Raw genomic sequence first — 54,726 nt, forward strand, 5'->3', positions numbered from 1 at the left:
TTGTCGTTCGAGCAGGTGGAGGCGGCGGTGCTCAACGTGGCGCGCTACGACGCCTTCAAGCTGGCCGAGGCGGTGCTGGGCGGGCAATTGCCGCGCGTGCAGCGCATGCTCGATGGCCTGCAGGCCGAGGGCGAAGCGCCGGTGCTGGTGCACTGGGCCTTGGCCGATGACGTGCGCACGCTCTACCGCGTGCGCGCCGCGCTCGACACGGGCAAGCCCTTGCCGGTGGCGCTGCGCGAAAGCCGCGTGTGGGGCGCGAAAGAAAAGCTCATGGAGCGCGTGCTGCCCAACCTGGGCGCGGGCACCTTGTCGCGCTGGCTGCAAGACGCCCACACGGTGGACGGCATCGTCAAGGGCCTGAAGGCCGAGGGCTGGCCCACCGACCCGTGGCAGGCGCTGCAGCAATTCGCCATGCGCGTGGCGCAGGGCTGCGCGGCGCGCTGATTCCCTCGCGTTCCCTCAGCCCTGCGGCCCGTGCCGCAGCGCGGCCTCGCGGTAGTCGCTGGGCGAGCGGCCGGTGTGCTCGCGGAACACGCGGCTGAAGTGCGCCGCGTTGTTGAAGCCCCATGACAGCGCAATCTCGGTGATGGTGCGCTGCGCGCGCAGCGGGTCGGCCAGCTCGCGCATGCAGGCCTGGATGCGCTGGCGCTGGATGTACTGCGCGGGCGTGTCTTCCTCGGCCTGGAAGGCGTTGTGCAGGTGGCGCTTGCTGCAGTTCAGGGCGCTGGCGATCTGGTCCAGGCTCAGGCCCGGGTCGCGCAGGTGCTGGCCGATGTGCAGGCGGATGCGGTCGCGAAAGGCCTCGAGTTGCGTGGCGCCGTTTTCGCGGCCCGAGAGTTCCTGCAGCGACAGCCGCACGAGTTCCAGGATGAGTTCGCCCGCGCCGCGTGCGGCGGCTTCGCTCATGCCGGGCAGTTCCTGGTAGGTGGTGCGCATGGTCTCCAGCGCCACGCGGGCGATGCCGCTCACGCCGCCCACGTGCCGGGCCATCAGCGGCTCCAGCCGCAAGCCGCGCTCGGTGAGGGCGTCTTTGGGCAGCATCACGATCAGGTGCTCCACCCGCTCGGGGTTGGCCACTTCGTAGTCGCTGGTGGTGTCGTAAATGGCCCAGCCGCCCGGGCGCACCCAGGCCTGGCGGCCGAGCTGTTGCACGCCCGCGCTGCCGCGCCAGGGCGCCACCACCTTCAGGTAGGGCCGCTCGGCGGCCTGCGCCATGCGCGGGCTTTTGATGACGCGGTGGCGGTTGGCCTCAAGCTTGGTCAGCACCACGTCGCCCGCGCGCGAGGCGGCCATGTGGCCGTCGAAGTCGGTGTCGCCGTAGAGGTCGGATTCGAGGCCGCCGAAGTGGGTCCAGATCCAGTCGCGCCAGATCGCCGCGCGCTCGCGCGGCGACACGACGTCGGTGCTCATTTCGGTGGGGCTGGACATGGCGGACGATTATGGGCCGCCAGCCGCCAAGCCGCAGCCCCGTTGGCCCGCCGCCCGGCCTATTGCCCCGATAGCCCCGGGAAAACCCTGTGCCCGATGCGCGTTTGTGCAATCGAATCGTGCGCATTCAGTCAAGCACGAACGGCCCATGCGCCCTAGCATGAGATGGCTAGATTTTTCCACCCAGAAGGAGACAAACCATGGTGAACGTCAACCGCCGCGTGGCCATTCAGAAGACCGCCGCCACCATTGGCGCCCTGTCGGTGGCGCCCCAGCTCATGGCCCAGTCGGCCCCGGTGCGCATCGGCTATGCCATTTCCCGCACCGGTCCCTGGACCGGTGGTGCGCAGGTGAGCCAGGAGCCCAACTACCTGCTGTGGGCCGAGCAGCAGAACGCCGCGGGCGGTCTGGACGTGAAGGGCGCCAAGCGCCGCATCGAACTGATCAGCAGCGACGACCGCAGCGACACCGAGACCGTGGTGCGCACCTACGAAAAGCTCATGGGCAGCGACAAGGTGGACCTGGTGCTGCCGCCCTGGGGCAGCAACGCCAACTTCGCCGTCGCCCCGCTGGCCAACCGCTTCCAGTACCCCTTCCTGGCGCCCACCGCGCTGTCGCGCCGCCTGATCGAGATGAAGCTGCCCTACTTCTTCTCGCTGCTGCAGCAGCCCGCGCCCATGACCAATGCGGTGGTGGAGATGCTCAAGGCCAACGGCGCCAAGACCGTGGCCTGCATCTACGTGGACGACCTCTTCGGCCTGGAGAACTACGCCGCGCTCAAAGTGGCGCTGCAGGGCACGGGCATTCAGTTGGTTGAGGACAAGAGCTACCCCGGTGGCGTGAAAGACCTCTCGCCGGTGCTGCGCTCCATCAAGGACAAGAACCCCGACGCCTTCATCGGCTTCACTTACCCGCCCGACACCATCCTGGCCAGCCGCCAGGCCAAGGAAATCGGCTTCAACCCCAAGTTCTTCTACGCCTCGGTGGGCACCGCCTTCCAGCTTTACAAGAACGTGATGACGCCCGCTGGTGCCGAGGGTGTGCTGGGCATGGGCTCGTGGAACAGCAAGACCAGCCCGGGCGCCAAGGCCTACTTCGACGCGCACACCCAGAAGTTCGGCAAAGAGCCCGACCGCTGGGCCAGCGGTGCCTGCTGGGCCGGGCTGGAGATCCTGACCAACGCGGTGAAGACCCATGGCCTGGACCGCAAGGCCATTCGCGACTACGTGGCCAACACCACGCACAAAACCATCCTGGGCGACATCAAGTTCCAGGGCAGCGAGAACGTGGGCACGCCCGGCTCGGTGGGCCAATGGCAGAACGGTGAGTTCGAGGTGGTGTGGCCACAGAAGATCGCCACGGCCAAGCTCAACCCGGTGAAACCCGCCTGGAAGTAAAGCCCACCCCCGCGCCGCGCCTGCGGCGCGTCTCCCCCTCAAGGGGGCAACGCCAGCGGTCCGGCAGAGCCGGTGCCGCGGCGTTCTGGACCACAGCCCTTCACTCCTATGTCTTTTTCCGCCTGGCTTGAATTGCTCGCCTCCGGTCTCATCACCGGGGGCATCTACGCGCTCGTCGCGCTCGGGCTGAACCTGCAGTACGGGCTGATGCGCATCCTGAACATCGCGCACGGCGAGTTCCTGATGGTGGGGGCTTACCTCACCTGGATGGCGCAGACCTCGCTGGGCCTGAGCCCGCTGCTGATGATCCCGGTGTCGTTTGCCATGCTCATGGCCCTGGGCCTGGTGGTGCACCGCCTGTGTTTCCGCCGCCTCACCGAGACCTCGCCCAACCTCGATGTGTTCGAGGCGCGCGGCCTGATGGTGGCCTTTGGCCTGATGTTCCTGGTGCAGAACTTTGCCTCGTGGATGTGGGGCGGCGAGCTGCGCGGCTATGACTTCCTCACCGACCCGGTGAAGCTGGGCGGCGCGCAGTTCGCGGCCAACAAGCTGCTGGTGTTCGCGCTGGCCCTGGTGTTCGCGGGCGCGCTCATCGTGCTGCTGCGCACCACCTTGCTGGGCAAGGGCGTGCGCGCGCTGATGCAGTCGCCCGTGGGCGCGCAGCTCGTGGGCATCAACACCCGGCGCCTGCACCCGCTGATGTTCGGCATCGGCCTGGGCCTCTCGGGCGTGGCGGGTTGCCTGCTGTCCATGGCCTACACCATCGCGCCCTCGATGGGCGAGCCCTACACCGTCACGGCCCTGATCGTCATCACCCTGGGTGGCTTCGGCAGCATGGGCGGCGCCCTGGCCGGTGGCCTGCTGCTGGGCGTGATCGAGGCCGTGGGCATGCACTTCACCAACCCTTCCCTCAAGGCCCTGCTGTCCTACGCCGTGTTCATCGCGGTGCTGCTGCTGCGCCCCGAGGGCCTGTTCGCCCGCAAGACCCGCAAAGCCTGAGCATGAGCGATTCCCGACAACTTCTCATCCGCGACAGCCTGGTGCTGCTGGCCTTCACGGGCTGGGCGCTGGCGCTGCCGGCCTATGGCAGCGAGTTCGTGGTCTCCATGGCCCTGACCTGCCTGATGTACGTGGCCCTCTCGTCGAGCTGGAGCCTGTTCTGCGGCACCACGCGCTACCTGTCGCTGGCCACCTCGGCCTTCTTCGGCATCGGCGCTTACACCACGGCGCTCTTCATTGAGCCGCTGGGCTGGTGGTCGGTGATCGCGCTGGGCGCGCTCATCGCCGCCACCGTGGCGGTGCTCATGGGCGCGGCGGTGCTGCACCTGCGCGGCACCTACTTTGCGGTGCTCACCTTCGGCATGACCGAGCTGATTCGCCACGCCATCAGCTACTTCGAAAAGCAGGTGACCGGCACCGTGGGCCGCGTGCTGATGGTGGTGCCCGAGCGCGACACCATCTACCTCACGGTGCTGGGCCTGGCGGTGCTGGCGGTGGCGGTGTCCATCGCGGTGCGCCGCCACCGCTTTGGCCTGGCGCTGCGCGGCATTGGCGCCGACGAGCAGCGCGCCCAGACCCTGGGCGTGAACACCAAGCTGGTCAAGCTGGCGGGCTTCGCCATCACCGCGGCCTTTGCCGGCGCGGTGGGCGCGGCCATGAGCGTGCGCTGGACCTACATCGACCCGCACACCGTGTTCAACCCCTTCATTGGTTTCCAGACGGTGCTGATCGCCTTGATCGGTGGCGCCGCCACGCTGTGGGGCCCGCTGATCGCGGCCATCGTCTTCAGCGTGCTGGCCGAGGCCCTGCGCCTGCAGGTGCCGCAGATTTACATGATGGCCCTGGGCCTGCTGCTCATCCTGTCGGTGCTGTACCTGCCGGGTGGCCTGGCCTCGTTGCGCGGCTCCACCTTCGTGGGCTGGCGCGACGGGCTGCTGGCCTGGGCCCGTGGCCTGGGCGGGGAGAAGCGCCATGGCTGAGGCACTGCTGCTCGATGCTCGCGACATCACGGTGCGCTTCGGCGGCCTGGTGGCGGTGGACACGGTGAGCGCAAGCTTTCGCGCCGGTGAGCTGGTGGGCATCATCGGCCCCAACGGCGCCGGCAAAACCACCTTCTTCAACGCCATCTCGGGCGTGCAGGCGCCCACCTCGGGCCTGCTGGTGGCCGAGGGCCGCGACCTCAGCGGCCAGGGGCCGCACCGCTTCGCCGCGCACGGCGTGGCGCGCACCTTCCAGACGCCGCGCGTGTTCGGCGAGATGAGCGTGCAAGACAACATCGGCTTCGGCCTGAGCTTTGCCGGTCGGCGGCGCGAGGCGCCCTGGCTGCTGCGCGACGAGGCCAGCATCCTGGCGCTGATTGGGCTGGACCACCTGGGCCACCTGCCGGCGGCGGCCATCACGCCTTCGCAGCAACGCCTGCTGGAAATCGGCATGGCCCTGGCCACGCGCCCACGCCTGCTGCTGCTGGACGAGGTGGCCGCGGGCCTGACCGAATCGGAGGTGGAGGCGATGGCCCGACTCATTCGCCGCCTGCGCGACGAGCTGGGCCTCACGGTGGTGTGGATCGAGCATGCCGTGACCACGCTGCTGCGCCACGTGGAGCGCGTGATCGTGCTGCACCAGGGCCGCAAGATCGCCGACGGCACGCCCGCCGAGGTGGTGCGCAACGCCGAGGTGATCGAGGCCTACCTGGGCGATGAAATGGCGGAGACCAGCGCATGATGTTCTACAACCCCGAAGGCTTCACCCTGGGCGGCTCGCCGCGCGCCCACCTGCAGGTGCAGGGCCTGAGCGCGGGCTATGGCCCCTTCCTCGTGCTGCGCGACCTGTCGCTGGAGGTGCGCCCCGGCCTCACTGTGATCCTGGGCCCCAACGGCGCGGGCAAGACCACCTTGCTCAAGGCGCTGTCGGGCCTGATCGCGCGCCGTGGCGTGGTGCGCCTCAATGGCGAAGACCTGCCCACCCGCACCGACGACATCGTCAAGCGTGGCGTGGCCCTGGTGGCCGAAGGCCGCCAGCTCTTCCCGCAGATGACGGTGGCCGAGAACCTGGAGCTTGGCGGCTGGCTGGTGCCCAAGGCCGAGCGCGCGCAGCGCCTGGCCCAGGCCTTTGACGACTTCCCCAAGCTCAAGGAGCGCGCCCACCAGATGGCCGGCACCATGAGCGGCGGCGAGCAACAGATGGTGGCCGTGGCCCGCGCCATGATGAGTGCGCCGCGCCTGCTCATGCTGGACGAGCCCTCGCTGGGCCTGGCGCCCAAGATGGTGGACGAGCTGCTGGCCATCGCCCGGCGCATTGCCGATGCTGGCACTACCGTGCTCATGGTCGAGCAGAACGTGAAGAAGGCCCTGGCCGTGGCCGACCGCGGCTACGTGCTGGAGCGCGGCGCCCTGGTGGCCAGCGGCGCGGCCGCGCTGCTGGCGCGCTCCAGCGTCGTCCGTGAGGCCTACCTCGGCGCCAAGGCCGAGCCCGCCGCAGCGCCCAAGCCCTAGTCGCCCGACGTCCCTTTTCTGTCTGTTGTTCGGAGCCTGCCGAAAGGCTCATCCACCCTCAAGGAGATCGCCATGTCCGATATGTCCATGCTCATCAACGGCCTGAAGGTCAGCGCCGAGAAGGGCGCCACCTTCGAGCGCCGCAACCCCCTGGACGGCAGCGTGGCCACGCGCGCGCCCGCCGCCTCGCCGGCCGATGCCGTGCTGGCCGTGGAGGCCGCCGCCGAGGCCTTCAAGACCTGGGGCGAGAGCGGCCCCACCGAGCGCCGCAACCTGTTGCTCAAGGCCGCCGACGCGCTGGAGGCCAAGATGGGCGACTTCGTGCAGGCCATCGCCGCCGAGACCGGCGCCAGCGGCCTGTGGGCCGGCTTCAACGTGCACCTGGCCGCCGGCATGTTCCGCGAGGCCGCCGCGCTGACCACCCAGGTGGGCGGCGAGGTGATCCCGTCCGACGTGCCCGGCTCGCTGGCCATGGGCCTGCGCCAGCCCGCGGGCGTGGTGCTGGGCATCGCGCCCTGGAACGCGCCGGTGATTTTGGCGGTGCGCGCCATCGCCACGCCGCTGGCCTGCGGCAACACCGTCATCCTCAAGGGCAGCGAGAACAGCCCGCGCACCCACGGCCTGATCATCGAGGCCCTGCAAGAGGCCGGCTTCCCCGCCGGGGTGGTGAACTACGTGACCAACGCGCCCGCCGACGCCGGTGCCGTGGTGGAGGCCATGGTGGCCCACCCGGCCGTGCGCCGCGTGAACTTCACCGGCTCCACCAAGGTGGGCAAGATCATTGCGCAGACCTGCGCCAAGTACCTCAAGCCGGTGGTGCTGGAGCTGGGCGGCAAGGCGCCTTTCGTGGTGCTGGACGACGCCAACCTGGACGACGCGGTGAACGCCGCGGCCTTCGGCAGCTTCGCCAACAGCGGCCAGATCTGCATGAGCACCGAGCGCCTCATCGTGGACAGCAAGGTGGCCGACGAATTCGTCAAGCGCTTCGCCGCCAAGGCCAGCCAGCTCCCCCTGGGCGACCCGCGCAAGCCCGACCCGGTGGTGCTGGGCTCGGTCATCGGCATGGGCACGGTGCACCACTGCAACGAGCTCATCGACGACGCGCTGGCCAAGGGCGCCAAGCTGGTGTGTGGCGGCAAGGCCGAGAACACCCTGATGCCCGCCACCGTGCTTGACCACGTGACCCCGGCCATGCGCATCTACAGCGAAGAAACCTTCGGCCCGGTGAAGTGCGTGGTGCGCGTCAGCGGCGTGGACGAGGCGGTGGCCTGTGCCAACGACAACGAGTACGGCCTGTCGGCCGCGGTGTTCGGTGGCGACATCGCGCGCGCCTTCAACGTGGCGCGCAAGATCGACTCGGGCATCTGTCACGTCAACGGCCCCACCGTGCACGACGAGGCCCAGATGCCCTTTGGCGGCGTGAAGGGCAGCGGCCTGGGCCGCTTCGGTGGCAAGGCCGGCGTGGCCGAGTTCACCGAGCTGCGCTGGATCACGCTGCAGACCACCCCGCGCCACTACCCGTTCTGATGAACGGCCGCCAGGGCCTCAAGCCTCGAGGTCCTGGCGTTTTTGCAGGTACTCGTCGCGCCCGATCTCGCCGCGTGCGTAGCGCTCGTTGAGCAGCGCGAGCGCACGGTCGTCGGGCGAGGCGCTGTCGCGCCGCAAGAGCCAGCGCGCCAACACCACCGCCCCGGCCACGGCGGCCAGCCAGATCAGCAGCATCACCAGACCGCCCCAGCCCGGCCCCATGCCAGGCCAGTGGTCCCAGTTCCATCCGTACATCATGTGCGCCTCCACTCGCTGCCGCGGGGGGCAGCGCGGCACTCAGGGTATGCCTCCGCTCGTGCTGGGGCAAGTGACCCGGTGTCAGCCGAATGAGGGCAGTTCCGGCTTGGCCACCGGCTTGCCCGCGGCCACCCAGGCGTCAAAACCGCCCGCGATGGACTTCACGTTGAGGTAGCCCATCTCGCGCATCGAGGCGGCGGCCAGCGCGGCGCGCCCACTGGTCTTGCAGTACAGCACCACCTTCACGTCGCGCGCCTGCAGCGCCGGGTTGCCTGCCAGCTTGAACTCCAGCATGCCGCGCGAGGCGTGGATGGCGCCCGGAATGTGGCCGGCGGCGAACTCGCTTTCCTCGCGCACGTCGATCAGCGCGTCCGCCTCGCGAATGGCCGCCTCGGCCTCGGCCAGCGGCACTTCCTGAACGTGGGCCTTGGCGGCGGCGACGAGGTCTTGCGGCGTTTTCATCGGGCAACTCCTGCGAAAAGGGGGGCAAACCTGGGGGGTGTATTGGGGTCGCATGGTAATGCCCTGCCCCCTTGGGTGGTCAAGGTGCGCCGCGCATGGCTCAATCGACTGCGGCCTGGCATGGCGTGCCTGGCGCGGGGATGACTTGCCCGTCCGTTGCGATGCGCCAGCGTTGCGGCGCCGTTGTGGCCTGCATTTGCTCGCACAGACAAGCGGCCAGGGCCGCTGCCGTTGCCGGGTGCTGGCGCAGGTGATCGAACAACTTGTGGTCACACTCCTCGAGCGTGATGACGTTCAGGCGCCCTGCTGCTGCCTGGGCGATGGCGTCGAACACCTCGGCGGGAATCGGGCTGTAGACATCTAGTCCCATGCCATCGGGCCTGCTCACCCGAACCTGGCCCGCAGAACGCCCCGCGATGCCGCCATGCTGGTGCGCGGGGAGCCCGTCGTATTCGCCGCGCACGAGGACGACGCGCCCATCAAATCGGGACAGGAATCGCAGCGATGCCGAATCCAGAAACCCAAACGGGTGGGAGATGGCGTTGGTGAACGCAGGGCCATAGGCATCGACGGCAAACGCTGCCTCGGGGTAGAGCGCCGGCCCGCTCAGAATGAGGGTACGCACCCGCGACTGATGCCGCTCGGCCACTTTCATAGCCAGGGCGCCACCCAGGCTGTGGCCAAACACCGCCTTGAGGTCAGGCCCCAGCCTGTCGGCAAACCGCAGCGCCTCGTGCAGGTTCCTGGCCAGGGAGGTCTGGTCGAGGGGCAGTGGCGATCGTACGGTGTGGCCAGACAGGCTGCCGGCCAGGCAGCCCGTGCCCAGGGACTGAAGTGCCGCCAAGAGCGGGTCAAGTCGGTGATGGTCTGACCTGGCGCCATGGATGGCCAGGAGGGATGAAGCGCTCGCGGTCGGCCAATGGGTGGCGGGCAACCGATACCCATTGAACCCTATGTATATAGGCTGCGAATCGGTCACGACGGTATCGGATGTTAGGTTTCAACAGTTCAAAATTTCAGCACGATCGACAAGATACGGTGCCACGGATTGCTGGCATCCGACAGTAATTTGGCGGCTAAGGCTATGCACACAAGAACGATCATTGGCTTGATTAGGGTCGGTCCGACTCGCACAGCGATGCGCGCGCCACCCTGAGCGCCCGCGAACGCAGCCAACGCCATCATTAATGCGAGGGGCCAAATTACAGCCCCACTTACGACAAAAACGCAGACCGCACCAATGTTGGAGGACGCATTTGAAAGTTTGGTGAATCCCATAGCCTCTACGAAACCGAGACCACAAATTGCAATAAATCCCATCATGAAGAAGGATCCTACGCCAGGCCCAAAGAAGCCATCATAGGCACCGAGCAAAGGCGCAATAGTGAACGCGAATTTTTCTACAGTAAGCCGCTGGTTGTGGTTATCGGGGAGTGGCTTTGGCGCTAGCGCGAAGTACATGCCAACAAAAACTAGTGCTATCGGCACGCCACCCTGAAGCCAAGTTTGATCAAGTTGGTGAACTAATAGCGCTCCCACGGCGCCTCCAGTCACGGATGTCGCCGCCAGCCAGCGCCCCGTCTGCCACTTAATTAAACCTTTCCTAGAAAAGGTGACTGCAGCTGAGATGGTGGCCGCAGCAGCTTGAACTTTATTGGTGGCGATGGCGCTAACGGGGGGTATGCCAGCAAGAAGTAGGGCTGGCAGCGTGATAAGGCCGCCGCCACCAGCGATTGCGTCGACGAAGCCGGCGGCAAATGCTATGGCTGTGAGTAGAAGAATTTGATCAACATCCATGCTTTTTGTATCAACCTCTCACAAGGAGTGGATCATGCGAACAGATGATCGGTTTGACGTGTTTGGCATAGCCAAATACGCGAATTAGTGTGCGCATATTGTCGCGAACTACGTCTCGGCAGTGCAGCGCACGAGTGTTGTTTATAATTAGCGCCGTGCTTTGCGAAAGTGTGTACCGAAACGGTTGGGTTCTATCGATGGCGGCCCGGAAAGCGTCATATGCTTCCTTGACAGACTGCGGCGCCTCCTTCATCACCGAAAAACGGTACACGTTGAAGCGCACGGCGAAACCACCATGCTCATCGAATGACAGGATTGACACGTTCTTCCCATCCTCGCCCATCCCCTTGACAAAGGAGTCGCTACGAGTGAATTGGAACCAGGGAGTCGTTAGTGCCAGACAGTGATCAATGCCCAGTTCTTTAATGATTGGTGCCAAGGGGATAAGGGCGGTTGGTTCTTGCTGGGGGTTCCAAAGGGCCGTTAATATCAGCGCCGAAGGCGAGGGTGAATGGCCGTTCTGAGCTTCTACAGCACACCAATACGGTGCTTCTGTGTGAGGGCCGAGAGCCAGACCGGAATGTGAGCTTTGTTCTACATCTGAGGGTTCCCAGGGTAGAGAGACTGATCCACCGCCCTTTAGGTTGGCCACGATGCGAACGATCTTGCCTTCGTTGTCTAAGTCATACGCGAAAGCATCATGAGCGACCAGTTCGAGGAGTATCTGATGACGAAGACCCAGCCTCCTAACGTCCTGACGGATCTCAAAGTCGGGGAGAGCCGGGAGCGAAGACGGGATGGGGTCTGCCGACACATTACTTAGTCCCTCGACGACAAGGGCGGATAGGCTACCGCGCGCGTAAGCGTACATGAGCGCGTCCTGCTCTCTAGTCATTCGCAATTTGAGCTGGGTGGCGGCCGTTGCCGCTCGTGCTCTGATACCTGGGGTTTGCGAGTCACCGCTATGTGCCAGATCTTGTGTTAACAGATCGAGATAACTGGCCTGTTGTGGGTCCAAAACTAAATGACCGATCTCTTCTCGAGGATTGATGGCATTCGGTGGGACGTTGCGTTGGTGAATGGGGTTCAAAATTCAAGCTCTGTTGAAAGTGTCGCGCGATGCGAGCGCATGACACATGTCGGTTGACCAAAATTGTAATACAAAAGATGTATTTGCGGCACTGTATCACAAAAATAAATAAAAAGCATTCATGAGTATTTTGTGAGTTGGTCGGCGCGGTCGATGGGGTGGAGGGTTTGTGGTGGTCATGCCTCGCCTAGGGATAGCTCATCACATTTGGGCCCGATTCGATGGGCGTGACGGCTGGCGAGTTTGAATAGAGCCCCCTTGCTTGGAGCGTCCTTTTTGCGCTTTCCCTGCGCCCATGGATTGGCAGCAGCCTGGTCAGAGTTGCCATAAGGCTTTCACTAGGAGCGTCGTCAGGCATCCAAGCGCGCGATAGAGGGGGGGCTGCTCGCTCGGAGCGCGTCCTACTGACGGGCGCCCGAGGCCCGACCAGGTTTGGTGCTCCCTAGCCGCGTGGTCAAGGTGCGAAAATCCCGGGCATGAACGCGAGCAACACCACCGAACTCATGAACACCCTGGGCCAGCAGGCCCTGGCGGCCTCGCGCCTGATGGCCAAGGCCAACGCCGCCACCAAGGTGGCCGCCCTCAAGGGCCTGGCCGCCCTGCTGCGCGCCAACGTGGACAGCCTGCAGGCAGAGAACGCCAAAGACCTGGAGCGCGCCCGCGCCGCCGGCCTGGCCGAGCCCATGGTGGACCGCCTCAAGCTCACGCCCAAGGTCATTGAGACCTGCGCGCAGGGCTGCGAGCAGCTCGCGGCCATGGCCGACATCATTGGCGAGATCGTGGGCATGAAGCAGCAGCCCAGCGGCATCCGCGTGGGCCAGATGCGGGTGCCCATCGGGGTGTTCGGCATGATTTACGAGAGCCGCCCCAACGTGACCATCGAGGCGGCCAGCCTGTCCATCAAGAGCGGCAACGCCTGCATCTTGCGCGGCGGCTCCGAGGCCATTGACTCCAACCGCGCCCTGGCCGCCCTGGTGCAGCGCGCCCTGGTGGACGCCGGCCTGCCGGCCGACGCGGTGCAGCTCGTGCCCACCACCGACCGCGCCGCCGTGGGCCAGCTCATCGCCATGCCGCAGTACGTGGACGTGATCATCCCGCGCGGCGGCAAGGGCCTGATCGAGCGCATCAGCGCCGAGGCCAAGGTGCCGGTCATCAAGCACCTGGACGGCAACTGCCACACCTATGTGGACGACCCCTGCGACATCGCCATGGCGGTGAAGGTCACCGAAAACGCCAAGACCCAGAAGTACAGCCCCTGCAACGCCACCGAGAGCCTGCTGGTGGCCCGTGGCGTGGCGGCCGAGTTTTTGCCCAAGATCGGCGCCGTGTTCGCGGCCAAGGGCGTGGAGATGCGCGGCTGCCCCGAGGCCCAGGCCCTGCTGGCCGGCGTGGCCGGTGCCCAGGTGGTGCCCGCCAGCGAACAGGACTGGAGCGAGGAATACCTGGCGCCCATCGTGAGCGTGAAGGTGGTCAGCGGCGTGGACGAGGCCATCGCCCACATCAACCGCTACTCCTCGCACCACACCGACGCCATCCTCACCACCAACCACGTGCACGCCCAGCGCTTCCTGCGCGAGGTCGATTCGGCCAGCGTCATGGTGAATGCGAGCACCCGCTTCGCTGACGGTTTCGAGTACGGCCTGGGCGCCGAAATCGGCATTTCCACCGACAAGTTCCACGCCCGCGGCCCGGTGGGGGTGGAGGGGCTGACCTCGCTGAAGTACGTGGTGCTGGGCGAGGGCGAGGTGCGCGGCTGATCGGGCCTTGCAAGCTCGGCTTTCGCCCCCATACTCCCATGCCAGCGGCTTTCCCAGTAACCCCAACTCCCGCCACAACCCAACGACCGTGCGCCGAGGTCAGCGTGGAACCGGCTTCGCCGGGCCACTGCTGACGCCCCCCAGTGGGGGGTGACGCCGCAGGCGGCTCGGGGGGCGTTCAAACAATATGGTTCCCCACCTCGTCACCGCCCTGAAGGGCCCCATCAACGAGCTTGAGCAGCGCATCCTCGAATCCACCCCGGTGATCGAGCGCTGGTTCCGCCTGGAGTGGATGGAGCACACCCCGCCGTTCTACAGCTCGGTGGACGTTCGCAATGCGGGCTTCAAGCTCGCGCCGGTGGACACCAACCTGTTCCCCGGCGGCTGGAGCCACCTCACGCCCGAGATGCTGCCGCTGGCGGTGCAGGCGGCCATGGCGGCCATCGAGAAGATCTGCCCCGAGGCCAAGAACCTGCTGCTGGTGCCCGAGAACAGCACCGATCCGTTCTACCTGAGCAACCTGGCGCAGTTGCAGCGCATCTTCTACATGGCCGGGCTCAACGTGCGCCTGGGCTCGCTGTCCAACGAGATCACCGCGCCCACCGCCTTTGACCTGCCCAATGGCGAGAAGCTCACGCTGGAGCCGCTGATTCGCGGCAAGCGCCGCCTGGGGCTGAAGAACTTCGACCCCTGCACCATCCTGCTCAACAACGACCTGAGCGCCGGGGTGCCGGGCATTCTGGAAGACCTGCACGAGCAGTACCTGCTGCCGCCGCTGCACGCCGGCTGGCCCACCCGCCGCAAGAGCACGCACTTCAAGGCCTACGAAGAGGTGGCCAAGCGATTCGGCAAGCTGCTGGGCATGGACCACTGGCTCATCAACCCGCTGTTCAGCCAGTGCGGCGAGGTCGATTTCAACGCCGACCATGGCCTGGAGTGCCTGCGCAGCAACACCGACGCCCTGCTCACCAAGATTCGCCGCAAGTACAAGGAATACGGCATCAACGAGAAGCCCTTTGTGGTGATCAAGGCCGACCGGGGCACCGGCGGGCGCGGCATCATGACCGTGCGCGACGCCAAGGACATCGACGCCCTCTCGCCCCAGGTGAAGGCGCGCATGGCCACGGTGCAGGGCGGGCAGGCGGTGAACGAGGTGATCATTCAGGAAGGTGTGCTCACCCACGAGCGCATCAACAGCGCCGTGGCCGAGCCGGTGGTCTACATGATGGACCGCTACGTGGTGGGCGGCTTCTACCGCATCCACGCCGACCGGGGCGTGGACGAAAACCTCAATGCTCCCGGCTCCAGCTTCGTGCCGCTGGCCTTCGAGCAGGCCGCGCAACTGCCGCAGCCGGGCGCCAAGCCCGGGGCCAGCGTGCCCAACCGCTTCTACATGTACGGCGTGATCGGCCGCCTGGCCATGCTGGCGGCCAGTTACGAGCTGGAAGCCACCGATCCCGAGGCCGAGACTTACGAGTGACCCGACGCCAGTTGTTGCGCCGCAACATTTCGTAACCTCCCATCCCGGCCCCCCGGGTGTGCCATTGGCGGCCAAGGCCGCCCGGCGCAGAATGGCGATCCCTCGACAACGGAACCCCGCGCCAGGCGCGGGGTTGTCTTGTGAATCGCTCTCAATCGTCCCTGGCCGCGCTCACCCTGGGCGCCATCGGCGTGGTGTATGGCGACATCGGCACCAGCGTGCTGTACGCCGTCAAAGAGGTGTTTGGCTCTGGCCACGTGCCCTTCACCCACGCCAACGTGTACGGCGTGCTGTCCATCCTGTTCTGGACGCTCACCGTCATCGTTTCCCTCAAGTACGTGACCCTGGTGCTGCGGGCCGACAACGGCGGCGAGGGTGGCCTCATCGCGATGTTGGCCCTCGCTTCGCAGGCCGTGAAAGACAAGCCGCGCCTGCGCGGGGCCTTGCTCGCGGTGGGCATCTTCGGCACCTCGCTGTTTTATGGCGACGGCGTCATCACCCCGGCCATCTCGGTGCTCTCGGCGGTGGAAGGCCTGGAGGTGGTGTCGCCCGCTTTCAAGGGCTACGTGGTGCCGCTGACGCTGGTGGTGCTGTTTGCCTTGTTTGCGGTGCAAAAGCGCGGCACGGGCGGCATTGGAAAGTTCTTCGGGCCGATCACCCTGGTGTGGTTCATCAGCATCGCGGCGCTGGGCGTGTCGCACATCGTGGGGCACCCCGAGATCCTGGGCGCGCTCAGCCCGCACCACGCGCTGCGCTTCATGCTGGCGCAGCCGGGCACCACCTTCATCATTCTGGGCGCGGTGGTGCTGTGCGTCACCGGTGGTGAGGCGCTGTACGCGGACATGGGGCATTTCGGCAAGAAGCCGATTCGCCTGGCCTGGTTCAGCGTGGTCATGCCCTCGCTCACGCTCAACTACTTCGGCCAGGGTGCGCTGCTGCTGGAAGACCCCGAGGCGGTGAAGAACCCCTTCTTCAACATGGCGCCCGAGTGGGCCCTGCTGCCCCTGGTGGGCCTGGCCACCATGGCCACGGTGATCGCCTCGCAGGCCCTGATCTCTGGCGCCTTCAGCGTGACCAAGCAGGCCATTCAGCTGGGTTACCTGCCGCGCCTGGGCCTGCGCCACACCAGCGTGCGCGACACGGGCCAAATCTACATTCCCTTCGTGAACTGGGCCTTGTTCGTGGCCATCGTGCTGGCGGTGGGCATGTTCAAGTCGTCGTCGAACCTGGCGGCGGCCTACGGCATTGCCGTCACGCTGGACATGCTCATCACCACGGTGCTCACTTTCTTTGTCATTCGCTATGGCTGGCGCTACCCGCTGTGGCTGTGCGTGGCGGCCACCGGGGCCTTCTTCGTGGTGGACCTGGCCTTCTTCACCTCCAACCTGCTCAAGCTGTTCGCCGGGGGGTGGTTCCCCTTGGCCATCGGTGGGGTGGTGTTCACTTTGATGATGACCTGGAAGGCCGGGCGCAACCTGATGCGCCAGGCCCATGAGGCCGAGGCACTGGACCTGAAATCTTTCCTCGACGCGGTGTTCGTGAGCCCGCCCCAGCGCGTGGCCGGCACGGCGGTGTTCCTTACGGCCGAGACCGGCATCGTGCCCAATGCCCTGCTGCACAACCTCAAGCACAACAAGGTGTTGCACGAGCAAAACCTGTTCGTCACCGTGCAAAGCCACGAGGTGCCCTGGATTGGTCTGGACGAACGGGTGGAGATTCACCCGCTGGGGCGCGACTGCTGGGCGGTGACGCTGCACTACGGCTTCAAGAACGACCAGGACGTGCCCAAGGCCCTGGCGCTCTTGCGCGGCCATGGCTGCGACCTGGAGCCCATGACCACCAGCTACTTCCTGTCGCGCGATGTGGTCACGCCCACGCTGGGCAGCGGCATGTCGCCCTGGCGCGAGAAGCTGTTCGCGCAAATGCACCACAACGCCGGCGCGGCCGCGGCCTTCCTGAACCTGCCGGCCAACGCGGTGATCGAGCTGGGCTCGAAGGTCGAGATCTAGCACGCCCCCTGCGCCGTGCGCTGGACGCGCAGAGGGGACGGGGCGAGTGCCGCTGGCTCGGCACAATCGCCGCATGTTTTTCTTTCGTGACCTGAACCTCTCGGCGGCCACCGCCGGTTTCGTGGCGGTGCTGGTGGGCTTCACCAGCTCGGTGGCGCTGGTGTTCCAGGCCGCGCTGGCCTTCGGTGCCACGCCCGAGATCATTGCCTCGTGGATGTGGGCGCTGGGCCTGGGCATGGGCCTGTGCTCGGCCATTCCCTCGCTGGTGCTGCGCCAGCCTGTCATGGTGGCCTGGAGCACGCCCGGCGCGGCGGTGCTGGCCTCGGCGGGCCTGGCCGGGGGCTTCAGCCTGCCGCAGGCGGTGGGGGCGTTCATCGCCAGCGCCGGGCTGATCGTGCTGGTGGGCGCCACCGGCTGGTTCGAGCGGGTGATGAACCGCATCCCCATGGCCATTGCCTCGGCGCTGCTGGCCGGGGTGCTGGCGCGCTTCGGGCTACAGGCCTTCGCCGCGGCGCAGACGGCGCTGCCCCTGGTGCTGTGCATGCTGCTGGCCTACCTGCTGGGCCGGCGCTGGGTGCCGCGTTACGCGGTGCCCTTGACGCTGCTGGTGGCCGTGGCCTATGTGGTGGCGCGCGGGCAGTTCAATGCGGCGGCGGTGTCGCTGAACTGGGCGCGCCCCGTGTTCACCATGCCCGAGTTCTCTTGGGCGGCCTTCGTGAGCCTGGCCCTGCCACTGTTCGTGGTGACCATGGCCTCGCAGAACCTGCCGGGCGTGGCGGCCATTCGCGCAGCGGGTTACGACATGCCGGTGTCGCGGCTCATCACCCTGACCGGCGTGGCCACGTTGTTGCTGGCGCCCTTCGGCGCTTATGCGCTGAACCTGAGCGCCATCACCGCGGCCATCTGCATGGGCGAAGAGGCCCACCTCGATCGCCGCAAGCGCTACACCGCGGCGGTGGTGTGCGGGGCCATTTACGTGGCCATTGGCCTGGTGGGCGCGGCGGTCACGGGTGTGCTGCTGGCCTTCCCGAAAGAGCTGGTGCTGGCCATCGCGGGCCTGGCGCTGCTGGGCAGCATCGGCGGCGGCCTGCACGCCGCGCTGAAGGACGACGCGCACCGCGAGGCGGCACTCATCACCTTCCTGGTCACGCTCAGCGGGGTGGTGATCGCCGGCATCGGCTCGGCCTTTTGGGGCGTGGTCGCCGGCGCGCTGGCGCTGTTTGTGCAACAGTACGGACTCTCCAAGAAAGCCTGATGCGCATGAAACAGATCCTTGTCGTCGCCGACCCGCTGTCGTCTTTCAAGACCTACAAAGACACCACCTTTTCCATGATGCGCGAGCTGCAGCGTCGCGGCCACGCGCTGGCGGCCTGCGAGCCGCAGCACCTGCAGTGGCGCACCGGCCAGGTGGTGACGGCCCAGGTGCAGCGCGTGCGCCTGACCGGCGCGCTGGACGACTGGTACACCGTCGAGCATGAGGACGAGGTGGCGCTGAAAGACTTCGACGCCATCCTCATGCGCAAAGACCCGCCGTTCGACAGCGAGTTCTTCTATGCCACCCACCTGCTGGAGCAGGCCGAGCGCGAGGGCGCGCGCGTGTTCAACCGCCCGCGCGCGCTGCGCGACCACCCCGAGAAGCTGGCCCTCATGGAGTTCGGCCAGTACGCACCGCCCACGCTGGTGACGCGCTCGGCCAAGGCCATTCGGGCCTTCCACGCCGAGCACCGCGACATCATCCTCAAGCCGCTGGACGGCATGGGCGGCATGGGCATCTTCCGCGTCACCGACAACGGCATGAACCTGGGCTCGATCATCGAGACGCTCAACCGCGGCGGTACCACCAGCGTGATGGTGCAGGGCTACCTGCCCGAGATCGCGGCGGGCGACAAGCGCCTGCTGCTCATCGGCGGGAAGGTGGCGCCCTATGTGCTGGCGCGCATCCCGCAAGGCAACGAGGTGCGTGGCAACCTGGCCGCCGGTGGCAAGGGCGTGGCCCAGCCGCTGAGCGACGAAAACCGAGCGGTGGCCGAGGCGCTGGCCCCGGTGCTGGCCGCGCGTGGCCTGCTGCTGGTGGGCCTGGACATGATCGGCAACAAGGTGACCGAGATCAACGTGACCAGCCCCACCTGCTTCCAGGAGATTCAGCAGCAGACCGGCTTTGACGTGCCGGCCATGTTTGTCGATGCGCTGGAGGCGGCGCTGAAAGTGCCCGCGTGAGCGACGAGCAGAAACCGACCCAAGCGAACAACCCGCTGCACGGCGTCACGCTGGAGGCCATGGTCACCGCGCTGGTGGACTTCTACGGCTGGGGTGGTCTGGGCGAGCGCATCCCGGTGCGCTGCTTCAATGTGGACCCCAGCGTCACGTCCAGCCTGCGCTTTCTGCGCAAGACGCCCTGGGCGCGCGAGAAGGTGGAGGGGCTTTACCTCTTCATGCTGCGCGAGCAGCGCCGCGCGGGCCAGCGCCCGGTGCGCTGACGCGGCGATCCACCAGGCGCTCAGGCGCCGAAGGTCTGCGGCAGGCCGTCCACGAACACCTTGAGCTCGCCGGGCTGGAAGGCGGTCCAGGTTTCGTTGGTGGTCAGCGGCGTGGTCACGATCACGGCGGCGCGGTCACCCGGCTGGTTCACCTGGGCGAAGTCCACCGTCCAGTCGCAGTCTTTCAGCGTGGCGGGCGCAAAGGGATGCTGGCGCACCAGGTAGTGCAGGTTCGTGCTGCAGTGCGCCCACAGCGCCTCGCCGTTGGAGAGCAGGAAGTTGAAGGTGCCAAAGGCGCGAACCTGTGGCACCAGCTCGGCCAGGGTGCGGGTGAGCTCTTGCACCGTGGGCAGGGCGGCGTGCGACTTGGCCAGCTCTTGCATCAGCCAGCAAAAGGCGCGTTCGCTGTCGGTGCTGCCCACGGGCTGAAAGTGGCTGTGCAGCTTGGGGTGGTAGTCCTTGAGGTCGCCGTTGTGGGCGAACACCCAGTGCCGGCCCCACAGCTCGCGCACGAAGGGGTGGGCGTTTTCCAGCGCCACCTCGCCCACGGTGGCCTTGCGCACGTGGGCAATGATGTGGCGGCTCTTGAGCGGGTAGCTCTGCAGAAACGCCGCCATGGGCGACTGGGCGGCGCTTTCGTGGTCAATGAACAGGCGCAGGCCCTTGCCCTCGAAGAAGGCGATGCCCCAGCCATCGGCGTGGTGGTCGGTGTTGCCACCGCGCTCACGAAAGCCGGTGAAGCTGAAGTTGGCGTCGGTGGGGGTGGCGCAGTTCAGGCCGAGCAGTTGGCACATGGCGGCGATTGTGCCTTGCGCTCAGTGGCTGGTGGAGCGTTCGTGGTGCGCGGGCTTCAGGCGCAGGGCCGCCAGCATGGCCAGGGCGCACACGGCGGCCAGCATCAGGAAGGTCTCGTCGAAGGCCGCCATGCGTCCGGCGCTGCTGGGACCGACGAGGCTGGTGCCATGGGCGGCGATGCGCCACTCCAGCACGATGCCGCACAGGCTCACGCCGGTGGCGCCGCCCAGCATGCGCACGAAGTTGATGACGCTGGCCCCTTGCGGAATGTGCGCGCGGTCCAGCCCCCGCATGGCCCCAATGTTGAGAGAGGGCAGGATGAAGCCCAGCCCGATGCGGCCCAAAATGGCCCAGGTCACCAGCAGCGGAATCACGCGTGCCGGCTGGTCCACTTTGATGGTCACCATCAACGCGAACGAGGCGGCCAGCAGCGCCAGCCCGAAGCTCACCAGCCGGTGCGTGGGCTGCTTGTCGGCCAGCAGCCGGCCCACCAGGGCAATGCACACCGCCAGCACCAGCCCGGCAGGCAGCAGGATGGTGCCCACGTAAGAGGCCGACAGCCCCAGGCCCAGCAGCATGTACACCGGCAGCAGGTAGGTGGAGCCGAACAGCGCCACGCCATAGATGAACGACACCACACTGCCCATGGCGAAGCGCTGGTCGCGGAACAGGCTCAGGTTCATCAGCGGGTCAATGCCCTGGTGCGGGTGGCGCTGGCGCGCCAGCAGGGTGCGCCGCTGCACCACCACGAAAGCCAATACCAGGCCAGTGGCCGCGCCCAGCAGCAGCGTGGCGCCCCAGGCGGTGCCGCCGTGCAGCTCGACCAGGCCATTAAGCAGGCACAGCGTGCCGGCCGTGGCCAGGGCCAAGCCGGTCCAGTCCAGGCGCGCGCCTTCGGGGTTGGGCTCCACGCCGCCCGGTGCCGAGGCCGGGATCAGGCGGCGCGCCAGCCACATTGACAGCAGGCACAGCGGCACCACCATGAAGAAGATCGAGCGCCAGCCGAAGGCATCCACCAGCAGGCCGCCCACGCTGGGGCCCACGGCGGGGGCCAGCACCACGCCCATGCCAAACACGCCGCTGGCGCGGCCTTGTTCGCTGGGGTCGAAGGCGCGCAGGATGATGATGGCCGGAATGGGCTGCACCACGCCCGCGGCCAGGCCCTCGGCCACGCGGGCGGCCAGCACCAGTGGGTAGTGGTTGGCAAAGCCGCCCACCAGGCCGCCGGCCATGAGCAGCAACATGCAGGCGGTGTAGGTGGCGCGGTAGCCGTAACGCGTCAGCAGCCAGGGCGTGGTGAGCATGGACACCGTCATGGCCGCCATGAAGCCCGAACTCACCCACTGCGCGCGTTCCTGGCCGAGCTGGAAGTGGTGGCTCAGGTCGGGGATGGCCACGTTGATGATGGTGGACGACATCACCGAGGCAATCGTGCCCACCATCACCGCCAGCAGCAGCTTCCAGCGGTAGTTCTTGCCGTGCCGCACGTGCATGGCGGCCAGGGTGTCGGGGTGGCGGGTCATGCGCGCGGCGCCTCCGCCAGCGCGGCCTGCACGCAGGCCGGGCAGATGCAGGCCTGGCCCCGTGCCGACTGGGGCAGGCGCTGCAGCAGGTCGGGCGGGAAGGTGGTCGTGGTGCACCAGCAAGGGGGCTGGGCCTGGCCGGTGGCGCGTTCGATTTCCATGGCGCAGCGGTTGTCGCCTCCGCAAAGCGGGCAGCGCGTGGGGTCAACGGGGGTGGGGGCGTTCATGGGGAATCCTGACTGGGCGGGTGCGCTGTGCTGGGTATGGTAATTTCAAACCCCCTGTCTCAACGTCGCCGCCGCGATGCCGGCCCGCGACCTTTGCCATGTTCCCCCTGCGATACCTCCTGGGCCTGTTGGCCTGGGCCTTGTCACTGGCCCATGCGGCCAGCCCCGCCGCCACTGGCGCGGCGCACACCGTGCCCGACACCATGGGCCAGCGCATGATGGTCTGCACCGCCTGCCATGGCGAGCAGGGCCGCGCCACCAACGCCGGCTACTTCCCGCGCATCGCCGGCAAGCCGGCGGCCTACCTCTACAACCAGCTGCAACACTTTCGCGCTGGCCGCCGCCAGGCCGTGGGCATGACCGCCCTGCTGGACCCGCTCACCGACGAGTACCTACACGAGATCGCCGCGCACTTCGCCAGCCTCGACCTGCCCTACCCGCCGCCCGCGCCCGTGACGGCCGACGCCGCCACCCTGCGCCGGGGCGAGCAGTTGGTGAAAGTGGGCGACCCCACCCGCCAGCTCCCTTCGTGCAACAGCTGCCACGGCGAGCGCATGACCGGTGTGCAGCCCGCCATCCCCGGCCTGCTGGGCCAGCCGCGCGACTACCTGGTGGGCCAGCTGGGCGGTTGGCAGACCGGCCTGCGCCGCGCCACCGCGCCCGACTGCATGGGCGAGGTGGCCAAGCGCCTGAGCGGGCCTGACATCGCCGCCGTGGCGAGCTGGCTGGCCGCCCAGCCCTTGCCCGCCGACACCAAGCCCGCCGCGGCGCTGCCCGCGCGCCTGCCGCTCACCTGCGGCAGCGACCTGGGAGGTGTGCGATGAGCGCCCGCCGTTCCCCTCTGCCCCTGGTGCTGGGCGCCTTTCTGCTGGGCCTGCTGGTGTTGGCGGCGGTGGTCTGGTGGCAACTGCGCGGCGTGCCCGCGCCCACGCGTGAGGTCACCGCCACCCCGGCCCTGATCGCGCGCGGCGAGCAGCTCGCCCGCGCCGGCAACTGCATGGCCTGCCACACCGCGCGCGGGGGCGAGCCCTGGTCGGGCGGCCACGTGGTGAAGACGCCGTTTGGTGACCTGGTCTCCAGCAACCTCACGCCCGACCCTGACACCGGCCTGGGCGGCTGGAGCGCGGGCGAGTTCTGGCGTGCCCTGCACCACGGCCAGTCGCGCGACGGCCGCCTGCTCTACCCCGCCTTCCCCTACACCCACACCACCTTGCTCCAGCGCGACGACGTGGACGCGCTCTACGCCTACCTGCGCACCCTGGCGCCGGTGCGCCGCGAGCACGAGCCGCACCGCCTGCGCTTCCCCTACAACACGCAGGCCGCGCTGGCGCTGTGGCGGGCCATGTACTTCGAGCCCGGCGAGTACCAGCCCGACACCAGCCGCAGCGCCGAATGGAACCAGGGCGCCTACCTGGTGCGCGGCGTGGCCCACTGCGCGGCCTGCCACGCCGAGCGCAGCACCCTGGGCGGCAGTGGCGACAGCGCGGCCTTTGGCGGCTCGCTCATGCCTTCGGGCGATTGGTGGGCGCCTTCGCTGCGCGACCCGGCCGAGGCCGGCGTGCAAGACTGGTCGCTGGACGACGTGGTGGCCCTGTTGCGCACTGGGCGCGGCGGCGGCGCGTCCACCCTGGGCCCCATGGCCGAGGTGGTGCTGCACGGCACCCAGCACCTGCCCGAGGCCGACCTGCGCGCCATGGCGGTGTTCCTGAAAGACCTGCCGGTGCAGCCGGTGAAGCGCCCCGCCTTCGAGGGCGCCGAGCCGGCGGTGCTGGCCCGTGGCGGCCGCCTCTACGACAACCATTGCGCGCAATGCCATGGCGAACAAGGCCAGGGCGCGCAAGGCATCTACCCGCCGCTGGCGGGCCACCGTGCGGTGACCCAGGTGTCGCCGGTGAACACGGTGCAGGCCATCTTGAGTGGCGGCTTCGGCCCGGCCACCGCCGGCCACCCGCGCCCCTTTGGCATGCCGCCTTACCGCAGCCTGCTCAACGACGAAGAGATTGCCGCCGTGGCCAGCTACGTGCGCCAGTCGTGGGGCAACAAGGCGGGCGCGGTGAGCGCGCTGGACGTGGCCCGCGTGCGCTGAGCGGGCCTGGGCGCGCGCCTCACAGCGCGGCCACCGCGCCGTCGCTGCGCGGGTCGGCCGCGCCCTCGATCAGGCCGTTGGGGTGGCGCACCAGCGCCCCGGCGTGGCCCATGGTGTCGCTGTAGGCCTCGGGCAGCGGCTCCACCACGTGGCCGGCCTCGCGCAGGGCCTGCACCAGGGCCGGGTCAAAGCGGCTTTCCAGCTTGAGCGTGGTGCTCTGGTCGCCCCAGGTGCGGCCCAGCAGCCAGCGCGGCGCGCTCACCGCCTGCTGCAGCGGTTGGCCAAAGCGCGCGTAGCGCGTGAACACGGCGGCCTGGGTTTGGGGCTGGCCTTCGCCGCCCATGGTGCCGAAGGGCATGACACGGCCGTCGTCAAACAGCGCCAGCGAGGGGTTGAGCGTGTGAAAGGGCTTGAAGCCCGGGCGCAGGTGGTTGAGCGCCTTCGGGTCCAGCGAGAAGCTGGTGCCCCGGTTTTGCCAGCAGATGCCGGTGTCGCGCAGCACCACGCCGGCGCCGAACTCCCAGTACACGCTCTGAATGAAGCTCACCGCGCGGCCTTCGGCGTCGATACAGCCCATCCAGATGGTGTCGCCCGGGCGCGCCGGGTCGGGCCAGGGCAAGGCGCGGGCGGGGTCGATCTCGGCGGCCAGGGCGTCCAGCGCCTCGGGCGCCAGAAAGCCCTGCGGGTCGGCCGGCAGGCGGCGCGGGTCGGTGACCACGCGGTCGCGCACCCGAAAGGCGCGCTTGGTCGATTCCACCAGGCCGTGCACATGGGCAAAGCCCTCGCCTTCGCGCACGCCCAGGCGCTCGAACAGGCCCATGATCATCAGCGCCGAGAGGCCCTGCGTGGGCGGCGGCAGGTTGTACACGCTGCTGTCGCCCAGGCGCACGCGCAGCGGCGTGACGAACTGGGCGCGGTAGGCCGCCAGGTCAGTGGCGCGCACCGGGCTGCCGATGCGCTGCAGCTCGGCGGCGATGCGCGCGGCCGTCTCGCCCCGGTAAAAATCGTCCAGGCCGCGCTGGCCCAGGGTGTGCAGCGTGTCGCCCAGGGCGGGCTGGCGCAGCACGTGGCCGGGCGCGGGCGGCTCGCCGTTCACAAGGTATGCCTCGGCAAAGCCGGGGACGTCTTTCAGGCCGTCGAGCTTCTGGCGCGTGAGCTCGTGCTGGCTGGTGCTCACCGCCACGCCCTCGTGCGCGTGGCGCACCGCGTCTTGCAGCAGGCGCGGCAGCGGCAGGGCGGGGCCCCAGGCCTGTGCCACCTCCAGCGCGCGGGCCCAGCCGCCCACGGTGCCGGCCACGGTGAGGGCGGCCTGCGGGCCGCGGGGCGGAATGGCGCTGTGCCCGGCGTAGAACTCGGGCGTGGCCAGGGCGGCGGCGGGGCCGCAGGCGTCAATGGCCACCGGCTCGCGGCCGGGCTCGTGGATGAGCCAGAAGCCGTCGCCGCCAATGGCGTTCATGTGCGGGTAGACCACGGCAATGGCCGCGGCGGCGGCCACCATGGCCTCCACGGCGTTGCCGCCGTCGCGCAGCACGTCGCGCCCGGCTTGCGCGGCCAGGTGGTGCGGCGCCACGAACATGCCGCCCAGGGATTTGAGGGTGTGGATCATGGAAGGGGGTCTCCGTTCAGGACAGCAGGCCGGCCAACATGCGGGCCGAGGTGAGGGCGAGGAACAGCGCGAACACCTGGCGCAGGCGGCGCGCGTCGATGCGGTGGGCCAGGCGGGCGCCCCAGCCGGTGGTGGCCATGGTGGCCGGCACGATGAGCGCCATGCCCAGCAGGTTCACGTAGCCCAGGCTCAGGGGCGGGCGCAGTGGCACGCCCAGGCCATTGACGACGAAGGCCAGCGCGCCGGGCAGGCTGATCACCATGCCCAGCATGGCGCCGGTGCCCACGGCGGTGTGCATGGGCACGCGCAGCGCGTTGAGGATGGGCACCGACAGCGTGCCGCCGCCAATGCCCATGAGGGTGGACACGCCGCCAATGCCGCCGCCAATCAGCGCGGTGCCGGCCGGGCCGGGCAGGCCATCGGCCAGGGCGAAGCCGTCGCGCTTGCAGGCCATGTTCAGCGCCACGGCCAGGGCCACCACGGCGAACACGGCGGTGAGCACGCCGCCGCCCAGGTAGCGGCTGGCGATGGCGCCCAGCACCACGCCCACGACCACGCCGGGCATGAGGCGGCGAATGAGCGACACGTCCAGGCTGCCCCGGCGCCGGTGGGCGCGGCTGGACATGATGGAGGTGGGGATGATGGTGGCCAGCGAGGTGCCCACCGTCACGTGCATGCGCACCGACTCGTCGATGCCCAGCAGCGTGAACAGGTGGTAGAGCACCGGCACGATGACGATGCCCCCGCCCACGCCCAGTAGGCCGGCGAGCACGCCCGCGATGGCGCCGGTGACGACGAGCGCCAGCACCAGGCCGGCGAGCCAGGCGGGGGAGTGGCTGGTGAGAATGTCCATGGGGCCTCAGGCGGTGGTGAGCGGGTGCAGGCAGGCCACCAGGCGGCCTTCGTCGTGCAGGGTTTGCGCCGGGTCGATGCGGGCGCAGTCGTCGCTGGCGCGGGTGCAGCGCGAGCGGAAGCGGCAGCCCGCCGGCAACTGCGCCGGGCTGGGAATCTCGCCCTGCAGGCTCACCGACAGCGGCGCGTCAAAGCGCGGGAAGGCGCGCATCAGCGCCTGGGTGTAGGGGTGCAGGGGCTGGCGCAGCACGGCGCGCGTGGGGCCGGTTTCCACCAGGCGGCCCAGGTACATCACGGCCACGCGCTCGCACAGGTAGGCGGCCACGCCCAGGTCGTGCGTGACGAACACCATGGCCAGGCCTTGCTCGCGCTGCAGGTCGCGCAAGAGGTTGAGCAACTGCGCCTGCACCGACACGTCCAGCCCGGCCACCGATTCGTCGGCCACGATCACGCGCGGTTCGCAGGCCAGGGCGCGCGCCACGGCCACGCGCCGCACCTGCCCGCCTGAGAGCTCGCTGGGGAACTTGTGGCGGGTGTCGGGCGGCAGGCCCACCTGGCGCAGCAGCTCGTCCACGCGGCCCGCCACTTCGCTGCTCTCGCGCAACTGGTGCAGGCGGATGGGCTCGGCCAGCACCTCGCCCACGGTCAGGCGCGGGTTGAGCGAGCCGCGCGCGTCCTGGTAGATGTAGGCCACCTCGCGGGCGAAGCGGCGACGCTGCGCGGCGTCGAACTGGCCCACGTCTTGCGCGCCATAGAGCACGCGGCCGTTGCTGGCGGCTTCCAGGCCCAGCATCACCCGCACCAGGGTGGACTTGCCCGAGCCGCTTTCGCCCACCAGGGCCAGCGATTCGCCGGGGCGCAGGGTCAGGCGCACGCCGTCCAGGGCGCGCAGTTCGCGGCGGCCACCGTCGATGGCAAAGCGCTTCTCCACGTCGAGCAGCGAGAACAGCGGCAGTTCGTCGGTGGCCTCGGCGGCCAGGGGTGGGGGCATCAGGTCGGGGGTCATGGTCAGGCGTTCCAGCAGGCCACGCGCACCGGGCCGCGCGCGGTGATGAGGGGTTGCTGCTCGCGGCAGCGCTCGGTGGCCAGGGCGCAGCGCGGCGCGAAGCGGCAACCACCGGGCATGGCCGACAGCGGCGGCACCACACCGGCGATGGGCTGCAGGCGCTCGGCGTCGAACTCGATGGCGCTGGCGCGCAGGCCCTGGGTGTAGGGGTGGCGCGGGTGGTTGAGCACCTCGCTGGCGGGGCCTTCTTCCACGATCTGCCCGGCGTACATCACGGCCACGCGGTCGGCCACCTGCGTGGCCAGGGCCAGGTCGTGCAGCACGAAGATGGCCGAGGCGCTCAGGGCGCGCACGCGCTCCAGCAGCAGGGCCATGATCTGGGCCTGAATGGTCACGTCCAGCGCGCTGGTGGGCTCGTCGGCGATCAGCAGTTGGGGCTCGCAGGCCAGGGCCATGGCGATCATCACGCGCTGCTGCATGCCGCCCGAGAGCTCGTGCGGGAAGGCGGCCAGCCGGCCCTCGGGGTCGGCAATGCCCACGCTGGTGAGCAATTCAATCGCACGCGATCGGCACTGCGCCTTGTTCAGCCCACGGTGGCGCTTGAGCGGCTCGCTCAGGTGGTCGAGCACGGTGTAGCAGGGGTTGAGCGCGGCCGAGGCGTCTTGAAAGATCATGCCCATGCGCACGCCGCGCAGTGGGCGCAGCACGCGCTCGGGCGCGCTCACCACGTCCACGTCGCCCACCATCAGGCGGCCCTCCAGCGCCACCTCGGGCGGGCGTACCAGGCCCATGGCGGCGTAGGCCAGGGTGGACTTGCCGGCCCCCGATTCGCCAATGAGGGCCAGCGTCTGGCCGGCGGGCAGTTCAAGCGATACGTTGTCGAGCACGGCCACGCCCTTGCGGCGCAGGGTGAGGTGCTCGACCTGCAAGGATGCGGGGCTCATGCCTGGTCTCCACGGGTCTTGGGGTCAAGGGCGTCGCGCAGGCCTTCGGCCAGCAGGTTCAGCCCGATCAGCAGCGTGGCCAGGGCCAGGCCGGGCATGCCGGCCATCCAGGGGGCCATGCTGATGAAGCCACGGCCCTCGGCGATCATCAGGCCCCAGTCGGGCGTGGGCGGCACCACGCCCAGGCCCAGGAAGGACAGGCCCGAGGCCAGCAGGATGGCGATCGACACCCGCATGCCGGCCTGGATCAGGATGGGCGAGACGATGTTGGGCAGCACGTGGCGCAGCACGATCTCGCGCTCGGGCACGCCCATGAGGCGCGCCGCTTCGATGAAGGGCCGCGCCTTGACCTGCAGCACGTCGGCCCGCACGGTGCGCGCGAACGGCCCCACGAAGGACAGCGCCAGCGCCAGGATCACGTTGTTCATGCCCAGGCCCAGCACCGCCATGAAGGCCATGGCCATGATGAGTTCGGGGAAGGCCAGCAGGCCATCGACCACGCGCATCAGCAGCCACTCGGTTCGCCCGCCGCGCAGGCCGGCCAGCAGGCCCACGGCCACGCCCACCACCAGGCCCAGCGCCACCGAGGCGAATCCGATCCACAGGGCCGAGCGCGCGCCGTAGAACACGCGCGACAAGATGTCTTGCCCGAACGAGTCGGTGCCCATCCAGTGCGCCGCGCTGGGGCCCTGCATGGCGTCGGTGAAGTTCTGCTCGGTGGGCGAGTAGGGTGCCAGCAGCGGCGCGAACACCGCGGCCACGATGAACAGCAGCACGATCAGGCCGCCGGCCATGGCCTTGCGTTGGCGCCGCAGCAGGCCCCAGGTGCGGCCGAGCGTGCGGGTGAGGCGTTGCCAGGGCGACGGTGCCCCGGCCAGAGAAGTGGTTGGGGCGTTCATCGTTGGCGCAGACGAGGGTCGAGAAGGGCGTAGGTGCGGTCCACGATGAGGTTGACCGCAATGAACAGCAGGGCGGTGATCATGATTCCGGCCTGCACCACCAGGTACTCGCGCGTCTGCACGGCGCTGGTGATCATCATGCCCAGGCCGGGCAGGGTGAAGACCACTTCGGTCATCACCGCGCCGCGCAACATGCCGCCGAGCTGCAGGCCGATCACCGTGACCAGGGGCATGAGCACGTTGCGCATGCCGTGCACCCAGATCACGCGCCAGCCCGGCTCGCCGCGGGCGCGCGCGGCGGCCATGTAGGGCTGCTCCAGCACCTCCAGCAGGCTCGACCGGGTGACGGTGGCGATCAGGCCCACGTACCACGCACCCAGGGTGAGCGCCGGCAGCGCCAGGTGCCACAGGCCGGTGAGCGGCTCGTCCCAGGGCGAGACGTAGCCCATGCTGGGGAACCAGCCCAGGGCCACGCTGAAGAGCCAGATCAGCACCACGCCCAGGTAGAAGCTGGGAAAGGCGTTGCCGCCAATGGCCACCGCGCTGGCCAGCAGGTCGGCCCAGCTGTTGCGCTTGACCGCGGCCACCACCCCCAGCGGAATGCCCACCACCAGCGCCACCAGCAGCGACAGCGCGGCCAGCGTGAGCGTCACCGGCAGGGCCTCGAGCACGGCCTGCTCGAAGATGTCCTGCTTGCTCACGTAGCTCATGCCCCAGTCGCCCTGCACGAAGCGCCAGAGCCAGTGGGCGTATTGCTGGATCCAGGGCTGGTCGAGCCCGAGCTGGCGGTAGAGCTGGTCGTACGAGTCGCGTGAGAAATCCGATCCCAGCATGATCGCCACCGGGTCGCCCGGTGAGAGCTTGAGGAACAGAAAACTCACGCCCGAGACCACCAGCAGCACCAGCGCGGTCTGCGCCAGCGCGCCGAGCGAGCGCCACCACGAGGCGGCGCCGAGGCGTTGGGAAGTCAGGGCCACGGCAGCGCTCCGGTTACGCCAGCGAGACGGTGTGCAGGTTCAGCAGATCGGCCGGCACGTACTCGAAGCCCTTGACCTTCTTGCTGAGAATCTTGAACACCTTCATGTGCGCCAGCACCGCCAACGGGGCGTCGGCCATCAGCGTGTCCTCGGCCTCGATGTAGAGCTTGCGGCGCGTGGCCACGTTGGTGGTTTCCGAGGCGGCGGCCACGGCCTTGTCGAAGGCCGGGTTGCTGTAGCCCACGTAGTTCCAGGGGCGGCCGGTGGACCACTCGGGGGTGATGGTCTCGTCCGGGTCCAGGTCGGCCACCCAGGCCTCGTCGTAGAGGTCAAAGTCGCCGGCGTTGCGGCGCTGCAGCCAGATGGCGCGGTCCACCAGCTCGATCTTCGGCTTCACGCCGATCTGCGCCAGCATGGGCGCGATCAGTTGCGCGTTGCGCGTGCCCAGGCCGCCCGAGCCGGTGAAGCCCTCGGTCACGATGTACACCGGGTTCACCTCGCCCTGGTACTTCGACTTGGCGCGCAGCGCCTTGGCCTTGGCCAGGTCAAAGAACTGGCCGCGCCCGCTCTTGGCGATGTTGGGGTCGTAGAAATCGCTCATCGGCGGCGAGATGCAGGTGTAGGCCGGAATGGCCTCGCCGAAGTAGCTCTGCTGCACGATCACCTTGCGGTCAATGGCGAACGACACCGCCTGGCGCAGCGCCGGGTCGTCAAAGGGCGCGCGCTTGTTGTTCATGCCCAGGAAGGCGTAGTTGCCCTCCACCTGCCCGAACACCTGGATGTTGGGGTTCTTGCGCAGTTGCGGAATGAACTGGAAGGGGCACACCGACAGGCCGTCCACCTGGCCCGACATCATGGCCGCCACGGCCGCGCTGGGCTCGCGAATCAAGCGAATCAGCACCCGGTCCAGGTGCGGCAGGCCGGGCTCGAAATAGGCCGGGTTGCGCACCAGCTCGATCGAGTCGTTTTCTTTCCAGCTCACCAGCTTGAACGGGCCGGTGCCCACCGGGGCGCGGCCAAAGCCAGCGCCCGCGGCCTCCACCGCGCGCTTGCTCACGATGGTGCCGGCGCGGCCCGTGCTGCCCGTGAGCGCCACCGGCAGAAAAGCGAAGGGCTTCTTGAAGCGCAGGCGCACGGTGAGCGGGTCCACGATGTCGATGCCGTCGAGCTGCTCCAGCTTCCAGGCGTGCGGCGACTTCAGCGCGGGCGACTTCACGCGCTCCAGGCTCCACTTCACGGCCTCGGCGTCGCAGGGGTCGTCGTTGTGGAACTTCACGCCGGCGCGCAGCTTGAACACGTGGGTCTTCTCATCGACCATGTCCCACTTCTCGGCCAGGTCGGGCGCGAAGCTCACCTTCTTGCCGTCGTAGGCCACCTTCAGCAGGCCGTTGAAGACGTTGTTGATCACCTTGATCGAACCGGCCGACGAGGTCATGTGCGGGTCGAGCGTGTCGATCGCCTCCACCCAGGCCAGGGTGAGGCTGCCGCCCTTCTTGGCGGCTTGGGCGTGTGCCGGGCTCATGCCGACGGCAGACGCCGCCATCAGGCCCAGGCCGGCAGCGGCCGATTTCAGCAAATCGCGGCGGCCGAACTGGGCGGCCAGCACCTCGGCCAGCGCGGCCTTGTGGTTGGGAACGGTCATGGCAGAACTCCTTGTGGGATGGATAACAACGGGAGGGGTGAAACAGAAAACGCAGGGCAAAGCCTTCCCCCGGCCCGCGCGCGGCGGGCCTGCAAGGCAGGCAGGAGAGGGGTCAGCCCATCAGGGGCCGAGGGCCGTGGGCAGGTGCTTCATGAGGTCAGGCACGGTGGCCATCACGTGTTCGCGCATGGCCCGCTCGGCCGCCAGCGGGTCGCCGCCGCGCAGCACAGCCAGCAGGGTTTCGTGGTGCTCGCGGGTGCCCACGTGGCGCTCGTCCATCGCGGCCCAGCGGCGCATGTGCGGCTCCACCACCGTGTGCAGGGCCGAGATCTGGCGCAGCAGGCGCGGCGCCTCGCTCTTGGCGCACAGCGCCTCGTGGAAGGCGCGGTGGGCGCTGGTCCAGTCGGCCTGCTGGCCGCCCGGGGGCTCCATCTCGTCGAGCAGGGCCTCGATCTGGCGCCAGTCGGCCGCGCCCAGGCGCGGCAAGGCCAGGCGCACCGCCAGCCCTTCGAGCACCGCGCGCATCTCGAACACCTCGCGCATTTCCTGCACGTTGGGCGCGTTCACCGTGACACCGCGGTTGGCGCGCATCGTCACCAGGCCCTCGGCCGCCAGGCGGCGCAGCGCCTCGCGCACCGGCATGCGGCTGGTGCCGATCTCGGCCGCGATGGCCTCGGCAATCAGCCGCTCACCCGCGCGGTAGCGGCCCGAACGAAGCGCGCCCAGGATGTGGGCGTAGGCCTCGTCGTGCGCGGCCACCAGCGACAGGTCGGCGTCAAAGGCGTTGAGGGTGCTCATGGGTGGGTGTGTCAGACTGGATCCACGGATACGTGTGTCCGTGGATGCAGAAAGCATGCCAACCATTTAATAGCGCGCTATTGAATCAAAAGCACTCCAATGGCGTGGTGTGTGCACCGTGGCGGCGCAGCGCGGCGGCCCATGCACCGCAGTGGTGGCCTGTGCCAGTGCCCAGGCCGGTGCGCAGGCCCGAGTTCAGTGATCGGCCTGCAGGCCGGCCAGCAAAGCCTCGCCCCATTCCCAGGGGCCGGTGAGCGTGACGGTGAGCGTGCACCAGGGGCCGTCGCGGCCCTCTTGCAGGTCGGCGTCCCACACGCCGCCGTCTTCTTGCGGGCCCTGTGGCCCGGGGGCCTGGCGTTGCGCCAGCGCCAGCAGGGCCTGCGCCTCGGCCCAAAGGGCCGGCCACTGCGACTCGTCCACACTGGCCAGGGCCTCCCAGGTGCCGGTGTCGTCGCCGTTGTCGGTGGCGTCAAAGATCAGGTAGTCCAGTGCCACGGCGGCGCTCAGAAGGTGTGCGACGTGATGCCGGTGAACACCTCGGTCAGCAGCAGCGGCGCGCCCTGGTGATCGAACTGGCAGCGGCGCGCCCAGCGCGTGGGCGCCCAGGACAGCGTGGTGCTCCATTCAAAGTCGCTGCGCTCCACGCCCGGCCAGGTGAACAGCAACTCGCCCAGCGGGCGCGCGCCCAGCATGGCCACCGCCGCCCAGGGGTTCTCGGGCCCCCAGTGCGGAATGGCGGTGCGCGCCAGCAGGCGCGGGCGACCACCGCCCCACATCTGCACCTCACGCACCCACACCGTGCCCACCTCATCGGCGTCCAAGCCCAGCCGGGCGATCTCATCGGCCAGCAGCGCGCCCGGCTCTTCGCGCAGCACCTGCAGGCGCAGATCGGGCCACTCCTGGCGCAAGCGAACGGTCAACGAGCCGCGCTCGTGCATCCACGGCTGTAGCACCGGTGGCACACCGAAACGGTCAAGGTCAGGGCCGCGAAGCCAGTGGGGTGGAATGGACATGGCCGCGCATTATCGCCACACCTAGGGCAAACCCTCAAAACACCAACGGCGCCCGAAGGCGCCGTGGTGACAGGGGGGTGTCCTGGCGGTGCCAGGACACAGGCGATGCGATCAGGCCTGAGCCGCCGCCTTCACCTTCAAGCGCCAGGCGTGCAGCAGGGGCTCGGTGTAGCCGCTGGGCTGTTCCTTGCCCTTGAACACCAGGTCGAGCGCGGCCTGGTAGGCCATGCTGGTCTTGGCGTTGCCGGCCATGGGACGGTAGAGCTTGTCGCTGGCGTTTTGCTTGTCCACCTTGGCGGCCATGCGCTCGAAGGTCTCGCGCACCTGGGCTTCGGTGACGATGCCGTGGTGCAGCCAGTTGGCGATGTGCTGGCTGCTGATGCGCAGCGTGGCGCGGTCTTCCATCAGGCCCACGTCGTTGATGTCGGGCACCTTGGAGCAGCCCACGCCCTGGTCCACCCAGCGCACCACGTAGCCCAGGATGCCTTGCACGTTGTTGTCCAGCTCGGCCTGCTTGTCGGCCTCGCTCCAGTTGGGGTTGGCGGCCACCGGCACGGTGAGCAGACCGGTGAGCAGGGCTTCGCGTTCCTTGTTGGCGTTGACCTTTTCCAGCTCTTTCTGCACGTCAGACACCAGCACCTGGTGGTAGTGCAGGGCGTGCAGGGTGGCGCCGGTGGGGCTGGGCACCCAGGCGGTGTTGGCGCCGGCCTTGGGGTGGGCGATCTTCTGCTTGAGCATTTCGGCCATCAGGTCGGGCATGGCCCACATGCCCTTGCCGATCTGCGCTTTGCCGCGCAGGCCGCAGGAGAGGCCCACCAGCACGTTGTTGCGCTCGTAGCTCTGGATCCAGGCGCTGCTCTTCATGTCGCCCTTGCGCACCATGGGGCCGGCCAGCATGGCGGTGTGCATTTCGTCGCCGGTGCGGTCCAGGAAGCCGGTGTTGATGAAGGCCACGCGGCTGGCGGCCGCGGCGATGCAGGCCTTCAGGTTCACCGAGGTGCGGCGCTCTTCGTCCATGATGCCCAGCTTCACCGTGCTCTCGGGCAGGCCCAGCACCTGCTCGACGCGGCCGAACAGCTCGGCGGCGAAGGCCACTTCGTCGGGGCCGTGCATCTTGGGCTTGACGATGTAGACCGAGCCCTTGCGCGAGTTGCGAATGGCGTCTTTCTTGGTCTTCTTCAGGTCGTGGATGGCGATGGCGGTGGTCACCACGGCGTCCATGATGCCCTCGGGAATCTCTTTGCCCTCGGCGCCCCACAGGATGGCGGGGTTGGTCATCAGGTGGCCCACGTTGCGCACGAACATGAGCGAGCGGCCGTGCAGGCGCACGGTCTTGCCGGTGGGCGCGGTGTACTCGCGGTCGCCGTTCAGGCCGCGCGTCATCACCTGGCCGCCCTTCTCGAACGACTCGGTCAGCGTGCCCTTCAGAATGCCCAGCCAGTTGCGGTAGGCCAGCACCTTGTCTTCGGCGTCCACGGCGGCCACCGAGTCTTCCAGGTCAAGAATGGTGGACAGGGCGGATTCGATCACCAGGTCGCTCACGCCAGCGGCATCGGTCTTGCCGATGGGGGTGTCGGGCCGGATCTGAATCTCCAGGTGCAGGCCGTTGTGCTTGAGCAGCACGGCGCTGGGCTTCTTGGCCTCGCCCTGCCAGCCCACGAGCTGCGACTTGTCGGCCAGCTTGGCGGTGCCGCCTTCGGCCAGCGACACCACCAGCTCACCGTCTTTGTTGATCTTGTAGCCGGTGGAGCCCACGTGCGAGCCCTTCTTCAGCGGGGCGCAGCGGTCCAGCACGTGGCGGCAGTACTCGATGACCTTGGCGCCGCGCTTGGGGTTGTAGCCGCCCTTCTTGCCCACTTTTTCGCAGCCTTTTTCTTCGCTGATGGCATCGGTGCCGTACAGCGCGTCGTACAGGCTGCCCCAGCGGGCGTTGGCGGCGTTCAGGGCGTAGCGGGCGTTCAGGATGGGCACCACCAGTTGCGGGCCGGCCTGGGTGGCCAGCTCGTCGTCCACGTTCTTGGTGGTGGCCTTCACCTTCTTGGGCTCGGGCACCAGGTAGCCGATCTTTTCCAGGAAGGCGCGATAAGCGGCCATGTCGGCAATGGGGCCGGGGTGGGCGGTGTGCCACTGGTCCAGCTCGGTCTGCAGGCGGTCGCGCTCGGCCAGCAGGGCGGCGTTGCGCGGGGCCAGGTCGGCCACGATGGCGTCAAAGCCTTTCCAGAAAGCGGCTTCGTCCACGCCGGTGCCGGGCAGCACCTGCTGGTTGATGAAGTCGTACAGCTCGGTGGCCACTTGCAGGCCGTGGATCGTGGTGCGTTGCGTCATGGAAAGCTCCTGCAGAGGAAGGGATGGAAAAAAGAAATCAGAAAAAGGCCAGTGCCTCGCGCAGGCTGTGGCCGATGCGCGAGGGCTGGGTGTCAAGTTCTTCAAAAGCGCTGCCTTGGCGGTTCACCCACAGCGTCTGAAAGCCAAACCAGGTGGCGGCCAGGGCGTCCCAGGCGTTGCTGCTCACAAACACGATCTGCCCGCGTGGCAGGCCGGTGGCCTGCTCGCCCAGGGCGTAGGCGTCGGGGTGGGTTTTGTAGCGGCGCACCGTGTCCACGCTGATCACGTGGTCCAGCAGGCCTTCCAGCCCGGCGCTGCGCACCGCGATGCCCAGCATCTCCGGGTCGCCGTTGGACAGGATGCCGGTGGCGATGCCACGCGCCTTCAGCGCCTGCAGCACCTCGCGGTTCTCGGGAAAGGCCGAGAGGTGGCGGTATTGGTTCATCAAGCGCGAGGCTGCCTCGGCGTGTTGGGCCCAGTGCTCGCGGGCGGTCGGCACCAGCGCCTTGATGCTGTGGCGCAGGGCGCGCTCGGTCAGGTCCCAGAAGGGGCGGTAGTGCGCGCCGTGGTCGCTGGTGGTCACCAGCCGCGTGTACTCGATCTGCTTGTCGCGCCACAGCACCGCCAGCCGCTGCCCCAGGCCGGGGTAAAGCTGCTCGGCGAGCAGGCCCACGCTGTACACATCGAACAGCGTGCCGTAGGCGTCGAACAAGACCGCGCGGGGTTTTTCCATGTCTTGCACTGTATTCGGAACGATTCAAGCGATTGCTGCCGCGTGGCGTGAGATATCTGTGACTTTTTTGCGTGTAATCTCGGCCCAACTTTCCGGAGACACCCATGCCCGACGCCACCCCACCCCCCGACGCGCTGCCCCTGGCCGGCCTGCGCGTGGTCGAGTTCACCCACATGGTCATGGGCCCCACCTGCGGCATGGTGCTGGCCGACCTGGGGGCCGAGGTCATCAAGGTCGAGCCGCCCACCGGCGACAACACCCGCCACCTGCTGGGCGTGGGCACGGGCTTCTTCCCGGTGTTCAACCGCAACAAGAAAAGCGTGGTGCTCGACCTGCAAAGCCCGCAGGGGCGCGAGGCCGCGCTGCGCCTGATCGCCACCGCCGACGTGGTGAGCGAAAACTTCAAGCCCGGCACCATGCACAAGCTCGGGCTGGACTTTGACACCCTCAAGGCCTTGAACCCGCGCCTCATCTACGTCAGCCACAAAGGCTTTCTGCCCGGCCCCTACGAACACCGCACCGCGCTGGACGAGGTGGTGCAGATGATGGGCGGCCTGGCCTACATGACCGGGCGCCCCGGCGACCCGCTGCGCGCGGGCAGCAGCGTGAACGACATCATGGGCGGCATGTTCGGCGCCATCGGCGTGATGGCCGCGCTGCGCCGGCGCGAGACCACCGGGCGCGGCGGCGAGGTGCACAGCGGCCTGTTCGAGAACAACATCCTGCTGGTGGCCCAGCACATGATGCAGTTCGCCATGAGCGGCCAGCCCGCGCGGCCCATGCCCGAGCGCATCTCGCCCTGGGGCATTTACGACGTGTTCACCGTGCGAGACGGCGAGCAGATTTTCCTGGCCGTGGTCACCGAAACCCAGTGGCGCGCCTTCTGCGAGGCCTTCGGTTTTGCCGACCTGCTGGCCGACCAGCGCCTGGCCAGTAACAACCTGCGGGTGCAGGCGCGCGACTGGCTCATTCCCGCCCTGCGCGAACGCCTGGCCGACCGCCCGGCGCGCGAGCTGGCCGCCACCTTCGAGCGCGAGGGCCTGCCCTTCGCGCCCATCGCCAAGCCGCATGAGCTGCTGGACGACCCGCACCTCAAGGCCACCGGCACCCTGGCGCCCATCACCCTGCCCGACGGCGCGCGCGCCGGCCAGCAGGCCGACACCGTGCTGCTGCCCATTGCCATCGACGGCCAGCGCGCCGGCGTGCGCCTGAGCCCGCCGCGCCTGGGCGAGCACAGCGCCGAGGTGCTGGGTGCGCTGGGCTACAGCGCCGCCGAGATCGCGCAGCTCAGCGCCACGGCGAACCGGGGCTGAGGCCATGTCGCTGGACAAGCTCAAGCAACTGGAGACCTTCGTGGCCGTGGCCGCGCGTGGCAGCCTCAGCGCCGCCGCCCGGGCCGAGAACGTGGCGCCGGCCATCATCGGCCGCCGGCTCGACGCGCTGGAGTCGCGCCTGGGCGTGAAGCTCATGGTGCGCACCACGCGGCGCATCACCCTCACCCACGAAGGCAGCGCCTTTCTGGAAGACTGCCAGCGCCTGCTCACCGACCTGGCCAACGCCGAGGCCAGCGTGAGCGCGGGCGGCGTGAAGGCCAGCGGCCACCTGCGCATCACCGCGCCGGCCGGTTTCGGGCGTCGCCACGTGGCGCCCCTGGTGCCGCGTTTTCGTGAGCTGCACCCCGAGGTGACCATCTCGCTGAACTTGAGCGACCGCGTGGTGGACGTGGCCGGCGAGGGCTACGACTGCGCCGTGCGCGTGGGCGACCTGCCCGACTCGTCCCTGGTGAGCGTGCGCCTGGCCGACAACCGCCGCCTGTGCGTGGCCGCGCCGCGCTACCTGCAGCAGCACGGGCGGCCCGCCGAGCCGGCCGATCTGGCGCGCTTTGACTGCCTCACCCTCTCCAGCGATGCCTCGCAGACCCGGGGCTGGGCCTTCTCCATGCCGGTGCCTGGCGGGCGGGGCGAGCGCGAGATCGTGCACCTGCGCCCCGGCGGCCCGCTCGATTGTTCCGACGGCCAGGTGCTGCACGAGTGGTGCCTGGCCGGCTATGGCATCGCCTGGCGCAGCACCTGGGAGGTGGAGGCCGACATCGCCGCCGGCCGCCTGGTGAGCGTGCTCGACGACTTCGCCGCGCCGCCCAACGGGATTTACGCCCTGTTTCCACAGCGCAAGCACCTGGCCCTGCGCGTGCGCCTGTGGATCGACTACCTTAAGCACGAGTACGCGCGCCCCGACTTCTGGGTGCGCCGCGGCTGAGCCCATCCCTTACCCCTGCGCCAGGTGATTCCATGACCCCATCGCCCGATTCGCGCCGCCGCTGGCTGCGCACCGCCGCCGCCACTGGCGTGGCCGCCCTGCTGGCCTCGTGCTCCATGGTGCCCACCGCCCCGCCACCGCCCGGGGCCAAGGTGTCACAGGCCAGCACCGCGCGCGAGTACCGCCGCGACGCCGCCAGCCACCTCTACGCCCTCAACAGCGCGCGCATCTACCGGGGCGTCATGCCGCCCATGCTCTACGCCATCGGCGTGCTGCAGGTGGACATTGACCGGCGCGGCCAGGTGGGCCAGCTCAAGTGGTTGCGCGCGCCCAGCCACGCGCCCGAGGTGATGCAGCAGATCGAGCGCCTGGTGCGCGCCGCCGCGCCCTACCCAGTGCCCGCGCGCCTGGGCACCGTCACCTACACCGACACCTGGCTGTGGGACCAGAGCGGGCGCTTCCAGCTCGATACCCTCACCGAGGGGCAGCAGTCGATGTGAGGGCTGGGCCTTAAAACAGCGAGGCCACCAGGCCTGCGGCCGTGCCCCACATCATGAGCGCCACCGCGCCATCGAGCGCGCGCCACAGGCGCAGCGAGTTCAGCCGGCGGCCCAGCCAGAAGGCCGCCACGCCCAACACCAGAAACCACACCACCGAGCCCGTGGCCGCCCCCAGCCCGAAGCTCTCGCGCGCCGGGCCATAGGCCAGCGAGGCGCTGCCGATCAGCACCGCCGTGTCCAGCCAAGCGTGCGGGTTCAGCCACGAGAAGGCCAGGGCCGACAGCACCGCCTGGCGCCGCGACATGGGGGCCGCGCCCGCCTCGCGGCTGGGCATCACCGGCGTCGTGGGGTTCAGGAAACGCCGGAACGCCTGCCAGCCGTACACCGACAGAAACAGCACCCCCGCGCCCACCAGCGCGCCGTGCAGCTTGTCCGAGAGGCCGCCCAGTTGCGCCAGGCCCAGCACGCCCAGGCTGATGAGCACGATGTCGGCCAGCGCGCAGGTGGCCACGGTGAGCCACAAGTGCTGGCGTTGCAGGCCCATGCGCAGCACATGGGCGTTTTGCGGGCCAATGGCCATGATGAGCGACAGGCTCAGCACCAGGCCAGCGGAAAAGGTGGGGAAGGTCAGGGTCATGGTGAGGCGTCCGGGGCTTGTGTCCGACTGGGGGCTGAGTGTGGCCGCGACCGCGCTTTTGTTAAACCCATTTAACTTAAACTCAGTTCAGTCAATTTGGATTTAACAAGCCATGCTCGATCTGCGCCAACTCGATGCCCTGGCCGCCGTGGCCGAGCACGGCAGCTTCCGCGCCGCCGCCCAGGCCCTGTCGCTCACCGTGGCGGCGGTGTCGCTGCGCGTGAAGACCCTGGAAGACGCCCTGGGCCAGCGCCTGCTGGTGCGCGGCAAGCAGGTGCGGGCCACGCCAGCCGGCCAGGCGCTGATCGGCCACTTGAAGCAGGTGCGGCTGATGGAGACCGACCTGCTCGACGGCCTGCGCGGTGCCCAGCCCGGCGCGCGCGACGCCTGGCAGACCCTGAGCGTGGCCATCAACGCCGACTCGGTGGCGAGCTGGTTCCTGCCCGGGGTGGCCACCCTGCTGCAGCGCCACCGCCTGCTGCTGGACATCGTGATCGACGACCAGGACCACACCCACGGCGCGCTCAAGAGCGGTGACGTGCTGGGCTGCGTCACCACCCTGGCCGATGCCATGCGCGGCTGCGTGGCCGAGCCCCTGGGCGTCATGCGCTACCGCTGCGTGGCCTCGCCCGCCGTGGTGGCGCGCTGCCGCACGCCCAAGGGCGCGGTGTCGGTGCACAAGCTGCTGGCGCACCCGGCCATCATCTTCAACCGCAAAGACGCCCTGCAAGACGCCTTCCTGGCCCAGCACTTCGGCCTGCGCCAGCCCCACTACCCGCGCCACTTCGCCCCCGCCGTGGACGCCTTCGAGACCGCCATCGAACTGGGCCTGGGCTGGGGCATGGTGCCCGAGCAAAGCCTGGTCAACCGCCCCGCGCTGCAGGAACTGCTGCCCGGCGCCACGGTGGACGTGGCCCTGTACTGGCAGCACTGGGCCCACGAGCCGCCCTCGGCGCAGCGCCTGACGACGGCCGTCAAGGCCGCAGCGCGCCAGCATCTGCGGCCCCCCGCCTAAAATCCCGCCCCATGCTCAACATCAAACAAGACCTGCTCGCCGGCCTGGCCACCGAGCTGGAAGCCCTCAGCCCCGGCGCCGGCGCCCGGGCCGCCTTTGAATCGCCCAAGGTGGCCTCGCACGGCGATTTCGCCGTCACCGCCGCCATGCAGCTGGCCAAGCCCCTTAAGCTCAACCCGCGCGCGGTGGCCGAGCAGTTGCGCACGGCGCTGCTGGCCCAGCCGGTCTACCAGCAGTGGGTGGCCGACATCGAGATCGCCGGCCCCGGCTTCATCAACATCCGCCTCAAGCCCGCCGCCAAGCAGCAGATCGTGCGCGAGGTGCTGGCCCAGGGCGAGCGCTTCGGCGTGCAGCCCGCCAACGGCCGGCGCCTGATGGTGGAATTCGTCTCCGCCAACCCCACCGGCCCGCTGCACGTGGGCCACGGCCGCCAGGCCGCGCTGGGCGACGCCATCTGCAACCTGTACACCACCCAGGGCTGGGACGTGTACCGCGAGTTCTATTACAACGACGCGGGCGTGCAGATCGGCACGTTGGCCACCAGCACCCAGTTGCGTGCCAAGGGCTTCAAGCCGGGCGACCCCGAGTGGCCCGAAGCCGCCTACAACGGCGACTACATCCAGGACATCGCCAACGACTACCTGGCCAAGAAGACGGTGCACTCCGACGACCGCGAGTTCACCGCCAGCGGCGACGTGGACGCGCTCGACGACATCCGCCTCTTCGCCGTGGCCTACCTGCGCCACGAGCAAGACCTGGACCTCAAGGCCTTCGCCGTGAAGTTCGACAACTACTACCTTGAGTCCAGCCTCTACACCAGCGGCAAGGTGGACGCCGCGGTGCAAAGGCTGCGCGAGGCCGGCAAGACCTACGAGCAAGACGGCGCGCTGTGGCTCAAGTCCACCGACTACGGCGACGACAAAGACCGCGTCATGCGCAAGGGCGACGGCACCTACACCTACTTCGTGCCCGACGTGGCCTACCACATCACCAAGTGGGAGCGCGGCTTCGACAAGGTGATCAACATCCAGGGCACCGACCACCACGGCACCATCGCCCGCGTGCGCGCTGGCCTGCAAGCCGCAGGCGTGGGCATCCCCGAGGGCTACCCCGACTACGTGCTGCACACCATGGTGCGCGTGGTGCGCAACGGCGAAGAGGTGAAGATCAGCAAGCGCGCCGGCAGCTACGTGACCCTGCGCGACCTGATCGAATGGACCAGCAAAGACGCGGTGCGCTTCTTCCTGCTCTCGCGCAAGCCCGACACCGAATACACCTTCGATGTGGACCTGGCCGTCCAGAAGAACAACGACAACCCGGTGTACTACGTGCAGTACGCCCACGCCCGCATCTGCTCGGTGCTCACCAGTTGGGGCGGCGACGTGGCCACGCTGAAGGGCGTTGACCTGTCTGCGCTGGACAGCCCGGCCGCGCAGGCCCTCATGCTGCTGCTGGCCAAGTACCCCGGCATGCTGGCCGACGCCGCGCGCGATTTCGCGCCGCACGACGTCACCTTCTACCTGCGCGACCTGGCCGCCGCGTACCACAGCTACTACGACGCCGAGCGCATCCTGGTGGACGACGAGGCCGTCAAGCTGGCCCGTCTGGCCCTGGTCGCCGCCACGGCACAGGTGCTGCACAATGGCCTGGCCGTGCTGGGCGTGAGCGCCCCTCAAAAGATGTGAGCCACCGCCCCGACATGAACACTGCATCCCCCACTTCCTCTCGCCACCAATTGGGTGGCACCCTATTGGGTTTTGTCATCGGTTTGCTGGTGGGCCTGGGTGCCGCGCTGGCCGTGGCGGTCTACGTCACCCGCGTGCCCGTGCCCTTTGTTGACCGGGGCCTGTCGCGCGGTGCCGAGGCCGACGCCCAGGAAGCCGAGCGCAACAAGGGCTGGAACCCCAACAAGGGCGTGGGCGGTGGCAGTGCGCCGGCGCCGGCCGCAGCCCCTGCGGCGCCCGCCGAAGGCACCGTGTCCACCCCCCCGGCCGATGGCAAGGCCTTGCCCGCGCCCGCCGAAAGCGCCGCGCCCGCGAAGGCGCCCGCCAGCAAAGACCCGCTCGGTGACCTGGTGCAGCAGCGCCTGGGCCAGGCGCCCGCCAAGCCCCCGGCCCCGGCCCCGGCAGAAGCACCGGCTCCCGGCGCTGATCCCTTTACCTACTTCGTGCAGGCTGGCGCCTTCCGCACGGCCGAAGACGCTGAGGCCCAACGCGCCAAGCTGGGCATGATGGGCATCAACGCCCAGGTCAGCGAACGAGAGCAGAGTGGCCGCACGGTCTACCGCGTGCGCGTCGGCCCGTTCAACCAGAAGGCGCTGGCCGAGCTCACGCAAGAGCAGCTCAGCAGCAACGGCATTGAGTCGGCCCTGGTGCGCGTCCAACGCTGAAGCCGGGCGTTGGCGCTGGGAACTTTTCCCGGTGCCCTTCGCCCAATGCCCATTCCATCAGGAGTCATCTGCATGCAACGTCGCGATTTTTCTCGCTCTCTGCTGGCCGCTGGCGGCACCGCCGTGGCGCTCTCGGCGGGTCTGCCGCTGTCGGCCCAGGCCCAGCGCGTGGCCCCCAAGGAGGGCACCGACTACACCCGCCTCGCGCGACCCGCGCCCGTGGTCTCGCCCCCGAGCCAGGTCGAGGTGGTCGAGTTTTTTGCCTACACCTGCATTCACTGCTTCAACTTCGAGCCGGTGTTTGAAGAGTGGATCCAGAAGAAGCCCTCGTTCGTGACGGTGCGCCGCATGCCGGTGGCCTTCAGCCAGGCCTTCGTGCCCATGCAGCGCCTGTACTTTGCGCTGGAGAGCATGGACCTGGTGGGCAAGCTGCACACCAAGGCCTTCAGCGCCATTCACGTGGAGCGCCAGCGCCTGACCACGGCTGATGCCATCATCGACTGGGTGGCCAAGCAGGGCGTGGACCGCGCCAAGTTTGCCGAGGTCTACAACTCGGCCGCCACCGGCACCAAGGCACAACAAGCCGCCCAGTTGCAAGAAGCCTATGCGGTGGAAGGCACGCCCGCCCTGGGCGTGGCGGGCAAGTTCTATGTGCCGGGTCAGGGCCCGCGCACCCTGGTGGTGGCCAACGCGCTCATCGCCGACCTGCGCAAGGCCTGAGCGCCCGACGATCGGGGGCGAATGCGCCCCGATGCACCTCTCTTCCCCCCGGAAAGAGAGGTGTTGCTCGTTACAATGAATGCAAGTTTTGTGCCTTAAATCCCATGCTTGCATTCCCCCGCCCGCCCTATTTCCGTTGGCAAGCGATTGGCCTGATCGCCCTTGCGTGCTGGGCGGGTGCCGCCAGCGCCGAAAAGGCCGACCGCGACAAGCCCATGAACGCCGAGGCCGACACGCTGCGCTACGACGACGCGCGCCAGACCAGCGTGTTCACCGGCAACGTGGTCATCACCAAAGGCACCATCGTCATTCGTGGCGCGCAGGTGGAGGTGCGCCAAGACCCGCAGGGCAACCAGTATGGTGTGGTCACGGGCAACCCGGGCACCTTCCGCCAGAAACGCGAAGGCCTGGACGAATTCATCGAAGGCGAGGGCTCTCGCATCGATTACGACAGCCGCGCCGACACGGTGCGCTTCACCGGCAACGCCGTGCTGCGCCGCTACAAGGGCACGCAGCTCAACGACGAGACCCGTGGCAACGTGATCGTCTACAACAACAGCACCGACGTGTTCACGGTGGACGGCGGTGCCCGCACGCCAGCCAACCCGTCGGGCCGTGTGCGCGCCATGCTCACCCCGGTGCCCAAGGAGCCGCAGCCCGAGCCCGTGACGCCCCCGGCGCAGCTCAAGCCCAGCACCGGGACCGGCGGAGGTCGCCCATGACCGTGGCCGCGGAGGCGACCGGCAAGCCCCAACTGAGCCGCCTGGAGGCGCGAGGCCTGCAGAAGGCCTATGGCAGCCGCAAGGTCGTCAAGGACGTGTCGCTGGCCGTGTTCAAGGGTGAGGTGGTCGGCCTGCTGGGCCCCAACGGCGCGGGCAAGACCACGTCGTTCTACATGCTGGTGGGACTGCTGCGCGCCGATGGCGGGCAGATCTTGCTGGATGGCCAGACCATCGAGCGCCTGCCGATTCACCGCCGCGCGCGCCTGGGCCTGGGCTACCTGCCGCAAGAGGCTTCCATTTTTCGCAAGCTCAGCGTGGCCGACAACGTGCGCGCCGTGCTGGAGTTGCAGGAAGACGAGCAGGGCAAGCCGCTGCAGCCCGTGGTGATCGAACAACGGCTGGAGACACTCCTCAAAGACCTGCACGTGGACCACCTGCGCGACTCGCCCGCTCCGGCCCTGTCGGGCGGTGAGCGCCGTCGCGTGGAGATTGCGCGTGCCCTGGCCACCAACCCACGCTTCATCCTGCTCGACGAACCCTTCGCTGGCATCGACCCCATCGCGGTGATCGAGATCCAGCGCATCATCGGCTTTCTGAAGTCTCGTGGCATCGGTGTGCTCATCACCGACCACAACGTGCGCGAGACCCTGGGCATTTGCGACCGCGCCTACATCATCAACGACGGCCGGGTGCTCACCAGCGGCACGCCGGCCGAGATCGTCGAGAACGCCGACGTGCGCCGGGTGTACCTGGGCGAGCACTTCCGCATGTGATCGTGGCGGTCGAATGAAACAAGGGCTTTCGCTTCGCGTCTCGCAGCACCTGGCGCTCACGCCGCAGTTGCAGCAGTCCATCCGGCTGCTGCAGCTCTCCACGCTGGAGATGGCGCAAGAAGTCGAGCAGATGCTCGACGAAAACCCTTTCCTGGAGCGCGCAGACGAGACCGCCGAGCGCGAGGCCCATGGCCTGGATCAGGCCGACGCCCCCGTGGCCCCTGGCGAACAAATCGCCGACACCGCCGCTGCGCCCGCCACCAGCACCGTCGAGGCCAGCGAAGCGGCCGACAGTGCCGATGGCGAGACATTGGAAGCCCGCTTGGACGGCGATGCCGCCCTGGAGGAAAGCTGGGAGGGCGACGGCTCGGTGGAAATGGCGCCCGACGACAGCGAGTGGGGGGGCGACGCCCCGCCGCGCAACGGTGCGCAGGACGACGACGAGACCGCCACCGCGGCCGACCTGGCCAGCGCGGTGGAAAGCCTGCAAGACCACCTGCACGACCAGGCCCGCTGCATGCGCCTGTCGGACGAAGACGCCCGTGCCCTGTACCTGCTGATCGAGTCGCTCAACGACGACGGTTACCTGGAAGACGGCCTTGAGGAACTCGCCCAGGCGCTGCTGCGCCTGGAGGGGCAGGCCACGTCGAGCGACCCCGACGAGGCCCTGGCCCAGCAAGAAGCCACGGTGCAGCGCTTGCAAGTGGCCCTTCAGTGGCTGCAGCACCTGGAGCCCGCGGGCGTGGGCGCCCGCAACCTGGCCGAGTGCCTGAAGCTGCAGATCCTGGAGATGCGCAACACCCCGGTCACGCGCGCGGCGCTGGCCATCGTGGCGCAGCCGCTGGAGCTCATGGCCAAGCGCGACCTGCGCCGCCTGTGCAGCGCCAGTCGCGCCGACGAAGACACCGTGCGCGAGGCCCTGGTCTTGATCTCGCGCCTGGAGCCCAAGCCCGGCCGGCGCTTCACCGATGTGGAGCGCAACGTGGTGGTGCCCGATGTGCTCGTCACCCGCAGCGGGCGCGGCTTCAAGGTGGTGCTCAACCCCGACGTGATGCCTCGCCTGCGCGTGCACGACGTGTACGCCAATGCCATGCGCCAGAACCGGGGCGGGCGCGACGGCGGCGAGAGCGGCCACGCCGCCATGCAACAGCGCTTGCAAGAGGCGCGCTGGTTCATAAAGAACATCCAGCAGCGCTTTGACACCATCCTGCGCGTCTCCACCGCCATCGTGGAGCGCCAGCGCAACTTCTTCATGCACGGCGAACTCGCCATGCGCCCGCTGGTGCTGCGCGAGATCGCGGACGAGCTGGGCTTGCACGAGTCCACCATCAGCCGCGTGACCACCGCCAAGTACATGGCCACGCCCTTTGGCACTTACGAGCTGAAGTACTTCTTCGGCTCGGCCCTGGGCACCGAGACCGGCGGCAACGCCTCCAGCACGGCGGTGCGTGCGCTGCTCAAGCAGTTCATTGCCGCCGAAGAGCCCAGCAAGCCGCTGTCCGACAACCAGCTCTCCGACCTGCTCAAAGAGCAGGGCATCGAGTGCGCCCGGCGCACCGTGGCCAAGTACCGCGAGGCCTTGCGCATCGCGCCGGCCAACCTCCGAAAATCGCTCTGAGCCTGGCGGCCTCGCGCCGACCTCGTCCACCTGAGCACCACCGCCCCCGCCGCCATGAACCAGCTTCAACTTTTTCTGCCCTGCGCCGCTGGCGTGGAGGACATGCTCGCCGACGAGGTGCAGCGCATCACCGGCATCGCCCCTTCTCACAAGGCCCGGGCGGGCGTGGCGCTCAATGGCTCGTGGCGAGACGCGCTGCTGCTGAACCTGCACAGTCGCCTGGCCCAGCGCGTGCTGGTGCAGCTCTGGCACGGCGGCTACCGCAACGAGAACGACCTGTACCACGCCGCCAGCGAGGTGGCCTGGGAGATCTGGTTCACCCCGGCCCAGACCATCAAGGTGGAGATCACCGCCCAGCACAGCCCGCTGACCAGCCTGAACTTCGCGGCGCTCAAGATCAAGGACGCGGTGTGCGACCGCTTCCGCGCCAAGCGCGGCGAGCGCCCCAGCGTGAACACCACCTGGCCCGACGTGCGCCTGTACGCCCACCTCACCACCGACACGGTGAGCCTGTACATCGACACCTCGGGCGAGCCCTTGTTCAAGCGCGGCTGGCGCGAAGACAAGGGCGACGCCCCGCTGAAGGAAACCCTGGCCGCGGCCATGATCGCGGCCACTGGCTGGAACGGCGCCGAGGCCGCCAGCGTGGACGACATCGTGCCGCTGTACGACCCCTGCTGCGGCAGCGGCACGGTGGCGATCGAGGCCGCGCAGATCGCGCTGCGCATTGCCCCCGGCCTGCAGCGCCGCTTTGCCTTCGAGAAGCTGCTGCCCTTCCAGGCCCATGTGTGGCAGGCCATTCGCGAGCAAGCGGTGCGCGCCCAGCGCGAGTGGCCCGCCGGCCACCGCCCCATCGTGTTCGGCAGCGACGTGTCCTTCCGCATGGTCGACTTCGCCCAGCGCAATGCCGAGCGTGCTGGCGTGGCCCACGCGCTGGAGCTGCGCGGCGGCGACGCCCTTCAGCGCATGCCGCCCACCGACAAGCCCGGCGTGATGCTGCTCAACCCGCCGTATGGCGAGCGCATCGCCGCCGCTGGCGTGGCCGGGCAGAACGCCGCCGAGCGTGCGCGCAGCCGCGCCCCGCGCACCTTCACCGTGGGGGCGCCAGCACAAGCGCCGGCCGCCACGCCCATGGGCCGTGAGAGCGCGCAGATGAGCGATGGCGCCGACGCGTCCGAGTTTTTCGAGAAGCTCGCCGCCCACTGGAAAAGCCACTACGCCGGCTGGAGCGCCTGGTTGCTCACGCCCGACCTGAAACTGCCCGGGCGCATGCGCTTCAAGGAATCGCGCCGCGTGCCGCTGTGGAACGGCCCCATCGAGTGCCGTCTGTTCCGCTTTGACCTGATGGCCCGCCGCCCCCAGGCGCCGACCGAGCCCCAGGCCTGATGCCCGCCATGCCCCAACCGCTGGTGCTGGACACCAACATCGCGCTGGACCTGTTCGTCTTTGACGACCCGGCCACCCTCCCCCTGCGTGAGGCCCTGGGCCAGGGCACGCACGGCTGGCTGGCGACGGCGCCCATGCGCGAAGAGCTGTGGCGCGTGCTGGCCTACCCGCAGATCGCGCGGCGACTGGTGGCCGCGCAGGTGGCGCCCGATGCGGTGATCGCCCGCTTCGACGGCCACATCACCCTGGTGGCCGAGGCGCCCAAGGCGCCCTACACCTGCAAAGACCCGGACGACCAGAAGTTCATTGACCTGGCCGTGGCGCACACCGCCACACTGGTCAGCAAAGACGCCGCCGTGCTCTGCATGGCGCGGCGCCTGGCCCGGGTGGGCGTGGGCGTGCACCGCCACTTTGTCGGGAGCGCTGCGCCTCAGTCGGCGTGAAACTGCGTGGCCGAGGCCGCGCTCCATTCGGCCAACAGCGCCGCTGGCCACTGGGTGCCTGGGGGATCGGTCAGCAGCGCACCCGGGTTGGAGCAGGGGTAACGCTCGGCCATGGAAACCACGCGGCCCGATGGCGTGCGCCACAGCAGGTGCGTGCGCTGGAACTCGCCCGGGTGGGTAAGCCCGGCGGCCTCCACCAAGGCCCGCAAGCCCTCCAGCGTGCCCTGGTGGTACCGGCGCACGCGCTCGCCTTTGTCAATGGCCACCAGCGCTTGGGCCCGCAAAGGGTCTTGCGTGGCGATGCCGGTGGGGCATTCGTTGGTGTTGCACTTCAGGGCTTGCTCGCAACCCAGGGCCAGCATGAAGCCGCGCGAGCCATGGCACCAGTCGGCCCCCATGGCCATGGCCTCGGCGATCTCGAAAGGCCCCACCAGCCGGCTCTCGGCGCCGATGCGCACCCGATCGCGCAGGTTCAGGCCCACCAGCGTGTCGTGCACCAGGGCCACCGCATCGGGCAGCGGCCTGCCCAGGGGTGAGAGCGCCGCGTCCGCGCCTTCGATGTTGATGAAGTCGGGCGTGATGCCGCTCAGGTGCATGGCCTTGGCCAGCGCGAACCAGGCACCGGCCTTTCCAATGCGCAGCTTCAGCCCGACCGGCTTGCCATCGCTGAGGTCGCGCAGGCGCTGCACAAAGGCCAGCAGGTCGATGGGGGAGGCCATGGCCTCCAGCGCTGCGGGCGCTTGCCAGGGTTCCCCGGGCCGGGCCCCTCGCAGACTGGCGACTTCGGGGGCCACTTTGCTGGCGGGCAGACAGGCCCCCAGGCCGTGCCCGCTGGCGTGCTGTGGCAGCACCTCGATCAGGTGCACCTGGGCATCACGGGCGGCGGCCTCGAAGCGCCACTCGTCAAAACGTCCCTGCGTGTCGGCGCAGCCGGCCAGGCCTGGGCCGATCTGCCAAATCAGGCCACCGCCGGGCCGGCGGTGGTGCGCCGAGATGCCGCCCGCGCCGGTGTTCTGAGTGAAACTGCCCAAGGCCGCGCCACGGTTGAGGGAGGCGATGGCGGTGTTCGAGAGGGTGCCAAAGTCCATTGCCCCCAGGTTGAACACACTGGCCTCGTAGGGGTGGCGACAATCCGGCCCGCCGATGGTCACGCGAAAGTCGGCACTGGGCACCTGGCTGTGGGGCCAGGCGGTGGCCAGCCACAGATGACCTCGGCCGCCGTGACACCAGGGCGTGGTGGGCCGATGCCCCGATTGCGTCAGCCCTTGCACCCAGCGAACCTGTTGCGGGCTCAGTCGGGCATGGGGTTGTGCAGCGGCCTCTTTGGCGCGGGGCCAGCGCTTGGCCAGCCACTGGCCCGCTCGCCAAAGGCGCGCCACCAGCGGGTAATTGCGCCGCAGCGGGTCGGTAACTTGCAGGGCATCGCGCAGGCCCAGCGCGCTGAGCGCGCCAAACAGCAGCACCAGGTTGCCACCAATGCCAAAGCCCACCCAGGTGAACAGGCTCAGCAGGGCCAGCACCACACAGGCCGCCAGCGCGGTGTAGCGAATGGGGTAGAGCGCGTTGATCCGGTCGAGCATGGAGAGCCTTGGTGTCAAGCCGTACACTGGCCGGCCATCTTATGTACCCAGCCCCCGCCGCGCACTCGGCCGGGCGCCCCAGCCATGACAACTGTTACACCTCTTGCTCCTGAAGACTTCGATGCGCTCGACGCCATCCTCGATGACCTGCGCACCCGCGACGAGGAAGTGCCGCAGTGGGAGTTTCTGGAAGGCGCCATGGCCGCGTTGGTGTGCACCCGCCGCCCCATCGGCCCGGATGAGTTCCTGCCCGTGCTGCTGGGCACCGGCCCGCTGCCCACCGCGCCGCAAGACGAAGGCACCCACTTCGCCAACACCGCCCAATACGAGCAGTTCATGGCCCTGTGGCAGCGCCGCGCCGACGAAGTGGCCCAGGCCCTGGCCGCGCCGGTAGAGACCCTGGAAGACGAGCGCAGCTACCACCCCGAGGTGATGGACGTGCGCGGCGCCGTGGCCGCCCTGCCCGAGGCCGAGCGCGCCGAGATGGCCGACCAGGAGTTGCCCGCCTACGCCCAGGTGTGGGCCTTGGGCTTCATGTTCGTGGTGGAGACCTGGGAAGAAGAGTGGGCCGCCCCGCGCGACAAGGAAACCGCCGAGTGGATCGACGACGCGCTGGACCGCCTCGTCACCCTTACCGAAGACGACACCGGCAAGCCCGAGGTCAATCTGCACGTGGAAGACGGCCCGCCCAGCGTGAGCGACGCGCGCCTGAACGACTTTGGCGCCGCCATCTGGGCCGTGTACGACCTGCACCAGATCTGGAAGAGCCTGGGCCCGCGCATCGAGCCCGTGCGCCAGGCGCCCACGCCCGGCCGCAACGACCCCTGCTGGTGCGGCAGCGGCCAGAAGTTCAAAAAGTGCCACGGCGCCTGATGGCACCAGCGCCCTGGGCCTGATCAGGCCAGGGCCGGCGGCAGCGCCGCCGAGAGAAAGTCCCAGGTGGCGCGGATGCGCGGGTTGCTGCGAATCTCGCGGTGCACCACCAGCCACACCGGCAGCGCCGGCAGTGGCAATTGCGGCAGCACCGCCACCAGATCGGGATGGCGCCGCGCCACGTAGTGCGCCAGAAAGCCCAGGCCCATGCCCGCCTCCACCGCCGCGAGGTAGGCCATGAGGTCGTCGGTGCGCAAGGCAAAGGCCTCGGGCGCCAGCGGCAGGCCCTGGGCCGCAGAGGCCCGACGGATGGCGTCTTGCCGGTCTTCGCCCACGATGTCGTGCGCCAGCAAGTCCGCCGGTGTGCGCGGCGTGCCCCGGCGGCGCAGGTAGTCGCGGTGGGCGTAGGTGCCCAGCGTCACCTGGCCCACGCGCTTGCTCACCAGAGAGCCCTGATCGGGCCGCACCATGCGCAGCGCAATGTCGGCTTCGCGCTTGAGCAGGTTGCTCACCGCGTTGTTCACCACCAGCTCTACCTGAATGTGCGGCAGGGCCTCGCGCATGCGCGCCAGCAGCGGGGGCAGCAGCACGCAGGCCACTGGCTGCGTGGCGCTGATGCGCACCGAGCCGCGCTCTTGCGCCTGTGAGCCCGAGGCCTGGCGCGACAACTGGTCGGCCGCCGAGGCCATGGCGCGCGCCGGCTCGGCCAGGCGCAGGGCGTGCGGGCTGGGCAAGAGGCCACGCCCGGTGCGCTCGAACAGCGACACGCCAAGCTGCGCCTCCAGCTCGTCGATGTGGCGGCCCACCGTGGGCTGGTGGATGCCCAGGGCGCGTGCCGCGCCCATCAGGCTGCCGTGCTCCAGGGCGGCCAGGAAGGAGCGGATCAAGGTCCAGTTGAAGTCTCGGGTATGCATAACTGCATGGCTGTTGTGTGAGGTTGGGCAATTGTCGAATGGGGTGGCGGTTTCCACAATGCCGGCATCGACACACCACTTTCGGAGCCCCACCATGATCACCACCGTTCTGACTGACGAAGCCCCGCGCCGCGTGCTGGTGCTGGGCGCCAATGGCCGCCTGGGCCGCGCCGCCACCCTGGCCTTCGCCGGCAGCGGCTGGCGTGTGCTGGCCCAGGCGCGGCGCGCGCCCCAGGTCGGCTGGCCGGCCCATGTGCAGCCCTTGGTGCTGCCTTTCGACACCGCCGACCACGCCCAGGCCGTGCTGGAGGCGGCCCGGCGGGCGGGCGGGGCCGACACCCTGGTCTATGCCCTGAACCCCTCGCGCTACACCCGCGCGGCCTGGCGTGCGCAGGCCCTGCCCATGCTGCGCCGGGCCATGGCCGTGGCCCAGGGCCTGAACGCCCGCTTCGTGATGCCGGGCAATGTGTATGCCTACGGCTCGACCATGCCTGAGGTGCTGCACGAAGACACCCCGGTGTGCCCCGACACCGAGATGGGCCACATTCGCCAGGCCATGGAGGTGGAACTGGCCGCTGCCGCCCGGCGCTGTGAACTCAGTTCGGTGGTGCTGCGCGCGGGCAACTTCTTCGGGGCCGGTCAGGGCAGTTGGCTGGACCTGGTCATGCTCACCCAACTGCACCGCGGCCGCCTGGTGTACCCCGGCCCGATGGACGTGCCCGTGGCCTGGGCCTACCTGCCCGACCTCGCGCAGGCCCTGGTGGCCGTGGCCCAGGCATGGGGGCCGCGCGCCGGCTTCGACACCCTGCACTTCCAGGGCCACACCCTCAGCGGCCGCGATTGGCTCGCCGGGCTTGAGGCCATGACCGGCAGGGCGCCCTTGCGCGCCTCGTCCTTGCCCTGGGGGCTGATGCGGCTGGCGGGCGTGTTCAAGCCTGAGTGGGCGGCGCTGGCCGAGGGACGCTACCTGTGGGAGCGCCCGCACCGCCTGTGCCAGCAGGCCCTGGAGCGGCGCATCGGTCGCGAGCCCCACACGCCATTTGCCCAGGCACTGGCGCAATCGCTGGCCGACCTGGGTTGGTCCGCCCCCTCGCGGGTGGGCGCGGTGCCCAGCCCCGCCCTCAGGGCGTGAGCGTGAAGGTGGCGCTGGCCAGCACGGCGCCGTTCACCAGCAGGTCCACCCGGTGCGGTCCCGGGTAGAGGCGGCGGGTGCTTACCTCGCGCATGGGGTGCTGCTTCTCACGCACCGCCACCTCGGCGGGCGCCAGGCTCAGGCGCCAGCCCTTGAAGGTCTTGCCGCCGCGGCCGCCGTCGGGCACCACGGCGTAGTCCACCTCCAGCGCCTGGGCTTGTGGGCCATGGCTGTGCAGGTTCACCCGAAGGCCCACCGATTCGCCCACGCGCACCGCGTCGGTGCTCAGCGCCAGCGTGGCCTGGCCCTGCAGACCGGGGCTCAGGCCCCAGGCCTGCAAGGTGGGCACGTGGCCTTGTTTGATGAGGGTGCGGCTGGCGTGGCGCAGCAAGGCCTGGCGCCGCGCGTCCGCGCTGGGCAGGTGTTCGCGCACCCAGGCGGTCACGCGCTCGGGGTGGTCTTTGGCGATGTCGTTGAGGTGGTTGGCCACGCTGCGGCGCACGTAGGCGCTGCTGTCGTCTTGCAGGGCGCGCAGCAGCGGCTCGGTGGGCGATGGGTCTTGCACCAGGGCCTGCAGGCGCAAGCCCCAGGGCAGGCGCGGGCGGCTGCCCTCGCTGGCCAGCCGCCGCACGTGGGCGCTGGGGTCTTGTGCCCAGCGCTGCAGCGTGGGCCAGCAGGCCTGTGGCCGTTCGTGCAGCAGGCGCCGAATGGCGAACTCGGCGGTGAAGCGCTGGGTGAGCGCGTGCAGGCAGGCCAGGGCGCGGGCCGGGTCTTCCAGGCTGCGGCGCGACACGAACTCGCCCAGTGACCACACCACCCACCCCGCCAGCCCTTGCGGGCTCAGGCTGGCGCCGATGCCCACCGGTTCGCCCTTGTCGTCCAGCGGCAGGGGGGCCGCCAGGGCGCTTTCGATCAGGCCGAACGCGCGGTCCAGGTCGTCGGGTAGGGTGGCTTTCAAGGCGTCGGCCAGGCGCAGCGCGCGGGCCTTGAACTCCAGCCCGTCCAGGCCAGGCAGGGCCACGGCCAGGAAGGCGGTGTCATCGAAGCCCGACCACACGCGCTTCAGGTGCCGGGCGGCGTGGGTGGCCGTGTCGGCGTTGATGAGCAGCTTGAAGGCGTCGGCCATGGGAATGTTCTCAGGACAGGCGTTGCAGCAGACCCGCCAGCGC

General features: G+C 68.9%; 55 protein-coding genes (2 of these 55 cut by a window edge). 29 read left to right on the plus strand and 26 right to left on the minus strand.

The window, feature by feature from the left end:
• A protein-coding gene (gene holA / locus ACE3RQ_RS11725; RefSeq protein ID WP_374522182.1) for a DNA polymerase III subunit delta crosses the window boundary here: on the plus strand, positions 1–444 show its 3' portion. It extends 609 nt beyond the left edge of the window; the window shows 444 of its 1,053 coding nt (coding positions 610–1,053); its start codon lies beyond the left edge, outside the window; its stop codon occupies positions 442–444.
• Positions 445–459: 15 nt separating this feature from the next.
• On the opposite strand, the gene ACE3RQ_RS11730 is transcribed toward holA, so the two are convergent.
• Entirely contained in the window at positions 460–1,428 is a 969-nt protein-coding gene (locus ACE3RQ_RS11730) for a helix-turn-helix domain-containing protein (protein ID WP_374522183.1), read from the minus strand.
• A 200-nt stretch (positions 1,429–1,628) separates the two neighbouring features.
• Between ACE3RQ_RS11730 and ACE3RQ_RS11735 the strand changes: the two genes are divergently transcribed.
• The 6 genes from ACE3RQ_RS11735 (at position 1,629) to ACE3RQ_RS11760 (ending at position 7,843) form a co-directional block, all read left to right on the plus strand.
• A complete protein-coding gene (locus tag ACE3RQ_RS11735) occupies positions 1,629–2,825 on the plus strand; it encodes an amino acid ABC transporter substrate-binding protein (protein ID WP_374522184.1) in 1,197 nt (398 codons plus the stop codon).
• A gap of 108 nt (positions 2,826–2,933) precedes the next feature.
• Positions 2,934–3,824, plus strand: coding sequence for a branched-chain amino acid ABC transporter permease (locus ACE3RQ_RS11740; protein WP_374522185.1), 891 nt, complete (start codon positions 2,934–2,936; stop codon positions 3,822–3,824).
• Positions 3,825–3,826: 2 nt separating this feature from the next.
• The gene (locus ACE3RQ_RS11745; protein WP_374522186.1) at positions 3,827–4,804 is read left to right on the plus strand and encodes a branched-chain amino acid ABC transporter permease; all 978 of its coding nucleotides are present in this window, start codon (positions 3,827–3,829) and stop codon (positions 4,802–4,804) included.
• Positions 4,797–5,546, plus strand: coding sequence for an ABC transporter ATP-binding protein (locus ACE3RQ_RS11750; protein ID WP_374522188.1), 750 nt, complete (start codon positions 4,797–4,799; stop codon positions 5,544–5,546). Before ACE3RQ_RS11745 ends, ACE3RQ_RS11750 begins: the two co-directional genes overlap by 8 nt.
• On the plus strand, positions 5,543–6,316 hold the full coding sequence (locus ACE3RQ_RS11755) for an ABC transporter ATP-binding protein (protein ID WP_374522189.1): 774 nt from the start codon (positions 5,543–5,545) through the stop codon (positions 6,314–6,316). Before ACE3RQ_RS11750 ends, ACE3RQ_RS11755 begins: the two co-directional genes overlap by 4 nt.
• 72 nt (positions 6,317–6,388) lie before the next feature.
• Positions 6,389–7,843 carry an aldehyde dehydrogenase gene (locus ACE3RQ_RS11760; protein ID WP_374522190.1) on the plus strand — a complete coding sequence of 485 codons (1,455 nt, stop codon included), beginning with the start codon at positions 6,389–6,391 and terminating at the stop codon, positions 7,841–7,843.
• Positions 7,844–7,861: 18 nt separating this feature from the next.
• On the opposite strand, the gene ACE3RQ_RS11765 is transcribed toward ACE3RQ_RS11760, so the two are convergent.
• The 5 genes from ACE3RQ_RS11765 to ACE3RQ_RS11785 all read right to left on the minus strand — a co-directional run bounded on the left by ACE3RQ_RS11765 (position 7,862) and on the right by ACE3RQ_RS11785 (position 11,450).
• Positions 7,862–8,101 (minus strand): SHOCT domain-containing protein, encoded by a 240-nt coding sequence (locus tag ACE3RQ_RS11765; RefSeq protein WP_374522191.1) that lies wholly within the window; start codon positions 8,099–8,101, stop codon positions 7,862–7,864.
• A gap of 81 nt (positions 8,102–8,182) precedes the next feature.
• On the minus strand, positions 8,183–8,563 hold the full coding sequence (locus ACE3RQ_RS11770) for a rhodanese-like domain-containing protein (RefSeq protein WP_374522192.1): 381 nt from the start codon (positions 8,561–8,563) through the stop codon (positions 8,183–8,185).
• Between the two features lie 100 nt (positions 8,564–8,663).
• Entirely contained in the window at positions 8,664–9,542 is an 879-nt protein-coding gene (locus ACE3RQ_RS11775) for an alpha/beta hydrolase (RefSeq protein WP_374522193.1), read from the minus strand.
• A gap of 29 nt (positions 9,543–9,571) precedes the next feature.
• Complete coding sequence (locus ACE3RQ_RS11780) at positions 9,572–10,360, minus strand: TSUP family transporter (protein ID WP_374522194.1); 789 nt, start codon at positions 10,358–10,360, stop codon at positions 9,572–9,574.
• 10 nt (positions 10,361–10,370) lie between these two features.
• Positions 10,371–11,450, minus strand: coding sequence for a hypothetical protein (locus ACE3RQ_RS11785; protein WP_374522195.1), 1,080 nt, complete (start codon positions 11,448–11,450; stop codon positions 10,371–10,373).
• A gap of 476 nt (positions 11,451–11,926) precedes the next feature.
• Here ACE3RQ_RS11785 and ACE3RQ_RS11790 point away from each other — a divergent pair, with 476 nt between their 5' ends.
• The 6 genes from ACE3RQ_RS11790 to ACE3RQ_RS11815 all read left to right on the plus strand — a co-directional run bounded on the left by ACE3RQ_RS11790 (position 11,927) and on the right by ACE3RQ_RS11815 (position 19,173).
• Positions 11,927–13,207 (plus strand): glutamate-5-semialdehyde dehydrogenase, encoded by a 1,281-nt coding sequence (locus ACE3RQ_RS11790; protein ID WP_374522196.1) that lies wholly within the window; start codon positions 11,927–11,929, stop codon positions 13,205–13,207.
• A gap of 187 nt (positions 13,208–13,394) precedes the next feature.
• On the plus strand, positions 13,395–14,687 hold the full coding sequence (gene gshA / locus ACE3RQ_RS11795) for a glutamate--cysteine ligase (protein ID WP_374522197.1): 1,293 nt from the start codon (positions 13,395–13,397) through the stop codon (positions 14,685–14,687).
• Between the two features lie 140 nt (positions 14,688–14,827).
• The gene (locus ACE3RQ_RS11800; RefSeq protein WP_374522198.1) at positions 14,828–16,696 is read left to right on the plus strand and encodes a potassium transporter Kup; all 1,869 of its coding nucleotides are present in this window, start codon (positions 14,828–14,830) and stop codon (positions 16,694–16,696) included.
• Between the two features lie 73 nt (positions 16,697–16,769).
• Positions 16,770–17,951, plus strand: coding sequence for a benzoate/H(+) symporter BenE family transporter (locus ACE3RQ_RS11805; RefSeq protein WP_374522199.1), 1,182 nt, complete (start codon positions 16,770–16,772; stop codon positions 17,949–17,951).
• A gap of 5 nt (positions 17,952–17,956) precedes the next feature.
• Positions 17,957–18,913, plus strand: coding sequence for a glutathione synthase (gshB, locus tag ACE3RQ_RS11810; protein ID WP_374522200.1), 957 nt, complete (start codon positions 17,957–17,959; stop codon positions 18,911–18,913).
• Positions 18,910–19,173, plus strand: coding sequence for a VF530 family DNA-binding protein (locus ACE3RQ_RS11815; RefSeq protein WP_374522201.1), 264 nt, complete (start codon positions 18,910–18,912; stop codon positions 19,171–19,173). Before gshB ends, ACE3RQ_RS11815 begins: the two co-directional genes overlap by 4 nt.
• Before the next feature lie 20 nt (positions 19,174–19,193).
• On the opposite strand, the gene ACE3RQ_RS11820 is transcribed toward ACE3RQ_RS11815, so the two are convergent.
• The 3 genes from ACE3RQ_RS11820 to ACE3RQ_RS11830 are packed head-to-tail and all read right to left on the minus strand — an operon-like array spanning position 19,194 to position 21,718.
• The gene (locus tag ACE3RQ_RS11820) at positions 19,194–19,967 is read right to left on the minus strand and encodes a class II glutamine amidotransferase (RefSeq protein ID WP_374522202.1); all 774 of its coding nucleotides are present in this window, start codon (positions 19,965–19,967) and stop codon (positions 19,194–19,196) included.
• A gap of 21 nt (positions 19,968–19,988) precedes the next feature.
• Positions 19,989–21,491 (minus strand): MFS transporter, encoded by a 1,503-nt coding sequence (locus ACE3RQ_RS11825; protein WP_374522203.1) that lies wholly within the window; start codon positions 21,489–21,491, stop codon positions 19,989–19,991.
• A complete protein-coding gene (locus ACE3RQ_RS11830) occupies positions 21,488–21,718 on the minus strand; it encodes a cysteine-rich CWC family protein (protein ID WP_374522204.1) in 231 nt (76 codons plus the stop codon). The genes ACE3RQ_RS11825 and ACE3RQ_RS11830 overlap by 4 nt, the downstream gene beginning before the upstream one ends.
• A gap of 98 nt (positions 21,719–21,816) precedes the next feature.
• Here ACE3RQ_RS11830 and ACE3RQ_RS11835 point away from each other — a divergent pair, with 98 nt between their 5' ends.
• Positions 21,817–22,542, plus strand: a complete 726-nt coding sequence (locus ACE3RQ_RS11835) for a cytochrome c (protein WP_374522205.1) — start codon at positions 21,817–21,819, stop codon at positions 22,540–22,542.
• Positions 22,539–23,804 (plus strand): c-type cytochrome, encoded by a 1,266-nt coding sequence (locus tag ACE3RQ_RS11840; protein ID WP_374522206.1) that lies wholly within the window; start codon positions 22,539–22,541, stop codon positions 23,802–23,804. Before ACE3RQ_RS11835 ends, ACE3RQ_RS11840 begins: the two co-directional genes overlap by 4 nt.
• A gap of 19 nt (positions 23,805–23,823) precedes the next feature.
• Here ACE3RQ_RS11840 and ACE3RQ_RS11845 read toward each other — a convergent pair whose 3' ends face one another.
• From ACE3RQ_RS11845 to ACE3RQ_RS11900, 12 genes are all read right to left on the minus strand, one after another.
• Positions 23,824–25,410, minus strand: coding sequence for a gamma-glutamyltransferase family protein (locus ACE3RQ_RS11845; RefSeq protein ID WP_374522207.1), 1,587 nt, complete (start codon positions 25,408–25,410; stop codon positions 23,824–23,826).
• Between the two features lie 16 nt (positions 25,411–25,426).
• On the minus strand, positions 25,427–26,263 hold the full coding sequence (locus ACE3RQ_RS11850) for a sulfite exporter TauE/SafE family protein (protein ID WP_374522208.1): 837 nt from the start codon (positions 26,261–26,263) through the stop codon (positions 25,427–25,429).
• Positions 26,264–26,269: 6 nt separating this feature from the next.
• Entirely contained in the window at positions 26,270–27,268 is a 999-nt protein-coding gene (locus ACE3RQ_RS11855) for an ABC transporter ATP-binding protein (protein ID WP_374522209.1), read from the minus strand.
• Between the two features lie 2 nt (positions 27,269–27,270).
• Positions 27,271–28,212, minus strand: a complete 942-nt coding sequence (locus tag ACE3RQ_RS11860; protein WP_374522211.1) for an ABC transporter ATP-binding protein — start codon at positions 28,210–28,212, stop codon at positions 27,271–27,273.
• Complete coding sequence (locus tag ACE3RQ_RS11865; RefSeq protein ID WP_066784094.1) at positions 28,209–29,111, minus strand: ABC transporter permease; 903 nt, start codon at positions 29,109–29,111, stop codon at positions 28,209–28,211. Before ACE3RQ_RS11865 ends, ACE3RQ_RS11860 begins: the two co-directional genes overlap by 4 nt.
• Positions 29,108–30,088: an ABC transporter permease gene (locus tag ACE3RQ_RS11870; RefSeq protein ID WP_374522212.1), complete on the minus strand. Its 981-nt coding sequence runs from the start codon at positions 30,086–30,088 to the stop codon at positions 29,108–29,110. The genes ACE3RQ_RS11865 and ACE3RQ_RS11870 overlap by 4 nt, the downstream gene beginning before the upstream one ends.
• 13 nt (positions 30,089–30,101) lie before the next feature.
• Complete coding sequence (locus ACE3RQ_RS11875; RefSeq protein ID WP_374522213.1) at positions 30,102–31,730, minus strand: ABC transporter substrate-binding protein; 1,629 nt, start codon at positions 31,728–31,730, stop codon at positions 30,102–30,104.
• A 120-nt stretch (positions 31,731–31,850) separates the two neighbouring features.
• Positions 31,851–32,528 (minus strand): GntR family transcriptional regulator, encoded by a 678-nt coding sequence (locus ACE3RQ_RS11880; RefSeq protein ID WP_374522214.1) that lies wholly within the window; start codon positions 32,526–32,528, stop codon positions 31,851–31,853.
• Between the two features lie 195 nt (positions 32,529–32,723).
• A complete protein-coding gene (locus ACE3RQ_RS11885) occupies positions 32,724–33,023 on the minus strand; it encodes a hypothetical protein (RefSeq protein ID WP_374522215.1) in 300 nt (99 codons plus the stop codon).
• 8 nt (positions 33,024–33,031) lie between these two features.
• The gene (locus tag ACE3RQ_RS11890) at positions 33,032–33,541 is read right to left on the minus strand and encodes a chorismate lyase (RefSeq protein ID WP_374522217.1); all 510 of its coding nucleotides are present in this window, start codon (positions 33,539–33,541) and stop codon (positions 33,032–33,034) included.
• 111 nt (positions 33,542–33,652) lie between these two features.
• Positions 33,653–35,866, minus strand: coding sequence for a malate synthase G (locus ACE3RQ_RS11895; protein WP_374522218.1), 2,214 nt, complete (start codon positions 35,864–35,866; stop codon positions 33,653–33,655).
• Positions 35,867–35,903: 37 nt separating this feature from the next.
• Positions 35,904–36,599 carry a haloacid dehalogenase type II gene (locus ACE3RQ_RS11900; protein WP_374522219.1) on the minus strand — a complete coding sequence of 232 codons (696 nt, stop codon included), beginning with the start codon at positions 36,597–36,599 and terminating at the stop codon, positions 35,904–35,906.
• A 104-nt stretch (positions 36,600–36,703) separates the two neighbouring features.
• On the opposite strand from ACE3RQ_RS11900, the gene ACE3RQ_RS11905 reads away from it, so the two are divergent.
• Genes ACE3RQ_RS11905 through ACE3RQ_RS11915 form a run of 3 tightly spaced genes read left to right on the plus strand, consistent with a single transcriptional unit; the run spans position 36,704 to position 39,355 of the window.
• Positions 36,704–37,912 carry a CaiB/BaiF CoA transferase family protein gene (locus tag ACE3RQ_RS11905; protein ID WP_374522220.1) on the plus strand — a complete coding sequence of 403 codons (1,209 nt, stop codon included), beginning with the start codon at positions 36,704–36,706 and terminating at the stop codon, positions 37,910–37,912.
• A gap of 10 nt (positions 37,913–37,922) precedes the next feature.
• Positions 37,923–38,855 (plus strand): LysR family transcriptional regulator, encoded by a 933-nt coding sequence (locus ACE3RQ_RS11910; RefSeq protein WP_374522254.1) that lies wholly within the window; start codon positions 37,923–37,925, stop codon positions 38,853–38,855.
• 32 nt (positions 38,856–38,887) lie between these two features.
• Positions 38,888–39,355, plus strand: a complete 468-nt coding sequence (locus ACE3RQ_RS11915; RefSeq protein ID WP_374522221.1) for a hypothetical protein — start codon at positions 38,888–38,890, stop codon at positions 39,353–39,355.
• Positions 39,356–39,365: 10 nt separating this feature from the next.
• Here the strand turns inward: ACE3RQ_RS11915 and ACE3RQ_RS11920 are convergent, their stop codons facing one another.
• Entirely contained in the window at positions 39,366–39,992 is a 627-nt protein-coding gene (locus ACE3RQ_RS11920) for a LysE/ArgO family amino acid transporter (RefSeq protein ID WP_374522222.1), read from the minus strand.
• Between the two features lie 112 nt (positions 39,993–40,104).
• Between ACE3RQ_RS11920 and ACE3RQ_RS11925 the strand changes: the two genes are divergently transcribed.
• The 9 genes from ACE3RQ_RS11925 (at position 40,105) to ACE3RQ_RS11965 (ending at position 49,058) form a co-directional block, all read left to right on the plus strand.
• Positions 40,105–41,007, plus strand: coding sequence for an HTH-type transcriptional regulator ArgP (locus tag ACE3RQ_RS11925; RefSeq protein ID WP_374522223.1), 903 nt, complete (start codon positions 40,105–40,107; stop codon positions 41,005–41,007).
• 11 nt (positions 41,008–41,018) lie between these two features.
• Complete coding sequence (gene argS / locus ACE3RQ_RS11930; protein ID WP_374522224.1) at positions 41,019–42,692, plus strand: arginine--tRNA ligase; 1,674 nt, start codon at positions 41,019–41,021, stop codon at positions 42,690–42,692.
• A 14-nt stretch (positions 42,693–42,706) separates the two neighbouring features.
• Positions 42,707–43,396 (plus strand): SPOR domain-containing protein, encoded by a 690-nt coding sequence (locus ACE3RQ_RS11935; protein ID WP_374522225.1) that lies wholly within the window; start codon positions 42,707–42,709, stop codon positions 43,394–43,396.
• A gap of 72 nt (positions 43,397–43,468) precedes the next feature.
• Entirely contained in the window at positions 43,469–44,116 is a 648-nt protein-coding gene (locus ACE3RQ_RS11940) for a thiol:disulfide interchange protein DsbA/DsbL (protein WP_374522226.1), read from the plus strand.
• A gap of 104 nt (positions 44,117–44,220) precedes the next feature.
• Complete coding sequence (gene lptA / locus ACE3RQ_RS11945; protein ID WP_374522227.1) at positions 44,221–44,838, plus strand: lipopolysaccharide transport periplasmic protein LptA; 618 nt, start codon at positions 44,221–44,223, stop codon at positions 44,836–44,838.
• Entirely contained in the window at positions 44,835–45,611 is a 777-nt protein-coding gene (gene lptB, locus ACE3RQ_RS11950) for an LPS export ABC transporter ATP-binding protein (protein WP_374522229.1), read from the plus strand. The genes lptA and lptB overlap by 4 nt, the downstream gene beginning before the upstream one ends.
• Positions 45,612–45,624: 13 nt before the next feature.
• Entirely contained in the window at positions 45,625–47,229 is a 1,605-nt protein-coding gene (locus tag ACE3RQ_RS11955) for an RNA polymerase factor sigma-54 (RefSeq protein ID WP_374522230.1), read from the plus strand.
• Positions 47,230–47,283: 54 nt separating this feature from the next.
• On the plus strand, positions 47,284–48,615 hold the full coding sequence (locus ACE3RQ_RS11960; RefSeq protein WP_374522231.1) for a class I SAM-dependent RNA methyltransferase: 1,332 nt from the start codon (positions 47,284–47,286) through the stop codon (positions 48,613–48,615).
• A gap of 8 nt (positions 48,616–48,623) precedes the next feature.
• Positions 48,624–49,058, plus strand: a complete 435-nt coding sequence (locus ACE3RQ_RS11965; RefSeq protein ID WP_374522232.1) for a putative toxin-antitoxin system toxin component, PIN family — start codon at positions 48,624–48,626, stop codon at positions 49,056–49,058.
• Here ACE3RQ_RS11965 and ACE3RQ_RS11970 read toward each other — a convergent pair.
• Positions 49,046–50,638: a glutamate synthase-related protein gene (locus tag ACE3RQ_RS11970; protein ID WP_374522233.1), complete on the minus strand. Its 1,593-nt coding sequence runs from the start codon at positions 50,636–50,638 to the stop codon at positions 49,046–49,048. The genes ACE3RQ_RS11965 and ACE3RQ_RS11970 overlap by 13 nt on opposite strands.
• Positions 50,639–50,722: 84 nt before the next feature.
• Here ACE3RQ_RS11970 and ACE3RQ_RS11975 point away from each other — a divergent pair, with 84 nt between their 5' ends.
• Positions 50,723–51,511: a UPF0149 family protein gene (locus ACE3RQ_RS11975; RefSeq protein ID WP_374522234.1), complete on the plus strand. Its 789-nt coding sequence runs from the start codon at positions 50,723–50,725 to the stop codon at positions 51,509–51,511.
• A 23-nt stretch (positions 51,512–51,534) separates the two neighbouring features.
• Here ACE3RQ_RS11975 and ACE3RQ_RS11980 read toward each other — a convergent pair whose 3' ends face one another.
• Positions 51,535–52,425: a LysR family transcriptional regulator gene (locus ACE3RQ_RS11980; protein ID WP_374522235.1), complete on the minus strand. Its 891-nt coding sequence runs from the start codon at positions 52,423–52,425 to the stop codon at positions 51,535–51,537.
• A gap of 94 nt (positions 52,426–52,519) precedes the next feature.
• On the opposite strand from ACE3RQ_RS11980, the gene ACE3RQ_RS11985 reads away from it, so the two are divergent.
• Positions 52,520–53,557, plus strand: a complete 1,038-nt coding sequence (locus ACE3RQ_RS11985; protein ID WP_374522236.1) for an NAD-dependent epimerase/dehydratase family protein — start codon at positions 52,520–52,522, stop codon at positions 53,555–53,557.
• On the opposite strand, the gene ACE3RQ_RS11990 is transcribed toward ACE3RQ_RS11985, so the two are convergent.
• Both ACE3RQ_RS11990 and ACE3RQ_RS11995 read right to left on the minus strand, forming a co-directional pair.
• A complete protein-coding gene (locus tag ACE3RQ_RS11990) occupies positions 53,547–54,683 on the minus strand; it encodes a DNA alkylation repair protein (protein ID WP_374522237.1) in 1,137 nt (378 codons plus the stop codon). The two genes, ACE3RQ_RS11985 and ACE3RQ_RS11990, sit on opposite strands and share 11 nt — an antisense overlap.
• A gap of 10 nt (positions 54,684–54,693) precedes the next feature.
• A protein-coding gene (locus ACE3RQ_RS11995; RefSeq protein ID WP_374522238.1) for a CinA family protein crosses the window boundary here: on the minus strand, positions 54,694–54,726 show its 3' end. Its footprint extends 447 nt past the window's final position; the window shows 33 of its 480 coding nt (coding positions 448–480); its start codon lies off the right edge, out of view; it ends in the stop codon at positions 54,694–54,696.

Source organism: Hydrogenophaga sp. (genome assembly GCF_041913525.1).
Lineage (GTDB): Bacteria > Pseudomonadota > Gammaproteobacteria > Burkholderiales > Burkholderiaceae_C > Hydrogenophaga.

Excerpts from the sequence above, each read along its gene's own strand:
- gshA (WP_374522197.1), top strand. The coding sequence starts at position 13,395 with ATGGTTCCCCACCTCGTCACCGCCCTGAAGGGCCCCATCAACGAGCTT.
- ACE3RQ_RS11820 (WP_374522202.1), bottom strand. The coding sequence starts at position 19,967 with ATGTGCCAACTGCTCGGCCTGAACTGCGCCACCCCCACCGACGCCAAC.
- ACE3RQ_RS11935 (WP_374522225.1), top strand. The coding sequence starts at position 42,707 with ATGAACACTGCATCCCCCACTTCCTCTCGCCACCAATTGGGTGGCACC.
- ACE3RQ_RS11985 (WP_374522236.1), top strand. The coding sequence starts at position 52,520 with ATGATCACCACCGTTCTGACTGACGAAGCCCCGCGCCGCGTGCTGGTG.
- ACE3RQ_RS11880 (WP_374522214.1), bottom strand. The coding sequence starts at position 32,528 with ATGAGCACCCTCAACGCCTTTGACGCCGACCTGTCGCTGGTGGCCGCG.
- ACE3RQ_RS11920 (WP_374522222.1), bottom strand. The coding sequence starts at position 39,992 with ATGACCCTGACCTTCCCCACCTTTTCCGCTGGCCTGGTGCTGAGCCTG.
- ACE3RQ_RS11960 (WP_374522231.1), top strand. The coding sequence starts at position 47,284 with ATGAACCAGCTTCAACTTTTTCTGCCCTGCGCCGCTGGCGTGGAGGAC.
- ACE3RQ_RS11875 (WP_374522213.1), bottom strand. The coding sequence starts at position 31,730 with ATGACCGTTCCCAACCACAAGGCCGCGCTGGCCGAGGTGCTGGCCGCC.
- ACE3RQ_RS11830 (WP_374522204.1), bottom strand. The coding sequence starts at position 21,718 with ATGAACGCCCCCACCCCCGTTGACCCCACGCGCTGCCCGCTTTGCGGA.
- ACE3RQ_RS11760 (WP_374522190.1), top strand. The coding sequence starts at position 6,389 with ATGTCCGATATGTCCATGCTCATCAACGGCCTGAAGGTCAGCGCCGAG.
- argS (WP_374522224.1), top strand. The coding sequence starts at position 41,019 with ATGCTCAACATCAAACAAGACCTGCTCGCCGGCCTGGCCACCGAGCTG.
- ACE3RQ_RS11855 (WP_374522209.1), bottom strand. The coding sequence starts at position 27,268 with ATGACCCCCGACCTGATGCCCCCACCCCTGGCCGCCGAGGCCACCGAC.
- ACE3RQ_RS11990 (WP_374522237.1), bottom strand. The coding sequence starts at position 54,683 with ATGGCCGACGCCTTCAAGCTGCTCATCAACGCCGACACGGCCACCCAC.
- ACE3RQ_RS11730 (WP_374522183.1), bottom strand. The coding sequence starts at position 1,428 with ATGTCCAGCCCCACCGAAATGAGCACCGACGTCGTGTCGCCGCGCGAG.
- ACE3RQ_RS11755 (WP_374522189.1), top strand. The coding sequence starts at position 5,543 with ATGATGTTCTACAACCCCGAAGGCTTCACCCTGGGCGGCTCGCCGCGC.
- gshB (WP_374522200.1), top strand. The coding sequence starts at position 17,957 with ATGAAACAGATCCTTGTCGTCGCCGACCCGCTGTCGTCTTTCAAGACC.
- ACE3RQ_RS11825 (WP_374522203.1), bottom strand. The coding sequence starts at position 21,491 with ATGACCCGCCACCCCGACACCCTGGCCGCCATGCACGTGCGGCACGGC.
- ACE3RQ_RS11860 (WP_374522211.1), bottom strand. The coding sequence starts at position 28,212 with ATGAGCCCCGCATCCTTGCAGGTCGAGCACCTCACCCTGCGCCGCAAG.
- ACE3RQ_RS11890 (WP_374522217.1), bottom strand. The coding sequence starts at position 33,541 with ATGTCCATTCCACCCCACTGGCTTCGCGGCCCTGACCTTGACCGTTTC.
- ACE3RQ_RS11835 (WP_374522205.1), top strand. The coding sequence starts at position 21,817 with ATGTTCCCCCTGCGATACCTCCTGGGCCTGTTGGCCTGGGCCTTGTCA.
- ACE3RQ_RS11865 (WP_066784094.1), bottom strand. The coding sequence starts at position 29,111 with ATGAACGCCCCAACCACTTCTCTGGCCGGGGCACCGTCGCCCTGGCAA.
- ACE3RQ_RS11955 (WP_374522230.1), top strand. The coding sequence starts at position 45,625 with ATGAAACAAGGGCTTTCGCTTCGCGTCTCGCAGCACCTGGCGCTCACG.
- ACE3RQ_RS11745 (WP_374522186.1), top strand. The coding sequence starts at position 3,827 with ATGAGCGATTCCCGACAACTTCTCATCCGCGACAGCCTGGTGCTGCTG.
- ACE3RQ_RS11850 (WP_374522208.1), bottom strand. The coding sequence starts at position 26,263 with ATGGACATTCTCACCAGCCACTCCCCCGCCTGGCTCGCCGGCCTGGTG.
- ACE3RQ_RS11940 (WP_374522226.1), top strand. The coding sequence starts at position 43,469 with ATGCAACGTCGCGATTTTTCTCGCTCTCTGCTGGCCGCTGGCGGCACC.
- ACE3RQ_RS11905 (WP_374522220.1), top strand. The coding sequence starts at position 36,704 with ATGCCCGACGCCACCCCACCCCCCGACGCGCTGCCCCTGGCCGGCCTG.
- ACE3RQ_RS11770 (WP_374522192.1), bottom strand. The coding sequence starts at position 8,563 with ATGAAAACGCCGCAAGACCTCGTCGCCGCCGCCAAGGCCCACGTTCAG.
- ACE3RQ_RS11790 (WP_374522196.1), top strand. The coding sequence starts at position 11,927 with ATGAACGCGAGCAACACCACCGAACTCATGAACACCCTGGGCCAGCAG.
- ACE3RQ_RS11765 (WP_374522191.1), bottom strand. The coding sequence starts at position 8,101 with ATGATGTACGGATGGAACTGGGACCACTGGCCTGGCATGGGGCCGGGC.
- ACE3RQ_RS11840 (WP_374522206.1), top strand. The coding sequence starts at position 22,539 with ATGAGCGCCCGCCGTTCCCCTCTGCCCCTGGTGCTGGGCGCCTTTCTG.
- ACE3RQ_RS11970 (WP_374522233.1), bottom strand. The coding sequence starts at position 50,638 with ATGCTCGACCGGATCAACGCGCTCTACCCCATTCGCTACACCGCGCTG.
- ACE3RQ_RS11915 (WP_374522221.1), top strand. The coding sequence starts at position 38,888 with ATGACCCCATCGCCCGATTCGCGCCGCCGCTGGCTGCGCACCGCCGCC.
- ACE3RQ_RS11975 (WP_374522234.1), top strand. The coding sequence starts at position 50,723 with ATGACAACTGTTACACCTCTTGCTCCTGAAGACTTCGATGCGCTCGAC.
- ACE3RQ_RS11735 (WP_374522184.1), top strand. The coding sequence starts at position 1,629 with ATGGTGAACGTCAACCGCCGCGTGGCCATTCAGAAGACCGCCGCCACC.
- ACE3RQ_RS11805 (WP_374522199.1), top strand. The coding sequence starts at position 16,770 with ATGTTTTTCTTTCGTGACCTGAACCTCTCGGCGGCCACCGCCGGTTTC.
- ACE3RQ_RS11750 (WP_374522188.1), top strand. The coding sequence starts at position 4,797 with ATGGCTGAGGCACTGCTGCTCGATGCTCGCGACATCACGGTGCGCTTC.
- ACE3RQ_RS11900 (WP_374522219.1), bottom strand. The coding sequence starts at position 36,599 with ATGGAAAAACCCCGCGCGGTCTTGTTCGACGCCTACGGCACGCTGTTC.
- ACE3RQ_RS11980 (WP_374522235.1), bottom strand. The coding sequence starts at position 52,425 with ATGCATACCCGAGACTTCAACTGGACCTTGATCCGCTCCTTCCTGGCC.
- ACE3RQ_RS11740 (WP_374522185.1), top strand. The coding sequence starts at position 2,934 with ATGTCTTTTTCCGCCTGGCTTGAATTGCTCGCCTCCGGTCTCATCACC.
- lptB (WP_374522229.1), top strand. The coding sequence starts at position 44,835 with ATGACCGTGGCCGCGGAGGCGACCGGCAAGCCCCAACTGAGCCGCCTG.
- lptA (WP_374522227.1), top strand. The coding sequence starts at position 44,221 with ATGCTTGCATTCCCCCGCCCGCCCTATTTCCGTTGGCAAGCGATTGGC.
- ACE3RQ_RS11780 (WP_374522194.1), bottom strand. The coding sequence starts at position 10,360 with ATGGATGTTGATCAAATTCTTCTACTCACAGCCATAGCATTTGCCGCC.
- ACE3RQ_RS11845 (WP_374522207.1), bottom strand. The coding sequence starts at position 25,410 with ATGATCCACACCCTCAAATCCCTGGGCGGCATGTTCGTGGCGCCGCAC.
- ACE3RQ_RS11895 (WP_374522218.1), bottom strand. The coding sequence starts at position 35,866 with ATGACGCAACGCACCACGATCCACGGCCTGCAAGTGGCCACCGAGCTG.
- ACE3RQ_RS11965 (WP_374522232.1), top strand. The coding sequence starts at position 48,624 with ATGCCCCAACCGCTGGTGCTGGACACCAACATCGCGCTGGACCTGTTC.
- ACE3RQ_RS11925 (WP_374522223.1), top strand. The coding sequence starts at position 40,105 with ATGCTCGATCTGCGCCAACTCGATGCCCTGGCCGCCGTGGCCGAGCAC.